Raw genomic sequence first — 57,671 nt, forward strand, 5'->3', positions numbered from 1 at the left:
ATCCCTCAGCCCGTAGGGTCGCCATTCATGGCGACCTGGTTTCAAGACGCACGATCATGGCGACCTGGTCATAAACCGCACGAACTACATCTTCGGATAATGCTTTTTCTGCCACGCCAGCAGCTCAAACACGCCAAAAAAGAAGATCTTCGCCTGGGTTACGCCGCTCAGTTTCGGGGCGTCTTTCGGCTGGGTCGCGCGCAGCAACACCAGCTGCAGGCCGTGCATAATCACCATAAAGAACAGTGCCACGTGCACGAAATAGCGCAGCGGCGTCGGGAAAGGATGCACCAGATTGAGCAGTAAAAAGGCCCAGACGCAAATCATCAGCAAACGTCCCAAATTAAGCCACATCGTGCGTCTCCTGTTGGCGTTGATATAAGCGATAAGCCACCTGACCGGCAATCTTCTCGCGGTACAAATCCCAATTCGCGGGTGCGACAGGCGCGCCGTTTTCCACTTCGCTCTCGACATAAATCAGCGCTTCAGCCGCTAACCAGCCATTCTGCTCCAGCAGCGTCAACGTTTCCTGTAACAACCCTTTACGGAACGGCGGATCAACAAACACCACGTCAAACGGTTCGCCCGGCTGACTTAACCACTGCAGCGTGTTGGTTTGCACCACTTTGGCCTGGGTGGCGCGCAGCGTTTGCAGGTTCTGGGACAGCTGTTGCGCCACCGAACGCTCCAGTTCCAGCAGCGTAGCCGAAGCCGCATAACGAGACAGCGCTTCCAGCCCTAACGCGCCGCTACCGGCGAAGCAATCGAGGCAGCGCGCTTCCTGAATATCCGGTGCCAGCCAGTTGAACAGGGTTTCACGTACGCGATCGGTGGTGGGGCGCAAACCTGCGCTATCCGGCACCGGTAATTTACGGCCGCGCCACTGACCGCCAATGATGCGGATCTGACCAGCGCTTACGCTGCCACGGGGGGATTTACTCATTTCGCTCACAACTCGTCATAATTTGTTGCGTAGTTTAACGGGCGTAGCGGGCAGAAGAAACGTTAAAAAAGGGTGCTGTGGTGCGCTGGCTGGAAAGTGTTAGACTACTGAGTTGGTATAGCGCGCGTAATTACCTGATTTTTACGCCGCTCACCCGTTTAAAATTGAATATTTTATCCCCTGGGAACAAGCGTGCTACCGGGAATAAGCCATCGAGGAGTAGGGTCACACAATGGCAAAAGAGAAAAAACGCGGCTTTTTTTCCTGGTTAGGCTTTGGCAAAGAAGAAGAGACGCAACAACCTGCTGAAGAGCAGCAGCAAACCACCGAGGTGGTCGCTGAGCCTGCCGTTGAAGAGAGTGCGCTCGATCGCGCCGAAGCGCAGGCTGTCGAAACCGTCGCCGTCACCGAACAGGTGGCGGAACAGCAGCAGGTTGAACCGGAACTGATTGAAGAGCCGGTTATCGAGCCGCAGGAACCGGAGCCGGTTACCGCAATCGTTGAAGAGGTGCTGCCAGAAGAGATAACAGCGCCGGATGTGGCACCGATCGAAGAAGAGCCGCAGCTGGAAGAGCTGGCGCTTGATGAGCCGGAACTGCATGAAGAAGCGCCATTAACTGACGAAGAACTGGAAGCGCTGGCGTTAGCGGAAACCTATGCGGAAGATGCTGAGTTAGCCGAAGCCACGCAGGACACCGTGAGCGATCTGCCGCTGGCCGCTGCGCCGATCATCGCGCAGGAGCAGGAGCGTCCGACCAAAGAGGGCTTCTTCGCCCGTCTAAAACGCAGCCTGGTTAAAACCCGCGAAAACCTCGGTTCGGGCTTTATCAGCCTGTTCCGCGGTAAAAAAATCGACGACGAGCTGTTTGAAGAGCTGGAAGAGCAGCTGCTGATTGCCGACGTTGGCGTTGAAACCACCCGCCGCATCATCACCAATCTGATACAACAGGCCAACCGCAAGCAGCTGCGTGATGCGGAAGCGCTGTATGGCCTGCTGAAAGCGGAAATGTCCGGCATTCTGGAAAAAGTGGATCAGCCGCTGGAAGTGGGTGGCAAAACGCCATTCGTCATCCTGATGGTGGGCGTCAACGGCGTGGGTAAAACCACCACCATCGGTAAGCTGGCGCGTCAGTATCAGGCGCAGGGCAAATCGGTGATGCTGGCAGCGGGCGATACCTTCCGTGCCGCCGCCGTTGAGCAGCTACAGGTTTGGGGCCAGCGCAACAACATTCCGGTGGTGGCGCAGCATACTGGCGCAGATTCTGCCTCGGTGATTTTTGACGCCATCCAGGCCGCCAAGTCGCGCCATGTGGATGTGCTGATCGCCGATACCGCTGGTCGCCTGCAGAACAAATCGCACCTGATGGAAGAGCTGAAGAAAATTACCCGCGTGATGAAGAAGCTGGATGAAGATGCGCCGCATGAAGTGATGCTGACGCTCGACGCCAGTACCGGGCAAAACGCCATCAGCCAGGCCAAACTGTTCCATGAAGCGGTGGGCCTGACCGGCATCACCCTGACGAAACTGGATGGAACCGCCAAAGGCGGCGTGATCTTCTCGGTTGCCGATCAGTTCGGCATTCCGATTCGTTATATCGGTGTTGGGGAAGGCATCGAGGATTTACGGCCGTTTAAGGCCGCAGACTTTATTGAGGCACTGTTTGCCCGAGAGGAATGATTGGGATGATTCGCTTTGAAGAGGTCAGTAAAGCTTACCTGGGAGGACGTCAGGCGCTGCAGGGAGTGGATTTCCATCTGCGTCCCGGCGAAATGGCGTTCCTGACCGGCCATTCCGGCGCGGGGAAAAGTACCTTACTGAAGCTGATTTGTGGCATTGAGCGCCCGAGCGCCGGGCAGATCTGGTTTAGCGGCCACGATATTTCGCGTCTGCGTCACAGCGAAGTGCCTTTCCTGCGACGTCAGATCGGCATGATTTTCCAGGATCACCATTTGTTGATGGATCGTTCGGTCTACGACAACGTGGCGATCCCGCTGATCATTTCCGGTGCCAGCGGCGAAGATATTCGTCGTCGCGTGTCGGCAGCGCTGGATAAAGTCGGCCTGCTCGACAAAGCGAAAAGCTATCCGATTCAGCTCTCTGGCGGTGAACAGCAGCGCGTCGGCATTGCCCGCGCGGTGGTGAACAAGCCTGCGGTGCTGCTGGCGGATGAACCCACCGGTAACCTCGACAATGCGCTGTCGGAAGACATTCTGCGCCTGTTCGAAGAGTTCAACCGCGTTGGCGTCACGGTGTTAATGGCAACGCACGATGTCGGGCTGATTGCACGCCGGAATTACCGCGTGATGACGCTCAATCAGGGACGTCTGCACGGAGGTCACGATGGTCAATAAACGCAACAAGCGCGCACCTGCGCCGAAAGCGAAGCAGCCCTCTAAAAGCAAGGCGCTGAAAGGCGGCTGGCAGGAGCAGTGGCGCTATGCGCTGCGCGGCACGCTGTCGGATATGTGGCGTCAGCCGCTGGCGACGCTGCTGACGGTGATGGTGATCGCCATTTCCCTGACGCTGCCGAGCGTGTGTTACATGGTGTGGAAGAACGTCAGCCAGGCGGCGACGCAGTGGTATCCCGCGCCGCAGTTAACGGTTTATCTGGATAAGGCGCTGGATGATACCGCGGCAGAGAACGTCACCGCGCAGCTCAAGCAGCTCGATGGCGTGGACAACGTCAACTATCTGACGCGTGAAGAAGCGCTGAATGAGTTCCGCAACTGGTCTGGTTTTGGTGGTTCGATGGACATGCTGGAGCAGAATCCGCTGCCGGCGGTGGCTATCATCACGCCGAAACTCAATTTCCAGAATTCGGACACCATGGCGAATCTGCGCGATCGCGTATCTAAAGTGCAGGGCGTTGATGAAGTGCGCATGGATGACAGCTGGTTCGCGCGCTTAGCGGCGTTAACCGGGCTGGTGGGGCAGATTGCTTCAATGATTGGCCTGCTGATGGTGGTCGCGGTATTCCTGGTGATCGGCAACAGCGTGCGGCTCAGCATCTTTGCGCGGCGCGATACCATTAACGTGCAGAAGCTGATTGGTGCCACCGACGGCTTTATCCTGCGTCCATTCCTGTACGGCGGTGCGCTGTTAGGTTTGGGCGGCGCGGTGCTGTCGCTGCTGCTCTCCGAAGTGTTGGTGTTGCGTCTGCAATCGGTGGTGGCGCAAGTGGCAACCGTATTCGGTACCACCTTTGTGCTGGAAGGTTTTTCCTGGGATGAAGGGCTGCTGTTATTGCTGATCGCCGCCATCATCGGCTGGATTGCCGCCTGGCTGGCAACGGTGCAACATTTACGCCGTTTTACGCCGCAGTAACCAAAAGCAACGTTTTTTGATATACTCTTCCTCTGCTGCCGACGACCTGGGAGCAGAGGAATTCTCCTATATCCCCCGCCGTCATCTGTGTGTAAAATATTCACTGCTATAATTGAACTTGTGGATAACTTTGTCGTCCAAGTAGCACAGATTGCTTCTGGTTTTCTCGTGACGTTGACATAATGTAGCGTCTGCGCAAAATACCGTGCAGCAAGTCCATTGAATTTGTGAGGGTTTGAATGACCAAAGAAATGCAAACTTTAGCGATTGCTCCTCTGGGTAACCTGGAATCTTACGTCCGGGCTGCCAACAACTGGCCGGTGCTGACGGCAGAAGAGGAAAAAGCATTGGCTGAGCGGCTGCATTACCAGGGCGATCTGGATGCAGCTAAGACGCTGATCCTGTCTCACCTGCGCTTTGTTGTTCATATTGCTCGTAACTACTCCGGTTACGGCTTGCCGCAGGCGGACCTGATTCAGGAAGGTAACATCGGCCTGATGAAGGCGGTGCGTCGCTTCAACCCTGAAGTCGGCGTGCGCTTGGTGTCGTTTGCCGTGCACTGGATCAAAGCAGAGATTCACGAATACGTGCTGCGTAACTGGCGTATTGTGAAAGTCGCGACCACCAAAGCTCAGCGCAAGCTGTTCTTTAACCTGCGTAAAAGCAAACAGCGTCTCGGTTGGTTCAACCAGGACGAAGTGGAAATGGTCGCACGCGAGCTGGGCGTGAGCAGCAAAGACGTGCTGGAAATGGAATCGCGCATGGCCGCGCAGGATATGACTTTCGACATGTCGTCTGATGACGAAGCAGGCGAAGGCAAAGCGATGGCGCCGGTGCTGTATCTGCAGGACAAAACCTCTGACTTTGCCGATGGCATCGAAGAGGACAACTGGGATGCCCATGCGGCTGATAAGCTGAGCGATGCGATGCTGAGCCTCGACGAGCGTAGTCAGGATATTATCCGTGCCCGCTGGCTGGACGATGACAACAAGACCACGCTGCAGGAGTTGGCCGACAAATACGGCGTCTCTGCAGAGCGCGTGCGTCAGTTGGAAAAGAACGCCATGAAGAAACTGCGTGTGGCGATTGAAGCCTGATAGCGATCGGGTGGAAAAACGGGGCGACTGTTAAGTCGCCCTTTTTATTGGCTGGTTGCCCCATTTTTAGCCTGGTCGCCATGAATGGCGACCCTACGACAAACGGCGCTGATTCCCGTGCGCGGTTTCGACGGTGCGGATTCCCATGCGCGGTTTCGTAGGGTGCGCATTTATGCGCACCGTTTCACCAACCGCACGAAATCCCTTCAACGCACCCATCCATCCACCTGCGCACGAAACCCACAAGCCTGCATAAACGCCGCGCGCACACCCTGATCGGCGTCGCCGTCATCGGCAATCCACCAATCTGCTAACGCGCCATTCTGCGCCATCGTCTCTTCCAGCAAGTATTGTCCCACGCCGCGTCGACGCGTGACTTCGCGAACGTTGAGGTGAGTAATTTTCCCCTGCGTGCCGCTGATGGTCAGCTGCAGCGCCGCCAGTAATCTGTCGTTAAAACGCGCCGCGAACAGACGCTGCGTGTCGCTGAGTTGTGCTTCCAGTTGCACAATATCGATTTCCGGCCAGACTTTAGCTAAATCGATACGATCCTGAGCGGTTAACGATGCTAAGCGCTGGATTGTCAGCTTCATACCTAATACCTGTACTAGTGCAAAGGCGATAGTGTAGCGAATTTAGACAGTCAGAGCGCTGTCACTTTTTTCTGATGAAAATAGGTCAAATGCCAGCCAGTTTGCCAGGATTGTGGAGTAAGCCATCAACGATAGCTGAAAAAGCCAGCATAACGCGCTGGTATCCTGCTGAAAAATTGGCCATAACAACCAGACGATTCTGCTGATCCACTCAGCCAATTCTGAATATGTCAGTTGATTTACAGAAGAAAGTTCCTGTTTAATAACCTGAAAAATAAAGCCTTATTACCTATAAATGCCAGAAAAGCGTGCTAACCCATTATTGCAGAATGAGTTTTCCTCTTTGACTGGCAGAAAATAAACAATCACAACAAACACGACACAACAGATGGGGAAGTTCGCATGAAAATGAGTAAAGGACGCGCATTACTGGCGGGCTGCGTTGCCCTGGCGATGAGCCATGCGGCGCTGGCGAAAGACATCAAAATTGCCATCGTAGGCGCATCAACCGGCCCGGTCGCGCAGTACGGTGACATGCAGTTTACCGGTGCCGCGCAGGCGATTAAGGACATCAACGCCAAAGGCGGCGTTAACGGTGACAAACTGGTTGGCGTGGAATATGACGATGCCTGTGACCCGAAACAAGCGGTTGCGGTTGCCAACAAAGTGGTTAACGACGGCATTAAATACGTTATCGGCCATCTGTGTTCCTCCTCTACTCAGCCTGCTTCAGACATCTATAACGACGAAGGCGTGCTGATGATCACCCCAGCCGCTACCGCGCCAGAACTGACCGCGCGTGGTTATGCTGATGTGATGCGTACCACCGGTCTGGATTCCGATCAGGGCCCAACGGCGGCAACCTACATCCTCGATCAGATCAAACCAAAACGTATCGCTGTGGTGCATGACAAGCAGCAATACGGTCAGGGTCTGGCGGAATCCGTACAGAAAACCCTGAAAGCCAAAGGCGGCAACGTGGTGCTGTTTGAAGGTATCACCGCAGGTGATAAAGACTTCTCTACGCTAATTGCACGTCTGAAGAAAGAGAACGTCGATTTCGTCTACTACGGCGGTTACTACCCAGAGCTGGGCCAGATTCTGCGCCAGGCGAAATCCGCCGGTCTGAAAGCGGGCTTCATGGGGCCGGAAGGTGTCGGCAATGCCTCACTGTCTAACATCGCGGGCGATGCCTCTGAAGGTCTGTTCGTGACGCTGCCGAAGCGCTATGACCAACTGCCAGAGAACAAAGCGATTGTCGATGCGATCAAAGCCAACACCGCATCTAACCGCAAAGATCCAACCGGTCCATTCGTCTGGACCACCTACGCCGCGATTCAATCGCTGGCGGCCGGTATCGAACGCAGCAAGAGCGATGAGCCCGATGCGATCGCCAAGAACCTGAAAGAGGGCGCTGCCGTTCCAACGGTAATGGGCAACCTGAACTGGGATGAGAAAGGCGATCTGAAGGGCTTCGAATTTGGTGTCTTCAAATGGCACAAAGACGGCTCTTCTACCGCAGTTAAGTAATCCCCCAAAATTCCCTTTCCCGCGCGCGGGAGAGGGAATTATTCAGCTCCAGAGCAGGTCCTCACTATGTCCGAGCAGTTTCTCTATTTCATTCAGCAGATGTTCAACGGGGTTACCCTCGGGAGCACCTACGCGCTGATCGCCATCGGTTACACCATGGTTTACGGCATTATCGGCATGATCAACTTCGCCCACGGCGAGGTGTACATGATCGGTAGCTATGTCTCCTTTATCGTGATTGCCGCCCTGATGATGATGGGCATCGATACCTCGTGGCTGATGATCGCCGCTGGTTTCGTGATGGCTGTGATAATCTCCAGCGCCTATGGCTGGAGCATCGAACGCGTGGCGTACAGGCCGGTACGATCGTCCAAGCGCCTGATCGCACTGATCTCCGCGATCGGGATGTCGATCTTCCTGCAAAACTACGTCAGCCTGACGCAAGGCTCGCGCGATCTCGCGCTGCCAAGCCTGATCACCGGCCAGTGGACGCTGGGCGAAAGCAACGGCTTTGCTGCCACGCTCTCCACCATGCAACTGGTGATTTGGGTGGTGACCTTCCTGTCGATGCTGGCGCTGACGCTGTTTATCCGTTATTCGCGCATGGGCCGCGCCTGCCGGGCCTGTGCGGAAGACTTGAAAATGGCCAGCCTGCTGGGCATCAACACTGACCGCGTTATCTCTCTCACCTTTATTATTGGTGCAGCGATGGCAGCGGTGGCGGGCGTATTGCTCGGTCAATTCTACGGCTCGATTAACCCGTTCATCGGCTTTATGGCCGGGATGAAAGCCTTCACCGCCGCGGTATTGGGCGGCATCGGCAGTATTCCGGGCGCGATGATTGGCGGCCTGGTGCTGGGTATTGCAGAAGCGCTGACCTCGGCGTATCTGTCGACCGAATATAAAGATGTGGTCTCCTTCGCGCTGCTGATTGTGGTGCTGCTGGTGATGCCAACCGGGATTCTTGGCCGTCCGGAGGTGGAGAAAGTATGAAACGCCTCGGTTTGGTCAACGCCGTGATCTCCACGGTGATGTTGCTGATTCTCGCTACCTTCTTTATGGGCGTGCGCCTCGATCTGGACGGCACCAAACTGGTGGTCGCCAACGCGGGCGCGGTGCGCTGGAACTGGATCTTCATTGGTTGTGCGGTGGTGTTTGTCTTCCAGCTGCTGCGTCCGCTGGTGCAGGGTAAATTCAAACGCAGTGGCAAAGGTTTTGTCCTGCCGGGTTTTGATGGATCGACGCCAAAGCAGAAGCTGTTGATGGCGCTGGTGATTGCCGCCGCCGTCATCTGGCCGTTTCTGGTCTCACGCGGCAGCGTCGATATCGCCACGCTGACGCTGATCTACGTGATGCTCGGTCTCGGGTTGAACGTGGTGGTGGGTTTGTCTGGTTTGCTGGTGCTGGGCTACGGCGGTTTCTACGCCATCGGCGCTTACACCTTCGCGTTGCTCAATCACTATTACGGCTTTGGTTTCTGGGAAAGCCTGCCGCTGGCGGGTTTAGTCGCCGGTGCCTTTGGTTTGCTGCTCGGCTTCCCGGTGCTGCGCCTGCGCGGTGATTATCTGGCGATCGTCACGCTCGGCTTCGGTGAAATCGTGCGTATTCTGTTGCTGAACAACACCGCGATCACCGGCGGCCCGAACGGCATCGCGCAGATTCCCAAGCCAAGTCTGTTTGGTCTGGAGTTTGGTCGCCGCGTCAGCGAAGGCGGCTGGAGCACTTTCCATGATTTCTTCGGCCTGAAATACGATCCCAGCGACCGCGTGATTTTCCTCTATCTGGTGGCGCTGCTGCTGGTGGTGCTGACGCTGTTTGTGATCAACCGTTTGCTGCGCATGCCGCTGGGCCGCGCGTGGGAAGCGCTGCGTGAAGATGAGATCGCCTGCCGTTCGCTCGGCCTGAGCCCAACGCGCATCAAGCTGACGGCTTTCACCATCAGCGCCGTGTTCGCAGGCTTCGCAGGCACGCTGTTCGCGGCGCGTCAGGGCTTCGTCAGCCCGGAATCCTTCACCTTCGTCGAATCGGCCTTTGTGCTGGCGATTGTGGTGTTGGGCGGCATGGGTTCGCAGCTGGCAGTGATCCTCGCAGCGATTCTGCTGGTGGTCTCGCGCGAGCTGATGCGTGATTTGAACGAGTACAGCATGCTGGTGCTCGGCGGTTTGATGGTGCTGATGATGATCTGGCGTCCACAAGGTCTGCTGCCGATGAAACGTCCGCATCTGAAGATGAAAAGCAGTAAACAAGGAGAGCAGGCATGAGTCAGCCTTTATTAGCCGTTGAAGGCCTGATGATGCGCTTCGGCGGCCTGTTAGCCGTCAACAACGTGGCGCTTGAGCTGCATCCACAGGAAATTGTTTCGCTGATCGGCCCGAACGGTGCCGGTAAAACCACGGTGTTCAACTGCCTGACCGGTTTCTACAAACCGACCGGCGGCACCATCAAACTGCGCGATCAGCCGCTGCAAGGTTTGCCGGGCCAGAAGATTGCGCGCATGGGCATCGTGCGTACCTTCCAGCACGTACGTCTGTTCCGTGAAATGACGGTGATTGAAAACCTGCTGGTGGCACAACATCAGCACCTGAAAAGCGGTGTGTTCTCCGGCCTGTTCAAAACCCCGGCTTTCCGTCGCGGTGAGAGCGAAGCGCTGGATCGCGCGGCCACCTGGCTGGATCGCATCGGCCTGCTGGATCTGGCTAACCGTCAGGCGGGTAACCTTGCTTATGGTCAGCAGCGTCGTCTGGAGATTGCGCGCTGCATGGTGACGCGCCCGGAAATCCTGATGCTGGATGAACCGGCGGCCGGTCTGAACCCGCGTGAAACGCACGAACTCGATGAGCTGATCGCCGAATTGCGCGGTGAGCACAAGGTTTCCGTGCTGCTGATTGAACACGATATGAAGCTGGTGATGGGCATTTCTGACCGCATTTATGTGGTGAATCAGGGAACGCCGCTGGCTAACGGCACGCCGGAACAGGTGCGTAACAATCCGGATGTGATCCGTGCTTATTTAGGTGAGGCGTAACATGGCAAACCCGATTTTAACTTTGCAGAATGTCAGCGCCCATTACGGTCCGATTCAGGCGCTGCACAACATTAATCTGCACATCAATCAGGGTGAAATCGTCACGCTGATCGGTGCCAACGGCGCGGGTAAAACCACGCTGCTCGGCACCTTGTGTGGTGAACCGCGCGCCACCAGCGGCACCATCACCTTTGATGGTAAAGAAATCACCGACTGGCAAACCGCGAAAATCATGCGTGAAGCGATTGCGATTGTGCCGGAAGGCCGGCGGGTGTTTTCGCGCATGACGGTGGAAGAGAACCTGGCGATGGGCGGTTTTTTCGCCACGCGTCAGCAGTATCTGGAGCGTATCGATCGCGTTTATCAGCTGTTTTCACGGCTGGCAGAACGTAAAGCACAGCGCGCGGGCACCATGTCCGGCGGTGAGCAGCAGATGCTGGCGATTGGTCGTGCGTTGATGAGCCAGCCGCGTTTGCTGCTGCTGGATGAGCCGTCGCTGGGTTTGGCGCCGATTATCATTCAGCAAATCTTCGACACCATTGAGCAGCTGCGTAAAGAGGGCATGACCATCTTCCTCGTGGAGCAGAACGCTAACCAGGCGCTGAAGCTGGCGGATCGGGGTTATGTGCTCGAAAACGGCCACGTGGTGCTGGAAGATAGTGGCGAAGCGTTGTTGTCTAACGAAGCGGTGCGGAGTGCTTATTTAGGCGCATAAGTTGGTGCTGGCTGTCCCCCATCCCGGCCTTCCCCCGCAAGCGGGGGAAGGAGATGCTGCCACATGCAGCTTCAACACTGACATGTGGCAGCATCTTCCTCCCCCATTAATGGGGGAGGACCGAGGAGGGGGACAGCCGGCACGTACGAGAGGACAGCCAGCACTCCTATCCCACCTGTCACATCCCCGTCATAAACCTGTTATTAATCCGTCATTTCCCCGTGTCATGTTACGTCGCGAACTAAAAAATGCGCGAATTCGCGCGTACTTAACAGCACAGGAAAAACCTTATGTCCGCTTTTACGCTTCGTCCCCGCCTGATGAGTGTCGTACTCGGTCTGGCGCTCAGCGGTAATGCGCTGGCTGCAACTGAGATCCCTTTCTGGCACTCAATGGAAGGCGAGTTAGGCAAAGAAGTTGATTCTCTGGCACAACGTTTTAACCAGGCTCATCCCGATTACAAAATCGTTCCGACTTACAAAGGCAACTACGAGCAGAGCTTAGCGGCGGGTATCGCGGCAGTGCGCTCCGGTAAAGCGCCTGCGCTGCTGCAGGTGTATGAAGTCGGTACGGCGACCATGATGGCGTCAAAAGCTATCGTACCGGTCAACCAGGTGTTTAAAGACGCCGGCGTACAGATGGATCCCAAGCAGTTCGTGCCAGCCGTTGCCGGTTACTACAGCGACAGCAAAGGCCAGCTGATCTCTCAGCCGTTCAACAGCTCTACGCCGGTGCTGTATTACAACAAAGATGCGTTCAAAAAAGCCGGTCTGAACCCGGATCAGCCACCGAAAACCTGGCAGGAGCTGGCGAAAGACGCCGAAGCGCTGCGTAAAGCGGGCCTGACCTGCGGTTACGCCAGCGGCTGGCAGGGCTGGATTCAGATTGAAAACTTCAGCGCCTGGCATGCGCTGCCGGTCGCCACCAAAAACAACGGATTTGACGGTACTGATGCGGTGCTGGAATTCAACAAGCCGGTGCAGGTGCGCCACATCGAAATGCTGGAAGCGATGAACAAGAAGGGTGATTTCACCTACTTCGGTCGCAAAGATGAATCCACCGCCAAGTTCTACAACGGCGATTGCGGCATCACCACTGCGTCTTCCGGTTCGCTAGCCGACATCAAACACTACGCCAAATTTAACTTCGGCGTTGGCATGATGCCGTACGATGAAACCGTACCGAACGCACCGCAGAACGCCATCATTGGCGGCGCGAGCCTGTGGGTGATGAAAGGCAAAGATGCCAACACCTACAAAGGCGCGGCGGAGTTCATGAAGTTCCTCGCGCAGCCGGAAATCGCGGCCGAATGGCACCAGAAAACCGGTTATCTGCCTATCACCACCGCCGCGTACGAGCTGACCAAGCAACAGGGCTTCTATGACAAGAATCCAGGCGCAGACATCGCTACGCGTCAGATGCTGAACAAAGATCCGCTGCCGTTTACCAAAGGCATGCGTCTGGGCAACATGCCGCAGATTCGTACCATCGTGGACGAAGAGCTGGAAGGCGTGTGGACCGGCAAACAGACGCCGCAAGCCGCGCTGGATAACAGCGTGAAGCGCGGAAACGAACTGCTGCGCCGTTTTGAGCAGCAAGTGAAGTAATGCCGCACTCTCGGGGCTGGCGCCTGGCGTCCGCCCCGATTTTTCTCTTTGATTGAGCCTGCTATGTCCTCATCGCGCCCCGTATTTCGCTCCCGTTTTCTGCCCTATTTGCTGCTGCTGCCGCAGCTGGTGATTACGGCCATCTTCTTTCTGTGGCCAGCCGGTGAAGCCTTGTGGTATTCGCTGCAAAGCATTGATCCTTTTGGCATCTCCAGCACCTTCGTCGGAATGGCGAACTTTAAACGCCTGTTCAGCGACGAGTACTATCTGGCGTCCTTCTGGACCACCATTGAGTTCAGTGCGCTGGTCACGATTTGCGGCATGACCTTTTCCCTGCTGCTAGCGGCACTGGTGGATTACGTGATTCGCCTGCGCAAGCTCTACCAAACCTTGCTGCTGCTGCCGTACGCGGTGGCGCCAGTGGTAGCGGCGGTGCTGTGGATGTTCCTGTTCAATCCGGGCCTCGGTTTGTTCAGCCACCTGCTGAACCAAATGGGCTACAACTGGAACTACGCGCAAAACAGCGGTCAGGCGATGTTCCTGATTGTGCTGGCGTCGATCTGGCAGCAAATGAGCTACAACTTCCTGTTTTTCTTCGCCGCACTGCAGTCGATTCCCAAATCGCTGGTTGAAGCGGCGGCGATCGATGGCGCCGGTCCGGTGCGTCGCTTCTTCAATTTATCCCTGCCGCTGATTACGCCGGTGAGCTTTTTCCTGCTGGTGGTCAATCTGGTGTACGCCTTCTTCGACACCTTCCCGGTGATCGATGCCGCCACTGGCGGCGGGCCGGTGCAGGCCACCACCACGCTGATCTACAAAATCTATCGCGAAGGTTTCACCGGGCTGGATCTCTCTTCCTCCGCCGCGCAATCGGTGGTGCTGATGCTGCTGGTGATTGGCCTGACTATCCTGCAATTCCGCTTTGTCGAGCGTAAGGTGCAATACCAATGATTGAGAATCGACGCGGGCTGGACATCTTCAGCCACACCTTGCTGGTACTCGGCGTGCTGACCATTCTGTTCCCGCTCTACATTGCCTTTGTGGCGGCAACGCTGGATAACGAAGCGGTGTATCAGGTGCCGATGACGCTGCTGCCGGGCACGCATTTGTGGGAGAACATCGCGCGCATCTGGACGCATGGCGTCAATGGCAGCGGCCCGGCATTTGGCATGATGATGCTCAACAGCCTGCTGATGGCGCTTGGCATCACCATTGGCAAAATCAGCGTCTCGATGCTCTCCGCCTTCGCGCTGGTGTGGTTCCGTTTCCCGCTGCGCTCGCTGTTTTTCTGGCTGATTTTCATCACCCTGATGCTGCCGGTCGAAGTGCGTATTTTCCCAACGGTGGAAGTGATTTCGACGCTCAACATGCTCGACAGCTACAGCGGCTTAACACTGCCGTTGATGGCATCGGCTACCGCGACCTTCCTGTTCCGTCAGTTCTTTATGTCGCTGCCGGACGAGCTGATTGAAGCCGCGCGCATTGATGGCGCCAGCCCGATGCGCTTCTTCTGGGACATCGTGTTACCGCTGTCTAAAACCAACCTCGCCGCACTCTTCGTGATCACCTTTATCTACGGCTGGAACCAATATCTGTGGCCGCTGTTAATTATCAACGATGCCAGCCTGAGCACCGCCGTGGCGGGTGTGAAAAGCATGATCAACAGCAGCGGCGGCCCGACGCAGTGGAATGAAGTGATGGCGGCAATGTTATTAACCCTGATTCCACCGGTGGTGGTGGTACTCGTGATGCAACGTGCGTTTGTGCGTGGCCTGGTAGAGAGTGATAAATAAATGGCAGGCGTAACCCTTCAGACCGTTACCAAATCGTATGACGGCAAAAATCAGATCATTCAGCCACTGAATATCACCATTAACGATGGCGAATTTATGGTGATGGTCGGCCCTTCCGGCTGCGGTAAATCGACGCTGCTGCGCATGGTGGCGGGCCTTGAGCGCGTATCGTCGGGCGATATCTATATCGACGACAAACGCGTCACCAACATGGAGCCGAAAGATCGCGGCATCGCCATGGTGTTCCAGAACTACGCGCTCTATCCGCACATGACGGTGGGCGAAAACATGGCGTATGGCCTGAAAATTCGTGGCATGGGCAAAGTGCAGATCGAGCAGCGCGTCATGGAAGCCGCGCGCAGCCTCGAGCTGGATCATCTGCTGCATCGCCGCCCGCGTGAGCTGTCGGGCGGACAGCGTCAGCGCGTGGCGATGGGGCGCGCTATCGTGCGTGAACCGGCAGTTTTCCTGTTTGATGAGCCGTTGTCGAATCTGGATGCGCGTCTGCGCGTGCAGATGCGTCTTGAGCTGCAACAGCTGCATCGCCGCCTGAAAACCACCAGCATCTACGTGACGCACGACCAGGTAGAAGCGATGACGCTGGCGCAGCGCGTGATGGTCATGAACAAAGGCGTGGTGGAGCAGGTGGGCACGCCGGTGGAAGTGTACGAGCGTCCGGCCAGCCAGTTTGTTGCCTCGTTTATCGGCGCGCCCGCCATGAATTTGCTGCCAGGGCAAATCAGCAGCGACGGCACGCGTTTCACGCTCGATGCGCTCAACAGCTTGCTGCTGGGCGAAAGCAGAGCCAAATGGGCCAATCGTCCGCTGACGCTCGGCATTCGTCCCGAACACATCAAACTCAGCAGCCGCGACGCGGGCGGCATTCCGCTGGTGGTTGAAACGCTGGAGATGCTCGGCGCGGATAATCTGGCGCACGGCCGCATCGGTAACGCGCGCATGGTGGTCCGTTTGCCGCACAGCGAGCGCCCGCAGGCGGGCAGCACCTTGTGGCTGCATCTGCCGTCAGATGCGTTACACTTCTTCGATTCAACCTATGGAAAGCGTCTGGAATGAGTCAACACAACTGGCCTTATCCGCACATTGTCGCGCATCGCGGCGGCGGCAAACTGGCCCCGGAAAATACCCTCGCGGCGATTGATGTCGGCGCGCAGCACGGTCACACCATGATCGAGTTTGATGCCAAGCTGTCGGAAGATAAGCAGATTTTCCTGCTGCACGACGACACGCTGGATCGCACCAGTAACGGTTGGGGCGTGGCGGGCGCGCTGTCGTGGCATAAGCTGTCACAGCTGGATGCCGGCGGCTGGTTTAGCCGCGATTATGAAGGCGAACCGCTGGCGCTGCTGAGTGAAGTGGCCGAGCGTTGTCGCCAGCATCAGATGATGGCGAATATCGAGATCAAACCCACCACCGGGCAGGATGTGGAAACCGGCCGCAATGTGGCGCTGGCCGCACGCGAACTGTGGCAAGGACAAACCGCGCCGCTGCTCTCCTCCTTCTCTTACGCTGCGCTGGAGGCGGCGATGGAGGCGGCACCTGAACTGCCGCGCGGTTTGCTGCTGGATGAGTGGCATGACGATTGGCAGGCGCTGACGGCGCGTCTGGATTGCATGTCGATCCATCTCAACCACAAATTACTCGACGCCGAACGCACCGCGCAGCTGAAAGCGGCCGGTCTGCATATTTTGGTGTATACCGTGAATCAGCCCGCGCGGGCGCGCGAGCTGTTGAGTTGGGGCGTTGATGCTATCTGCACCGATCGCATCGATATTATCGGTCCCGACTTCCGCTAGTTTTGCTGCTGTTTCTGGCCCGGCTGCGACTGAATCACCCGCTGCTGGGCGCTATCCCGCTGTTCCTGCACCTTGCGCTGGACATCCTGACTTTGCTGCTGCTGATTCTGCTGCAACTTGAGCTTCTGCTGTTGCTGCTGATTCTGCATTTGCGACTGCATCCGCTGCTGGCTCGGGTTGAAGCCGGGTTTGTTCGGGTCGTTGGTGCTGTTCAACGTATTTGCCATGCTGCTTAACGGCAGCAATGCTGCGATCACAATTAGCCATTTGTTCATGGTCTTCCTCCATTAATGCAGCCTGCTGTGTGCTGATGCTGCCAATGTGGCAACCCGCGCTGCAGTCATAAGTTTATGCAATATCACAAACTCCCGAACCAGGAGTGCACCTAATTTGGCTTTACTGCTACGCTTTTTACTGTGTTTGCAAACACTTGCATCAATTAATAACAAATGTAAATAACTTAAAAAGGATGGTGGCAGGATGAGGATACAGGGCAACGTGCGTCAGTTCGGCTGGGCATTATTGATGAGTTTTACCGTGGTGCAGGGCGCACAAGCTGCACCGGCCAACGCGCCGCCGGTTTCGTATGGCGTTGATAGCGATACCTTTCACCCGGTAAAAGCCAAACATGGCATGGTGGCATCGGTGGATGCGATGGCGACGGACGTCGGCGTCGATATTCTTAAGCAGGGCGGTAACGCGGTGGATGCGGCCGTTGCGGTGGGTTTCGCGCTGGCGGTGACGCATCCGCAGGCCGGTAACCTCGGCGGCGGGGGCTTTATGCTGCTACGAACCGCATCCGGACGCACCACCGCCATCGACTTCCGCGAAATGGCACCGGCGCGCGCGTCACGCGATATGTTCCTTGATAAGCAGGGTAACGCTGATAGTAAGTTGTCACTCACTTCTCACTTAGCCTCAGGCACGCCGGGCACCGTGGCCGGTTTTGCGCTGGCGGCGCAGAAATACGGCACTTTGCCGCTCAGCAAATTACTGGCGCCCGCCATTAAACTGGCGCGTGACGGCATCGTAGTGAACGATGCGCTGGCCGACGATCTCGCCACTTACGGCAAAGAGACGTTGATCAATCACGACAACAGCCGCGCAATTTTCTACAAAGCCGACGGTAAGCCGTACCAGAAGGGCGAACGTCTGGTGCAGAAAAACCTCGCGCGCAGCCTGCAACTGATTGCCCAGCAAGGGCCGGATGCGTTCTATAAAGGCAAAATCGCCGATGAAATTGCCGGTGAAATGGCGCAGCACGGCGGATTGATCGGCAAGCCAGATCTGGCAGCCTATCGCGCGGTGGAACGTAAACCGGTGAGCGGCACCTATCGCGGCTACGAAGTGTTCTCCATGCCGCCGCCATCATCCGGCGGGATTCACATCGTGCAGATCCTCAATATTCTGGAAAACTTCGACCTGGCGAAATCGGGCTTTGGTAGCGCGGATGCGATGCAGGTGATGGCGGAAGCGGAAAAATACGCTTATGCCGACCGTTCGGAATACCTTGGCGATCCTGATTTCGTCAAAGTGCCGCAGCAGGCGCTAACCAGCAAAGCCTACGCCAAAACACTGGCGCAGCAGATTGACGTCAACAAAGCGCGTCCATCCAGCGAGATCAAGCCGGGCAAACTGGCGCCGTATGAAAGCAATCAAACCACGCACTTCTCGGTGGTGGATAAAGATGGCAACGCAGTCGCGGTGACTTACACGCTGAATACCTACTTCGGCAGCGGCATTGTCGCCGGACAAAGCGGCATTCTGATGAACAATGAAATGGATGATTTCTCGGCCAAACCGGGCACGCCAAACGTCTACGGCTTAGTCGGCGGCGAGGCGAATGCGGTGCAACCGGCCAAACGTCCGCTGTCATCGATGTCGCCCACGATTGTCGCGAAAGACGGTAAAACCTGGCTGGTGACCGGCAGCCCAGGCGGCAGCCGCATTATCACCACCGTGCTACAAATGGTGGTGAACAGCATCGATTTCGGCATGAACGTAGCGGAAGCAACCAATGCACCGCGCTTCCATCATCAATGGTTGCCCGATCAGCTGCGTGTGGAGAAAGGCTTCAGCCCGGATACGCTGCGCCTGTTGGAAGCCAAAGGTCAGCATGTGAAAGTGATGCCCGCGATGGGCAGCACGCAGAGCATTATGATTGGGCCGGACGGCACGCGCTATGGCGCATCCGATCCGCGTTCAGTGGATGATTTAAGCGCGGGTTATTAATCGCTAATGCGCAATAAATTGCGCCGCTACGGTATGTACACGCATTTGTAGCGGCGCGATTTATCGCGCGGTTTTAAAGGTTATTTCAAGCGCGCCATATAATGCGTATCCACCATTTCGCCGTCGCGCATCGCGTGCCGGCGTGCGGTGCCTTCAATCTCAAAGCCAAACTGCTGATACAGGCCAAGCGCTTTGTGGTTATCGGCGAACACCGTCAGCTCAATGCGCGTCACCTGCAGCCAGTTGTCGCACAAATCAATCATCGCTGACATCAGCGCTTTACCGACGCCGCGCCGATGAAAAGCAGAATCGACGCCCATGCCAAAGGTCGCGGTATGGCGACGGCGCGCCACCGATAGCACTTCCACAGTGAGTTGCCCGGCAATCTGATCGTCAATACACGCCACTAGCATATGCACACCCGGACGCAGATTACTGAGGCGTTCCTGCCACAGCGTCGGCGATTGATACGGCAGATGCAGCGTACTGGCCTGCGGTTCAGGCTGGCTGTACATGCGCGTTAAAGCAGCGGCATCTTCGGGAATGGCGTGACGAACAACGATCTGACTCATGAGCGACTCCTTGTGCAAAATGGATAAAATCCCCTTTAACATCAAGGAATTCTCGCTCATCGTCAATGCAAAATAATTCGCAAAAGGGCTTTACAGACGCGAATGATAATGATTATTATTGTCATGCGAGCTCGGAAACGTCTCCTGACAACCGGGTAAGCACGACATTGCTCACATTGCTTCCAAGTATTATTTAGCCAGCTCGGGTGCTGGCTTTTTTTTTTTGCCTTTTACAGGGTGTACCAGGTTGCCGCACCGGGCCCAACCGGCAGATTGAAGACAAACACCCACAGCACAAACAGCAGCGTCCAGCCAATCATAAACACCACCGAATACGGCAACATCATCGCCACTAGCGTACCGATGCCCATGTCGCGTCGATAGCGCGCCGCCACCGCCATAATCAAGCCAAAGTAACTCATCATTGGCGTAATCACGTTGGTCACCGAATCGCCGATGCGATACGCCGCCTGAATCACTTCCGGCGCAAAGCCGACCAGCATCAGCATCGGGACAAAGATCGGTGCGGTCACCGCCCATTGCGCCGAGGCGGAGCCAATCATCAGGTTGATAAAGCCGCAGATCATGATGAAGCAGACAAACAGCAGCGGCGCGCCCATGTCGATTGACGCCAGCAGATTGGCGCCTTTTACCGCCACTACGGTGCCGAAATTGCTCCAGTTAAAGAACGCCACGAACTGCGCAGCAAAGAACACCAGCACGATATACATGCCCATGCTGCTCATACTGGCTGACATGGCGTTGATCACGTCGCGATCGTTGCGCATATTGCCGATCATGCGGCCATAAACCATGCCCGGAATGGCGAAGAAGACAAAGATAAACACCACAATGCCTTTCAGGAACGGTGAGCCCGCCAGCGTGCCGGTTTTCGGGTTGAGCAACACGCCGTAGCCCGGAATCACGGTCAGAATCAGCAGCAGCGTAACGCCCAGAACCGCCCAGCCCGCGCCCTTCAACGCACGACGCTCTTGCGCCGTCAGCGCGCCCATATCACCCCGCACCGCATCGCCTTCGCTGTCGTTATATTTGCCCAGTTTAGGCTCGACGATGCTGTTGGTGATCCAGGTGCCAAGAATGGAAATCACGAAGGTACTGACAAACATGAAGTACCAGTTCACTTCCGGGCCAACATGGTAATTAGGATCGATAATCTGCGCAGCGCTTTGAGTAATGCCAGAGAGCAGCGGATCAATGGTGCCGAGCAGTAAGTTGGCGCTGTAGCCGCCAGAAACGCCGGCAAACGCCGCCGCCAGGCCCGCCAGTGGATGGCGTCCCAATGAGTGGAAAATCATCGCCGCCAGCGGAATCAGCACCACATAGCCCAACTCAGAAGCGGTGTTGGAGATAATGCCAGCGAAGACGATGGTGAAGGTGATGAGCTTTTTCGGCGCGTTAAACACCAGCGCGCGCATTGCCGCCGAAAGCAGCCCCGAATGTTCCGCAATCCCCACGCCGAGCAGCGCAACCAGCACGGTGCCGAGCGGGGCAAAACCGGTAAAGTTGGTGACCAGATGGCTGACGATGCGTTGCAAACCATCTGCACTCATCAGGCTAACCACATGAATTACGCCATCCGGTGCGCGGCCCGCCGCACCCGCCGGGCGCGGATCCATCACGCTCACCCCGAAGGCGGCAGCAATCGCGGAGGCGACGATAATGAACAACGAAAACAGCGCGAAGAGCGTAATCGGATGGGGCAATAAATTCCCCAGCCACTCAACGGTATTGAGAAAACGCTCAATCGGGCGTTTAGCGGGTGTAGAAGTATGGTCCGTCATAATGGTCCTTGTTATGGCATTAGTTGTAATTTGCAGGACTGCCGATGCTCTTTGTTCCTTCTCAGATTAGCTACAAGACCATTCTCGTTAGTGATGAGAAGCCTGATGCGCGTGAATGCGCACCCTACAAAACCCTCCGCCATATAGCCGAATTTCCCGCAAAACCTGAACATGACAAAAAAATGATAAACTCGGGTTATCTCCGATCTCAGGCGCATACGATGAAGAAGAAAAGACCGGTATTACAGGACGTTGCCGATCGCGTCGGCATCACAAAAATGACCGTCAGCCGCTACCTGCGCAACCCGGATCAGGTCTCGGTGGCGCTGCGCGATAAGATTGCCGTGGCGCTGGATGAGCTCGGTTACATCCCCAATCGCGCGCCCGATATGCTCTCCAACGCCACCAGCCGCGCTATCGGCGTGCTGCTGCCATCGCTGACTAACCAGGTTTTCGCCGACGTTTTGCGCGGGATCGAAGCTGTGACCGACGAAGCGGGTTATCAAACGCTGGTGGCGCACTTTGGCTATAACGCGCAGAAAGAGGAGTTGCAGCTGCGATCGCTGCTCGGCTGGAACATCGACGGCGTGATCCTCACCGAACGCACCCATACGCCGGGCACGCTGCGCATGCTGGAAGTGGCGGGCATTCCGGTCATTGAGATGATGGATTCGGTAACGCCGTGCCTCGATATGGCGGTGGGCTTTGATAACGTCGAAGCAGCGCGGCAGATGACGCATGCTATTCTGAAAAAAGGCCATCGCCACACCGTCTATCTCGGCGCTCGCCTGGATGAACGTACTTTGCAGAAACAGCAGGGTTACGAAAAAGCGATGCGCGAAGCGGGGCTCACGCCACACAGCGTGATGATGGAAGATGCCTCCTCTTTCAGCGCCGGTGCGCAACTGCTGTGCGAAGCACAAAAGCGTTATCCGGAAACTGACAGCCTGTTTTGTACCAACGATGACCTGGCGGTGGGCGCGATGTTTGAGTGCCAGCGTCAGGGATTACGCGTGCCGCAGCAGATGGCGATTGCCGGTTTCCACGGCCACGACATTACGCAAGTGGTGAATCCGCGTCTTGCCACGGTATTAACCCCGCGCGAGCGTATGGGACGGGAATCGGCAGCGATGCTGCTGGCGCGCATTGGCGGCGATCGCACGCTGACGCAACCGCTGGATGTTGGCTTTGAAATCTCAGAAGGTGACAGCATCTGATTTTGGCGATTATTTGAGTCAGTTCACACTTTCGTGCTTTTCCGCCTGAGAAGGGTTGCCAGCCTTTCAGTGGGCTCTGACAATGGCAGCTCGATTTGTTATCGGTAACATTGGGCAGAATTCACTGCCGGAGCGCAAAACAATGACAACGCCATCTCCATCGCACCACGTCTTTATCCTGATGGGCGTTTCCGGCAGCGGAAAATCTGCCGTCGCCAATCAGGTCTCTCATCAGTTAAACACTGCGTTCCTCGATGGGGATTTCCTCCATCCGCGCAGCAACATCATGAAAATGGCCGATGGTCATCCGCTGGACGACAACGATCGCCAGCCGTGGCTGCAGGCGCTGAATGATGCGGCATTTGCCATGCAGCGCACGCAGGAGATCTCCATCATCGTCTGTTCGGCGCTGAAAAAGTCCTATCGCGACATCCTGCGTCAGGGCAACGAGAACCTGAAATTTATCTATCTGCAGGGCGATTTCGAAACCATCGAATCCCGCCTGAAAGCGCGTAAAGGTCACTTCTTCAAACCGCAGATGCTGGTGACGCAGTTCGCCACGCTGCAGGAACCCGGCGCGGATGAGCCCGATGTACTGGTGGTTGATATCAATCATTCACTGGATGAGGTAGTTGCGGCCACGGTTGCGACCATTGAGGGTGCAATCAACAAGGGTTAGTCATGAGTACCGCAACGCTAGTGTTAACCGCAGCAGGCTCTGTCCTGCTGCTGCTGTTTTTGGTGATGAAAGCGCGTATGCACGCCTTTGTTGCCCTGATGTTAGTCTCCATTGGTGCCGGTCTGTTTTCCGGCATGCCGCTCGATAAAATCGCTGAAACCATGGAAAAAGGCATGGGCGGAACGCTCGGCTTTCTCGCCATTGTGGTGGCGTTGGGCGCGATGTTCGGCAAGATCCTGCATGAAACCGGTGCCGTTGATCAGATCGCCATCCGCATGTTGAAAACTTTTGGGGAAAGCCGCGCGCACTATGCGATGGGCGTCGCCGGGTTGATCTGTGCGTTGCCGCTATTCTTTGAAGTGGCAGTGGTATTGCTGATCAGCATTGCGTTCGCCGTGGCGCGTCGCACCCAAGGCAATTTAGTTAAGCTGGTGATCCCGCTGTTTGCCGGCGTTGCGGCGTCCGCCGCGTTTCTACTGCCGGGACCCGCGCCAATGCTGCTGGCTGCGCAGATGCACGCCGACTTTGGCTGGATGATTCTGCTGGGCCTGTGCGCGGCGATTCCGGGCATGCTGATTGCCGGTCCGCTGTTTGGTAACTTTATCGCACGGCACGTCAGCTTTAGTGCACCGCCAGAAGATCACCAACCGGAAGTAGAAGAGGGCAAACTGCCGTCGTTTGGCTTTAGCCTGGCGCTGATTCTGTTCCCGCTGCTGCTGGTGGGCCTGAAAACTATCGGCGCACGCTTCACCACGCCGGGTTCCCATCTGTATGAGTGGCTGGAGTTTATCGGCCATCCGTTCACCGCGATTCTGCTGGCCTGTCTGGTGGCGATTTATGGCCTGGCTTATCGTCAGGGTATGGATAAAGAGAAGGTGATGCAGGTGTGCGGCAGCGCGCTGCAACCGGCGGGCATTATCCTGCTGGTGATTGGTGCGGGCGGCGTGTTCAAGCAGGTGCTGGTGGATTCGGGCGTTGGCCCGGTTTTAGGGCATGCGTTGACCGGCGCAGGCATGCCGATTGCGCTGGCGTGCTTCATCCTGTCTGGTGCGATTCGCGTGATTCAGGGTTCGGCCACTGTGGCGTGTTTAACCACCGTTGGTTTAGTGATGCCGGTGATTGAACCGCTGCACTACAGCGGCGCGCAGCTGGCCGCGCTGTCGATCTGTATCGGCGGCGGCTCGATCATTATCAGTCATGTGAATGATGCGGGTTTCTGGCTGTTTGGCCGCTTCACCGGCGCCACCGAAGCCGAAACGCTGAAGACATGGACGCTGATGGAAACCATTCTGGGTACCACCGGCGCGATTGTTGGCATGATTGCGTTTAGTTTGCTGTCGTGATGTAAAACCAGCGCAATAAATTGCGCCGCTACGCGATTTGTAGCGGCGCGTTTTATCACTCGATTCTGAGCTTCTTAATCCTCTTCACGCTCATCATCTGGTTGCCGGAATGTTTTCCTTAGAACGCATTATTCCTGATGCGGAAGGAACGGATGATACGATCCCATATTTCCAAAAGTTCAGAATCACTAAAAGTCGGTGGGGGAAGTGCATTGTTACTCAATGTCAGGTCAAGATTGGGATGCCTGAAGTCCGCTGTTTTCTCATTAGCTATAGCGGTAAACAATAACTGTGCTGACGCGATATCGGGTGATTTTTCTGATGGAGCAGTGGCCAGCCATTCGCTGGCATCGAAACCGGCTATCTGCGTTTTACCCTTACGCAGCGTTCGGGCATTAACTTGATTCAGATAAGACTGAATTTGACCGCTTCGCTCCATCATGGTTGAACTTTCTTTTAATGCGTTATTGCTCCAGACAACAAAAGAAAAGACCGAATTATGCGGATAGACAAAGGTAATATCTTCCTTCGGCGTTCCGCTCCCGTCACGGATAAATCCTTCTGAAATACAGGTTCCCGGCTGCGTCGGAATTTCATTGTCTTTTCGCCCGCTCAGACGGGACATTAAGTCCTGTAACTCCGCCAGCTTCTGAGGCTTGGTGTTGAGTTGATTTTCTCTCATCCCCCCATTCAAATACCCGGCCCGGTCCTGCTTATATTTTGGGTCTGAGACATCTCTTATCTCCGAGGAAATGATGAACGCTACCCCGTCAACGTACACGTGCCCTTCCAGAATGCGACCAAAGCCTGGCACGCTCTCATTTCTATTACGGTCAAAGATCACCGCGTTCTCACTCATGCGGTAAACCTGTTTTAGAAAAGGCTGATCCACTTTTCTCACTGTGTGCCCGTTCTGTAATTCCTGCTCCCGCAGCTGAATATGCTGCTCAAATGCTGGCCGATAGAGCCGCTTGCTGCTGATGCTGACATCATTAATCTGGGCGCGGTCCTTCAGGGTATTTTCAAAAGAGGTAGGAACCTCAAACACGAAGCGCCCCATACACTGGGTTTTCGTGGTGGTAAACAGGGTATCGACCATACGTTTTTCCTTGTCCGTTAACGACGGTGGCGTATGCACAAACGTCACATAGTTGTGAATATAGAATCCTGTCGCCAGCAACACCATTGCCAGCGGGACAAGCAGTTGAAGAGGGGATTTTTTCATGGGGCGGGTACCTGCTGCACAATTTTAACCACTGAGCGGACCGTGAAAACCAGGGCGTCTGACAGGTCGTTGTAAACCGAACGGGAGCGATCCACGGGGTCAACCGCATAAGCACCTTCATGATCAACATCGGTCGCCAGCACCCCATGAATACGAGGGGATGAGGTACGGATCGCCGAGACTGGCACTGTACCATCGCCGGGTGTTCCGGCAGAAATCAGCTCATGGGTTCTTAACGGGGACAACAAAAGAGGCTCTCCGGCATCCTTCCGGACCCTCTGCGCCTCCTTCACGCGCAGAGGGATCTTCTCTTTCCACGTCAGAAACGCATCAGACGGATTATTCGCATTCGCACCATAAAACAGCCAAGTCTGTGGGTGGTATTTTCCATTCAACTCCTCAATAAATATTTTTACATCCAGTCTTATCCTGTCTTGGAAAGCGGTCCACTCACTGTTTGTATCTCCCAACAATAAGTCCTGTTCACACAGCCGCCACCAGGCGGTTTTATTCAGGTAAATTTCCTCATACGGGTCATCCACCGGCAGGGACTGGCGGGGACCGTTCCCCTCTATTTTCAGCCAGCCCGGACCATAAGCACTGCCCGGCAGTAGTTGCAGCGGGCCGGAGGACTGGGCCAGCACCGGCATCAGCTTTTCTGCACTGTCCCCGATAATCATCCCGGTCACGCCGCGCTCACCGGTTTTCATCCGCCGGTACGCCGCCGGCGAGCCGAGGTCCGGCATCACGCCGTGCACAATCCCCAGAATATTTTCTTGCCCGTTCATGTTTTCTGAGTAGTGCCGGGCAACCAGTCCCCCCATCGAGTGGGTGATCAGAATGACTTTGTTCACCGCCAGACGTCCGTGATAATCAGCCAGCACTTTGCTGATATACGCGCCCAGCAACGCCGCAGAGTCCGCATTGGACTGCAGCCAGTTGTAACCAAAAACGTGCAGTGGGTATAAAAATCGGTGGCCGTGGGCTGTTTCTACTTCTGTCAGCACCTGTTCTGCCGGTTCGTCGCCAATCCTGACGCCAGTAAAACGCTGCCGTGCCGTCTTTAGCTGCGCCTCCCTGAAGTAATTATCCATCAGGATGTCGTCGTCGTTGAGCAGGTATTGCAGCCGGTCGAGCGCCTCCCCGTAGCTCTTGTAAAACGCGCTTCCCCATCCGCGATCCCGCCGTGAGGGGAATTTTTTTCCGTCAGCGCCGTCGTTAAAAATGGCTCCTCTGTCGTCAACTGTCGTGGTCTTCGGATCGAGCAAAAATTTCCTTTTATCCGGGCTGGCTAGCGTCCATTTTTTAAGCGACGAGGCACTAAACTGCCAGACTTCGCTCTGTTGGTTTTTTAGGTTTGATCCCATCACGCCCGGAATAAAGATTATTGGGATCACTTTTTCGGGCGGCACAAGGCAAATCGCCACGTGATTATTTTCTTTCGGTTGAGAAATTAATTCGTAATGAAATTGACCGTTGTCATCCCAAATGGGGCGATGCCAAGATTGGTTTTTGTTATCATCCATGCACTGAGGCTCCTGTTATCTCCGTTGAAAACGGCAGAAGCCTCATAGTACTCCGAACAGGACTTAACCCAAATAACCATTGTGTTAGTAGGTCATTTCAAATCAAGTGAGCACAAAGTTTTAACCTAAATGTCCAGTCTGAACGGTAAACCCTTCTTGAGATTCATTCTTTTCGTGAGTTTAATCCTCTTCCCGCTCATCATCCGGCTGATCCAAAACCGTGTACGCCACGGCGCAGAACAGCGAATTCAGACGCTTCATATCGCCCAGCAAGCCAAGGTGCAGCGAGCTGGTTTCAATGCTTTGCACATTCTGCAGATGCAAACGCTCGACGTGCGCGTGGGAGAAACGGCGAATCAGGATGCGGAAGCGATGCTTGGATCGGCGCAGGCGTTTGGCGCTGGTGACATCGTGCGACAGAAACACCGACAAACTCAGACGCAGGTTATACAGCACCTGTTCCTGCAAGGTTTGCAGCTCCTCCAGTCCTTCGGCAGAGAAGGCGCGGCGCGCGGTCAGCGACTTATCCGCCACGTCAGCGCACATGCGTTCGATAATGTCGCCCGCCTGCTCCAGGTTGAGCGCCATCTCAATGATCTCCGCCCAGCGGCGTGAATCATCCTCCGGCAAATCCTCCTTCGGCATGCGCGCCAGATAGAGTTTTATCGCGGTGTAGAGCACATCAACGTCATCATCCAGCCGCCGCACCGCGCGCTCTTCGCGCAGGTCGCCGTGCACCACTTTATTGAATGACTCAATCATCTGCTCGACCACATCGCCGATGCGCAGCGTTTCGCGTGAGGCGTTAGCCAGCGCTAATGCGGGCGTATCCAGCGCGCTGCTGTCGAGGTGTTTGGGTTTCAGGTGCGTTTCGTTTTCAGGATCATCGGCAATCATGCGGCGGCACAGGCGCGCCATCGGATCGGCAAACGGCACCATGATTAAGCAGCGGATCAGGTTGTAGAAGACGTGGAAGAAGATCACCAGCTCTTCATCGTTGACCGGCATTTTATCCAGCACGTCGGCGACAACATTGACGAACGGCAAAATGGCGATGCTGCCAATCAGCTTAAACAGCAGGCTGCCGAGCGCGACGCGTTTGCCCGCTGCATTGGAGCCGCTGGCGTTGATCATCGCCAGCAAGCCGCTGCCGAGGTTGGCACCAATCACCAGACAGAGTGCCACTTTGAAGGAGATAACGCCGGTGGCGGTCAGCGTGGCGGTAATCAGTACCGCCGCGAGGCTGGAGTAACTGATGATGGCGAACACCGCGCCAATCAGCGCATCGAGCATCACATCGCCGGTCAGCGTCGAGAACAGCACCTGAACGCCTGCCGCCTGAGTGATCGGTTTGGCGGCCGCCACAATCAGCTGCAGCGCCAGCAGAATCAGGCCAAGCCCAATACTGGCGCGGCCCAGCTGCCCAATGCGCGTTTGCTTGCGGCTGAGGAAGAACACCACGCCAAAGAAGATAAACAGCGGCGACAGCCACGACAAATCGAAGGTCAGGATACGCGCCATGATCGCGGTCCCGACATCCGCGCCCAGCACCACCACCAGCGCAGGTGTCAGGCTCACCAGATTCTGCGCAACAAAAGAGGTAACGAGCAGCGTGGTGGCGTTACTGCTCTGCACCAGCGCCGTGACGCCAATGCCGGCAAGAAACGCCATCGGTTTTTTTTCAACGCTGCGACTGAGTACGCGACGCAGATCGGCACCGTAAACGCGCATGATGCCGGTGCGCACAATGTGTGTGCCCCACACCAGCAGCGCAACGGCAGAGAGTAGATTAAGCAGAGTTAACACGTATAGAGGCTCCTCATCCGTCAGGCTCAAACCACACCGATTGCCAGCCTGACGGTGAGCACAACCGGTAAAACCTTCGCCGCGTTGTGTCGCCTTTTTTCGTTTAAATTAAGCAACCTGGCGCAACGTCGACATCTCTAACTGTAGCCCAATCTGCATGCCAGCGGGATGCAAATCTGCCACGCTGCGGTTGAGTACATCTATCGAGAGCTCCACGTTTTGCGCACGCACCCGATAGCGAATCACGTTGCCAAGCAAGCTGTGGCTGAGGATGGTGGCGGGAATGCCAGCCTGCGGCGCGCACAGCTGGATCGACTCCGGGCGAATCGCTACCTGGCCGCTAAACGTCTGTCCGGTCAGCTGCGTTGCCTGTTCGGCGCTCAGCAGGTTGTAGTTGCCAATAAAACCAGCGGCAAACAGATCGGCCGGTTGGGTATAGAGCATTTCCGCGTTGCCGTTCTGCACGATCTTTCCCCTATTCATCAGCACGATGCGATCGGACATGGTCAGCGCCTCTTCCTGATCGTGAGTGACGAACAGGGTGGTGAGTTTCAGCTCGCGCTGAATATTGCGAATCTGTTCGCGCAGATGGCGACGAATGCGCGCATCCAGCGCCGACAGCGGTTCATCCAGCAGCAGCAAACGTGGACGCGTCACCAGCGAACGCGCCAGCGCCACGCGCTGACACTGCCCGCCAGAGAGCTGATGTGGATAACGCCGCGCGAAGTCGGTGAGTTCCACCAGCGACAGTACCTCCATCACGCGTTTCTGAATCTCGCCGCTGGCCAGTTTCTGCATCTTCAGGCCAAACGCCACGTTCTTCTCAACCGTCATATTGGGGAACAGCGCGTAGCTCTGAAACACCATGCCGATGGTGCGCTTCTGCGGCGGCAGCGGCACGATATCCTGACCTTGCAGCAATACTTTGCCGCTATCGACTTCGGTCAATCCGGCGATGCAGCGCAGCAGCGTCGATTTGCCGCAGCCGCTGGGGCCGAGCAGCGTAACAAACTCGCCTTCTTCGGCACTGAAATCGATGTTTTCAAAAATGGCGGTCGGGCCGTAGCTTTTATTCAGCTGGGTGACGCTCAAATAACTCATGGTCAGCCTCGTTCAGGATTGAGGGCATTCGCCAGCCAGGTAACCAGCAGGACGACGGCAAAATAGGAGATCACCAGCGCGCTGGTGAAGTGGCCGCTGCCGTTGCGCATGTTAAACAGATAAACCTGCAAGGTTTCATAGCGGGTGCCGACCAGCATATTGGCGAAGACAAACTCGCCAATCAGGAAGGAGAAGGAGAGCAGCACCGCGATAAATACCCCTTTGCGCAGGTTCGGCAGCACCACAAACAGTGCCGCTTGCCAGGTGCTGGCACCGAGCAGCTGCGCGGCATCAATCAGCTCTTTCAGGTTGATGGCCTGCATATTGTTGGAGATGGCGCGATAGATAAACGGCAAGGCGATGGTGAAGTAGCAGCCGATCAAAATCCACGGCGTGCCGGTCAGCATCAGCGGTGACGACGAATAGAGTTGCAGCAGGCCGACCGATGAAACCACCGGCGGAACGGCGAAAGGCATCAGGATCAGCACGTTCATCACCGCATCCAGTTTCGGAAAGTAGTAAGCGATCACAAACATGGCAGGCAGCACCAGTACCAGCGAGAACAACAGCGCACCGAAGCAAACCATCAGCGAATGGCCGAGTGCGGTCAGGAAGCGCGGATCGCTCCACAGCGCGCTGAGCCACTTCAGCGTAAAGCCCTGCGGCAGGATAGTGTCGCTCCAGCTGGTGGAAATGCCGTACAGCAACGTCGCCAGCAGCGGTGCGGCTAAAATGCCCAGCAGCAGCCAGACAATCAGGCGATGGTAAATTTTTTCCGCGCGCGACAAGGTTGGCTCCTCAGGAAGGTTTGGCGTTGAGATAGCTGCGACGCACCAGATACTGCTGCACCACGGTAATCAGCGCCATAATCAGCACCAGCAGCATCGCCAGCGCGCCGCCGGTGTTGGGATCAAGCGAGATATCGCCGGACACCAGCGCGGCAATGCGCACCGGCACCACGTTAAAGTTGCCGGTGGTGAGCGCGTAAATGGTGGCGTAAGCGCCGAGCGCGTTCGCCAGCAAAATCACGAAAGTACCGAGCAGCGCCGGGAACAAAATCGGCAAACCGATGTGCCACCAATAGCGCCAGCGGCCCGCACCCAGCAGCGCGGCGGACTCCTGCCAATCCTGCCGCAGGCCATCAAATGCCGGATAGAGCAGCAAAATGCCGAGCGGGATTTGGAACCAGGTGTAAACCAGCACCATGCCGTCACGCGAGAACAGCTTGAAGCCTTCCAGCACGCCGTAATGGCGCAGCAGCAGCGTCAGACAACCGTTCAGGCCGAGCAGAATGACGAAGGCAAACGCCAGCGGTACACCGGCGAAGTTGCTGGTCATGTTGGTGAATGACATCAAAAAGCGCTGAAAGCGGCCGCTGCCGAGCTGATGCAGCGAATATCCGGCTACCAGCGAAATCAGCAGGCCGTAAATGCTCGACCAGATGGAGATGTCGAGCGACAGGCGAAACGCCTGCAAATAGAACGGCGAGGTGAGGATATCGCTGTAGTTGTCGAAGCCCCAGCGCTCATTGATGTCGCTCCAGAAGCTGTTGATGGCAATCCACAGCAGCGGCGCGAGCTGGAATGCCATCCAGAACAGCGCAAACGGCAGCAACAACAGCGCTGCGAGCGTTTTGCCCTTCATTACTGCGGCTCCGCCAGTAACGCGCGACATAGCGGTTTGTCATGTTCGACGCCGAGCAAGCTGCACACGATGCCGCACAGTTCAGTCTGCTGCGGCTGGAGATCCGGCTGCAGGGAAAAACCTTTGCCAAACACGAACAGCGGCACCTGCGTCTCTTCCGGCAAAATACCGCCGTGCGAGCGATCATCGTTCATGCCGTGATCGGCGGTGACAATCACCTGATAACCGGCCGCCAGCCAGCCCGGCATCCACTGCGACAGATATCCATCGGCCATGCGCGCGCGGTTGCGATACTGCGGCGATGACAGGCTGTGCTTGTGTCCGGCATCGTCAATATTCATCGGGTGGACAAGCAGGAAGTCAGGATCGTGGCGCAAACGCAAACTTTCCGCGTCTTCAAACAGGTGGGAATCCGGATAACCGTCGTCCCAGTAAAAGTGGCCATACTGAATCGGCAGATCGGGCGCGTCCGTGTGGCGGTCGCGCGCTGCGTTGAACGGGGATTGATTGTAGAGCTCACTCACCCAGTGATAGGCGGCGGCCGCGGTGGTGAGACCGGCGGCACGCGCGTAATGGAAGATGCTGCGCTGATTACTCAAGCGACTGACACCGTTGTGAATAATGCCGCTGCGCACCGGTGGAATGCCGGTGAGAATGCATTCATACAGCGGGCGCGACAGCGAAGGCAGTTCGCAGGTCAGCGTGTAATATTGGCCGTTGCCCTGCGCGCATTCGGCAAACAGATAGCCCATCGCGTGCTGCGCCACCTGATTACTCAGCCCATCCAACACCACCAGGATCGTTTTCATCCCTCGCTCCTTACTGCTTCATATTGATGATGACGTTCTCTTGCCACAGACGCGGCAGCATTTTCGAGGTTTTATCCCACGCGGCCTGGTCTTTGATTGGACGGGCATTCTTATACTCAGACTGCGGCAGCAGCTTGGCCTGCACGTCGGCTGGCAGGGTTAAATGCTCGGCACGAATCGGGCGTGCATAGCCTTTCGCCAGGTTGATCTGGCCTTCATCAGACAAGATGTATTCACGCGCCAGCTTGGCGGCGTTCGGGTGTTTGGCGTATTTATTGATGATGGTGCTGTAGCCAGAAGTCACGGAACCATCGGAAGGGATCACCACTTCGTAGCGGTTTTTGTCGATCTGATCGCGGTAGTTCAGACCGTTAAAGTCCCACACCACAGCCACCTGAATTTCGCCTTTCTCGATGTTGGCAATCACCGGATCGGTCACGCCAAGGCGGCCTTCTTTCGCCAGATCGCCGAAGAAGCTCAACGCCGGTTTTACATTCTTCTCGTCACCGCCTAACGCGTAGCTGGCCGCTAACACGCCGTTCGCTGCCTGAGCCGCAGTGCCGACGTCACCGATAGTGACCACATACTTACCTTTCTTCAGATCGGCCCAGCTGTGCGGCACATCTTTGACCTGCTGCTTATCCACCAGGAACGCGATGGTGCCGGTATACGCCAGCATCCAGTTGCCATCCTGATCTTTCGCCCAGCTCGGGATTTGGTCCCAATGCGTTGGCTTATACGGCTGCGCCACGCCTTTAGCGACGGCAATCGGACCGAAAGCGGCGCCCACATCACCGATATCGGCGCTGGCGTTCTCTTTCTCTGCAGCAAATTTTGCCAGTTCCTGCGCCGAGGACATGTCGGTGTCGCTGTGCTTCAGGCCATATTTGCTGTTGAGGTCACTCCAGGTATCTTTCCAGTTGGCCCAGCTATCTGGCATGCCGACGCTGTTAACCTGACCTTCGGCACGCGCGGCTTTTTCTAACGCGGCGAGGTCATTATCTGCGGCTTGCGCGGCAGGCAGCGCAAGCAGTACGGCACTGGCTACTACAGAGGCGATAAACGCTTTCATCTCGATTGCTCCCGGTATATGTTGTGGGACTTCTTGGTCTAGTCCAGCAAGAACCGAGCCAATGTAGCCCGAGTAGATGAAGGTTTTATGACCATGGTGGTGAAATGTGGTGTGGCGCGACGATCCACATGCGATTACAGCGCGCTAAGGCGTGGGTTGGCTCTTGTCACATTGTAGTCATCGAACTGTCATAGTGCAGATTTGCCCCAAAATGAGGCTGAATAATGTTGTCAAAAACGGCGGATGTGATTGCGGCAAAGCTGCGGGAACGCATTGAAAACGGTGAATTCGCCAGCGGTCGTTTGCCCGCCGAACGCAGCTTGAGCGAACACTATTCCACCACGCGCATCACGCTGCGTGAGGCGCTGGGTTTGCTGGAAGCGCAGGGCATTATCTATCGTGAACTGCGTCGCGGCTGGTTTCTCGCACCGCCGCGGCTGGTCTACAACCCCTCTCATCACAGCCATTTTCACGCGATGGCCGCCGAGCAAGGCCGCATTGCCAGCACCGAAGTGCTGGAGGCGCGGGAAGTGCCAGCGCAATTGGCCATCGCGCGTCATCTGCAACTGCTGGAGGGCGATCGGGTTTACCGCATCCGCCGCTTGCGTCGTATTGACGGTCGCGCCGTGTTGTATGTCGAGCATTACCTCAATCCCGCCTTTTTTCCGGGATTGCTGGACGAAGATCTAACGCGTTCACTCACCGATCTCTATGACCAGCGCTATGGCATTCGCTATGGCGGCGCGCGTTTTACCATTTTGCCGGGACCGCTGCCGGTGCGCGCGGCGCCCGCACTTAACGTGGCGAGCGGTACGCCCGGCTTGTTGATCACCCGCATCAACCGCGATCAGCACAAGCGCGTGATTGATTGCGACTGCGAGTTCTGGCGCTACGACGCGCTGTGCGTGGATGTCGAAGTATAAATATTGTGATTTTGATCACACTACAGCATGATAGCGCCAGTGAGTAATTGAGAGCGTGAGGCGCAAAAAATGACAATAAAAACAGGGGTTGGGCAGTACATCTCTTTAGCATTGCAGTGGGTGCTGAATATTGGTCTGATCATTCTGGCCATTATTCTGGTGGTGTTCCTCGGTAAAGAAACCATTCATCTGGCCAATGTGCTGTTGAGCACCGGTGAGCAGACGTCTTCCTATCTGCTGATTGAAGGCATCGTTATCTATTTCCTCTACTTCGAATTTATCGCCTTGATTGTGAAGTATTTTCAATCGGGCTATCACTTCCCGCTGCGCTACTTCATCTACATCGGCATCACGGCGATTATCCGCCTGATCATCGTCGACCATAAAAATCCGTTCGATACACTTTACTACTCGGCGGCGATTTTGATTCTGGTGGTGACGTTGTGGCTGGCGAACAGTAACCGCCTAAAGCGCGAGTAATAATATCGCGTGGCACAACGAGCAGTGCCACGCATTCTCCTCTGCGTTAAACTAGGGCAACTTTTTTTCCGGAGATGTCCTGATGTCGCATCACGCGCTGCGCCAGTTACGCGCACTGCACTGGCTGCCAGCCTCTTCCCCGCAGCTTTCTGCCCCGCTATTTGACTGGTTAATGGAAGAAGACTCCATGACGCGTCGCTTCGAGCAGCATTGCAAGCACGTAACCGTAGAACTGATCCGCGAAGCGTTTATTGGCGCTGAAGAGATAACGGATGAAGCGGAATTTCTGCCCGACGACCCGCGCTTCTGGTTACGTGAAATTGTGCTGTGCGGCGATGGCGAACCCTGGCTGATTGGTCGCACCGTGGTGCCAGAAAGCACACTGAACGGCCCCGAGCAGATGCTGCAACAGCTCGGTACGCGCCCGCTTGGCCGCTATCTGTTCTCTTCATCTACTCTGAGCCGCGATTTTATCGATCCCGGTCAGATTGGCGATTTATGGGGACGCCGTTCCCGCCTGCGTTTGTCGGGTAAGCCGCTGCTGTTAACTGAACTGTTTTTACCGGCGTCGCCGCTTTATCGCGCGCTGGATCAAGGATAAAACCACTGTGCAAAACACCTTACCCATGACCAAATGGCAGGCTTACTGCCGCCTGATGCGTATCGATAAACCGATTGGCACCGTGTTACTGCTGTGGCCCACTCTTTGGGCATTGTGGCTCTCCGGCATGGCGATTCCACCGCTACCGGTGCTGCTGGTCTTTGTGCTCGGCGTTATCGTGATGCGTGCTGCTGGCTGCGTAATCAATGACTACGCTGACCGCAAAATTGATGGTCACGTCAAGCGCACGGCGTCACGTCCGTTAGCCAGCGGCGCGGTATCCGAGAAGGAGGCCAAGCTGCTGTTTGCCGGTCTCGGTTTGCTGGCGTTTATGCTGGTGTTGACCATGAACACCATGACCATTTTGCTGTCGTTTGGCGGCCTGGCGCTGGCGTGGGTTTATCCGTTTATGAAGCGCTACACGCATCTGCCGCAGGTAGTGTTAGGCGCCGCATTTGGCTGGGCGATTCCGATGGGTTGGGCGGCAGTTAGTGAGTCCTTACCTTTGGTCTGCTGGCTGGTTTTCCTGGCGAATATCTGCTGGACGGTGGCCTACGACACGCAGTATGCGATGGTCGATCGCGATGATGATTTGAAGATTGGCGTGAAGTCGACGGCGATTTTGTTTGGTCGTTACGACAAACTGATTATTGGTTTACTGCAGCTGGCAACGCTCGGTTTGATGGCGCTGGTGGGTGTGATGCTCCATCTGAATGGTGCGTTTTACTGGTCGCTGCTGTTGGCTGCTGGCTTGTTTGTGCATCAACAGAAGCTGATTGCCCAGCGCGAGCGCGATCCCTGCTTCCAGGCATTTTTGAATAACAACTATGTGGGCATGGTGCTGTTTCTCGGCATTCTGCTCAGCACCGTGCCGTTTGCGGATTTGCTGTAAACAGAATAGGCGCACCTAGGTGGAATGCTGTTCAGTTAAGTATTGAGCGACTTTCGTTCGCCTTGTACTTGGGCAGTTGCAGCACCTCCGTGCGGCGCCCGAGCAGAGGACGCCTGGCTGCACTGAACCCCGGGCCTTGCGCCAGCCCAATCCGCCGCTGCGCGGTACCTTCACTCATTCACGATTCCTGACGGAACGGTGTCGATTCGCTCCTGCTCAGCGCCACCTCTCGCCGCATCCATGCGGCTCGTCCTGGAATCCCTCACTCGTTCAGCGTGTTGGGATGTCGCCTCAACACCGTCGCTGCAGCAGTCGTGCGTATTCTTAATTCAAAATCGCTACAAATCCCGTAGGGTCGCCATTCATGGCGACCAGGTGCGCATAAATGCGCACCCCACGAAATACCAAACCGGGTGTGTAATCATAGTGGGTGATGTCAGGCACAGAGTGATGACTCAGGATGAGTCAAGAGGGATAAGTGCGAGAACTGCGAGGGCGTGATAGGGCGCACCGAGGTGCGCCTTTCAATTTGCCTGTCGCCGCATTAATCGTGGGCGACGGCACTCTCAATCGTCAGACGCACATCGCTGGTCACCAGCTCCGCCAGCATCTGCCACATCATATGACTGCGTTCGGCATCGGCATCGCCTTTGTCACTGATATAACCTTCATCACGCAGCGTGAGTACCAACGCAGTGAACACCGCTTTATCAAAGAACTCTGGTGCGTTGATGCCGTGCAGCACAGACAGACGTTGAGCCAGCGTGCGGCTCTCTTTCTCCAGCGTGCCACGGTTGATGGCCGGTTTCGCGCTGAGGATAGCGAAGGTAATCGCGAAGCGCTGAAGCGTCTCACGAATACCTGCCGCCAGCAGTTGCAGCGAACGGTGACGTGCCGGCGTCATTTTCAGCTGACCATCTTGTAAGGTAATCAGCCCCTGACGCGCCATCTCCGCACAGAGTGCGTTAAGTAGCGCAGGCAATTCCGCCTTGTCCCAGCGCAGGAACAGCTCGCTCTTCAGCATCGGATACACCAGGCTAACCTGACGCAGCAGCTCTGCTTCGCTGATTTCACGATGTTGCTGCACGATGGCGGCAATCAGCGACGGCATCACCAACATGTGATGAATGTTGTTGCGATAGTAGGTCATCAGCACCGCCTGCTCGCGCGGCAGAATGATGATGTCACCAATGCTGTCTTGCTCGGTCTCGAACTTGTTCATGCCCATGGCGTGATCAAGCAGCGCTTCGGCGCTCATATCAGGCACCGTGGCTTCCGGCGAATAGGGCACATTGCGCAGCAGTTGGGTGTAGCACTCTAACTGCTCAATCAGTTGTTCGCGGGTCAGTGAACGCTGACGTGACGCCAGCAGTGCGGTGACGCAAAGGTTCATGGCGTTGGCTGCACCGGCTTCGTTGATGCGCACCATCAGCTTCGCCGCAATGTCATTCACGGCGGGCGTCATCCAGGCTGGACGTTGCGGTTCGATAGGGTCAATCGCATCACGCCATTCCGGCACATTTTTGTTCAGGTAGTTCATCAACGGCAGCGGTTCGCCGAAGTTAACGTAGCCCTGACCCAGATTGCGCAGCTTACGTAAGCCGCGCACCATCTGCAGGAAGCTCTCTTTCTCTTTGGCCGCGCCACGCAGCTCTTTGGCGTATGTGCCCACTTCCATCACGTGCTCGTAACCGATGTAAATCGGCACGAAGGTGATAGGACGGCTGCCGCCGCGCAGCATTGCCTGCAGCGTCATTGATAGGGTGCCGGTTTTCGGATCCAGCAAACGACCGGTACGCGAACGTCCGCCTTCCACAAAGTATTCAACGGAGTAACCACGGCTAAACAGCTCGCCGAGATATTCACGGAACACGGTGGAATAGAGTTTGTTGCCCTTAAAGGTACGACGAATAAAGAACGCGCCCAGACGACGGAAAATCGGGCCGGCTGGCCAGAAGTTCAGGTTGATACCGGCAGCAATGTGCGGCGGCACCAGGCCTTGATGATAAAGCACGTAGGAGAGCAGCAGATAATCCATGTGGCTGCGGTGGCAGGGCACATAGACAATCTCATGACCATCCTGCGCCAGCTGACGCACGCGCTCACCGCCATGAACGTTGATGCCCTGATACAAGCGGCTCCACAGCCAGCCCATCACGCGGTCAGTGACTTTAATCGCTTCGTACGAGAAGTTCGCCGCCACTTCTTCCATCATTTCAATGGCGTTCTGCTGGGCTTTCTCATGCGAAATCTTTTTGCTGCGCGCTTCATCTTCTACTGCTTTTTCAATCGCTTTGGATTGTAACAGCTTGTTGAAGAGATCCTGACGCGCAGGCAGACGCGGACCGACAGCGGCCAGACGTTGGCGGGCAAAGTGAATACGCGCCACGCGAGCCAGCTTCTGTGCAATCGACTTATCGGTGCCGTGTTCGGTCGCCATCTGGCGCAACGAAACGGTTTGCGAGAAGCGCACAAAGCTGTCGCGGCCGTGCCACAAAATGGCGAAGAACTTCTGCACGCCATTGAGCACGCGCAGATGCGGCGTGGATTCACCGGATGTTTCACGTCCCGGCGCGCGACCAAACATCACCGCGACCGGCAGCATTTGCACATCGAGTTGCGGGTTGCTGCGGTGCAAATCCAGATAATCGTGGAACAGCTTCACCGATTCGGGATTGGCCACGAAATAGGGAATGACGCGTGGGCCATCGTGAATAAACACGTGGCGCGGCAGCAAGGTGCCATCGATCTCCAGCGGAGCCAGCGGATCGGGCAGATCATGTTTCAGGCATTGAGCACGCAGTGTGAGCAGGTCAGCCTTTGAATCATAAGGCAAAACATACATCACCGGACGTGTCGGATCGATCCCGTGTTCAGAGACAGGATCGGTCGGAATGACCTTACTTTTTACCAAAATAGAGAGTGGTAAATTCAATAATTTGTAATAGAGTTTACGCCAACCTGACATAGACAACTTTAAGCCTCTTGTTAGCAAAGCGCGGCAAGCATACCAGAAAGCGCAGCGAAGGTCTGTGGCTCTGCCGCCTCATACTGCCCACACATTGACGTCAAAATAGTTCAAGGGTTCCATAGACATGGCAAATAACGTCACCGGTTTAGTAAGAATAGTGAAAGCCGCCGGTTATTCCTGGCAGGGCCTGCGTGCCGCATGGCAGCACGAAGCCGCATTTCGGCAGGAAGCCATTGCCGGGCTGGTGGCCATTCTCGTGGCTTGCTGGCTGGATGTAGATACCATTTCCCGCATCCTGATGATTGGCTCGGTAGTGCTGGTTATCATCGTTGAGATCCTTAATAGCGCTATCGAAGCGGTGGTGGACCGCATCGGGCAGGAGCAACATCCGCTCGCGGGCCGCGCCAAAGATATGGGTTCGGCTGCCGTATTGTTGACTATCTTACTGGCTCTGTTCGTCTGGATCGCGCTGCTCTGGACGCATTTGAGATAGGGATTCCAGATTCATCAAACCGCTGATTTTTCCCTCTGTTACGGTTTTCATTTCGCGAATACCTGTATATACTCACAGCGACTGTATAAACAACCAGGGGGCGGGATGAAAGCGTTAACTGCACGGCAGCAACAGGTCTATGACCTGATTCGCGACCATATTAACCAGACGGGCATGCCGCCAACGCGTGCGGAAATTGCTGCGCAACTGGGTTTTCGCTCGCCCAATGCTGCTGAAGAGCATCTGAAAGCGCTGGCGCGTAAAGGCGTAATTGAAATTGTTTCCGGCGCATCGCGCGGGATTCGTTTGCTGATGGAAGAAGAACCGAGCGAAGGGCTGCCACTGATTGGCCGCGTCGCTGCCGGTGAACCTTTGCTGGCACAGGAACACATCGAAGCCCACTATCAGGTGGATGCTAATCTCTTCAAACCGAGCGCCGATTTCCTGCTGCGCGTGAGCGGCATGTCGATGAAAGATATCGGCATTATGGATGGTGATCTGTTAGCGGTACATAAAACGCAGGAAGTGCGTAACGGCCAGGTTGTCGTGGCGCGCATTGATGATGAAGTCACGGTTAAACGCTGGAAAAAGCAGGGCGCGATTGTGCATCTGCTGCCGGAAAACACCGATTTCCAGCCGATTGTTGTTGATACACGTGAGCAGTCGCTAACCGTTGAAGGTTTAGCTGTCGGGATTGTGCGCAACGGCGAGTGGCTCTGATCAGTTTCTGATCCTCCTCAACTGCGGCGGTGCGTGTTTGCGCTGACCGCAGTCTGCTGTTTTACTTCTCTGTGACTCTTTCTGCGGCTCACGCTGGCGCCATTACGCTGATTACCGCACACAACGGAATGGGCTGATGCAGCTGTTTTCCTCTTCAGATAAAACACTCTGGCGGCTAGCGCTGCCGATGATCCTGTCAAATATCACCGTCCCATTACTGGGCGTGGTGGATACCGCCGTTATTGGTCATCTCGATAGCCCGATCTACCTCGGTGGCGTCGCCGTGGGCACAACCGCAACCAGCTTCATCTTTATGCTTCTGCTGTTCCTGCGTATGAGCACCACCGGACTCACCGCTCAGGCATTTGGTGCCAATGACAAAACTGCGCTGGCGCGCGCCTTAACCCAACCGCTACTGATTGCACTGGTTTTTGGTGTGCTGTTTATGGTGCTGCGAACGCCGGTCAGCAGCCTGGCGGCAGCTTTGATGGGTGGCAGCCCGGAAGTGCAGCAGCAGGCAAAAATATTCATTGAGATTCGCTGGCTGAGTGCGCCGGCAACCTTGGCCAATTTGGTGATTCTGGGCTGGCTGCTGGGCGTGCAGTACGCGCGGGCACCGATGGTGCTGCTGATCATCGGCAATCTGGTGAATATCCTGCTTGATCTGCTGTTCGTGCTCAAACTGCATTGGGGTGTGGCTGGAGCGGCGGCGGCTACCGCGCTGGCAGAATATGTCACGCTGGGCGTGGGTTTGTGGATGGTGGCGCGTGTGCTGAAAATGCGCGGTATCCACTTCGCAATGCTAAAAAGCAGCTGGCGCGGCGATGCGGCGCGGCTATTCCGCCTCAATCGCGACATTATGCTGCGCTCTTTGATGCTGCAAATCTGCTTCGCGTCGCTCACCATTCTTGGCGCACGCATTGGCCCGGATGTGGTGGCGGTCAATGCGGTGCTGCTGATGTTCCTCACTTTCACCGCATACGCGCTGGATGGTTTTGCCTACGCGGTTGAAGCCTGCTCGGGTGAAGCGGTTGGCGCAAAAGATCGCAGCCGACTGTTGCTGATTTGGCATGCGGCCTGTCGGCAGGCTTGCTTCGTCGCCGCCATCTTTGCGCTGATTTACGCGTTTACCGGTCCGCAGATTGTGGCAATGCTGACGTCACTGGAAGCGCTACGTGACATGGCTGACCGCTATCTGATTTGGCAGGTGATTCTGCCGCTGGTTGGCGTCTGGTGCTATCTGCTGGATGGCATGTTTATCGGCGCGACGCGCGGGCGTGAGATGCGTAACAGCATGGTGATGGCGGCGATCGGCTACGGTCTATCGCTGCTCACGCTGCCGTGGCTCGGTAATCACGGTTTATGGCTGGCGGTGACGGTGTTCCTGGCGTTACGTGGGCTGACGCTGTGGCTGATCTGGCGTGGCCACTGGCAGCGCGATAGCTGGTTCAACGCCTGAATAAGCGAAGCGTAACCTACAGATTAATCTGTATTTCTCTGCAAACTGCGAAGCGGCTACTACAATTACCTTATACGGCGCACATGAGTAGCGCGTTGTCTGGGTATATCGCCAGCTAAGCAGGCAATATATCTATCTCACTCAGGATGTAGTGGAGGATTATTATGAACAAAGACGAAGTGAGCGGAAACTGGAAGCAGTTCAAAGGCAAATTTAAAGAGAAGTGGGGCAAGCTGACCGATGACGACTTTACCGTGATCGAAGGTAAACGCGATCAGTTGGTTGGTAAAATCCAGGAACGCTACGGTTATGGTAAAGACCAGGCCGAGAAAGAAGTAAAAGATTGGGAAACAACCAATAAAGATTACCGCTGGTAATCTCACTTCACGGATGATGCTCCTACCCGCCAATCATTTAGCGTAGTGATTGGCCCGGCACAAGGACGTGCCTCCCTATTTTCTTACCCGCTTTTTACTCTCGACTTGATGGTCATGCTCGCAGCTTTCATGATGCGTGCAAGCTGCCACTTCTGCGCAATTCTCACACAGGCCATGTGCTTCAATCACGGTATGTCGCAGAGAAAATCCCGCCTGATCCGCTAATGCAGCAATGGTCTTTTCCACGCCATGAGCCTGTTTTTCGCTAACTGCCGCACAACCGTCACACACTAGCATCACTGAAGTATGTGCTGGCTCATCAAAATGATGGCAAACCACGTAACTGTTATTCGACTCTACGCGATGAATAAATCCCTGTTCCAGCAGGAAATCCAGCGCGCGATAGATGGTGGGCGGTTTTGCTTGGGGTTCACTGACTCGCAGTTGATCCAGCAAATCGTAAGCGCTTATCGAACCATTCTGCTCTGCCATTAAGCGCAACACTTCGGCGCGCTGATTGGTGAGGCGCACGCCGCGATCAAGGCAAAGTGATTCAGCCTGGGTAAGAAGTTGTTCTGGCGTGAGGTTTGACATAAGCATTCTCCGGGTTGCAGGTGATGTTATTTTATCACACAAATTTTTACGCTGCTGTGATTGCTTATTGTCCTTAAAATCCCTAAGAAAATTCCCCTCAATCAATAGATTACCTTCGTCATTTTCCCATAAATATTGCTGTAACCGTTATGCCTGCAAAATGTGTCCGGCCAGGCAGCGCAACGGCTACACGGATTTTGCTTTGCAACTCACCGGGTTAGCGTCTATGGTTCAAAAGGTCTTAAGTAATTTCTGGTATCAATTTACTCACTGTTAATTTTTCTGCATAAAAACACAGCGGAATGGCGCGTAAGCGTCCAATTCTACGAATAGCAGTGCTATTTCCTTTTAATTCACAGCAATGAAGCGTTAGCCAGGGTTCAGAATAGCGGCTAACTAAACTTTCAGTCGGTGAGTGATTCAGCGACTTTTCAAAGGTGATGGCAGGCTCATGGCGAAGACATTATTCAGGCACAAAAAAGTAGCTTATCTTGTTGGTTTGAATGCAGTATTTCTTTCTTCCTCAGCTCTGGCAGCAGGTACATGGTACGACGCGCGTAACGACGCAATGGGCGGTACCGGCGTAGCCTCTTCCACCTGGAGTTCCGCGGTGCTGGCTAACCCAGCATTGATGACCAAGGCGCAGCCTGAAGACAACGTCAGCATCATTCTTCCATCAGCCGGTGCACAGGTTACCGATAAAGACAAAATGATCGATCGCGTCGACGACATTACCGATACCGTCGATCGCTATCAGGACGTAATCGATAACCTAACCTTTCAGGATTACCTCAATGGTTACCCGCAACTGAAGGCCGCCGCGGGCGATATGGCTAACCAGCTCAGCGATCTGCGTGGTAATAAAGCTCACGCGACAGCCGGTGTGGCCGTGGCCGTCACCGTCCCGAATGAAACCTTACCTTTTGCCTTTGTCACCAAGGCATATGGCACTGCGATTGTGCGTGCCAATGTGGCGGATAGCGATATTGCCTACCTGCGCGCGGTTGCCAATGGCACGAGAGTACCTGTGCCGGGTGATGAAGATAACTTACGTTCTAGCGCCAATGGGCTGGCAGCGTTAGTCACCGATTATGGTGTGTCTGTCGCGCATGAGTTCTCGATTGCCGGCCATCCGGTTTCTGTCGGCGTGACGCCAAAGCTGCAGAAAACCTGGTTGTATAACTACACCGCGAGTATCTACAACTACGACAAGAGCGACATCAACAGCAGCCGCTACCGCAGCAGCGATACCGGTTTCAACATGGATGCCGGTATCGCAACGGATTTCGGTGATAACTGGACCTTTGGCGTGACCGGACAAAACCTGATCTCGCGTGATATCGACACCAAAGAAGTGAACGGTTACCGCGATACTTATCAAATTCGTCCGCTGGTCACTACCGGGCTTTCCTGGAATAACGGGCCGTTCACGCTGGCGGGTGATGTTGATCTGACTGAAACCAAGCGCTTCAAATCGGAAGACACCAGCCAATATGCCGGCGTGGGTGCGGAATATCGTGTGCTGGATTGGCTGGCGCTGCGTGCCGGTTATCGCGCCGATCTGAAGTCAACTGATACCGACGTGTTCACCGCCGGTTTGGGTGTGTCACCGTTCAACAATACTGTCCATCTGGATCTGGCCGGTTCTGTGGGTAAAGACAATACTGTGGGTGCGATGCTGCAGCTCGGATTTAACTTCTAATTCCCCGTCTGATAACGGGCGGCTGTGCCGCCCGTTTTGCTGTGATATGATTGCGCAGTTTCTCATCACTTAACTTACTGCGGATTTACTGCGTTTCATGACCGATACTTTCTCCTCGCAACGTTTTTCCATCGCCCCAATGCTCGACTGGACCGATCGTCACTGTCGTTATTTTCATCGTAAGCTGAGCGGTGACACGCTGCTGTACACCGAAATGGTGACGACCGGCGCGATCATTCACGGTAAAGGCGACTATCTGGCCTACAGCGAGGAAGAGCATCCGCTGGCGCTGCAACTGGGTGGCAGCGATCCCGCCGCACTGGCGCAGTGCGCTAAGCTGGCAGAAGAGCGTGGCTACGATGAGATCAACCTCAACGTGGGTTGTCCGTCCGATCGCGTACAGAACGGCCGTTTTGGTGCCTGCCTGATGGGTGATGCAACGCTGGTTGCCGACTGCATTAAAGCGATGCGCGATGTGGTGAGCATTCCGGTAACGGTTAAAACCCGCATCGGCATTGATGAGCAGGATAGCTACGAATTCCTGTGTGATTTTATTGGCACCGTGGCGCAACAGGGCGGCTGCGATACCTTTATTATCCACGCGCGCAAAGCGTGGCTGTCGGGTTTAAGTCCGAAAGAGAATCGCGAGATCCCGCCGCTCGATTATCCGCGCGTTTACCAGCTGAAGCGCGATTTCCCGGCGCTAACTATGGCGATTAATGGCGGCATCAAAACGCTGGAAGAAGCCAAACTGCATCTGCAGCATATGGATGGCGTAATGATGGGGCGCGAAGCCTATCAGAATCCGGGCATTCTGGCGCAGGTTGACCGCGAGCTGTTTGGCCGCGATACGCCACGCGTCGATCCAGTGGCGGTGGTGCGCTCGATGTATCCGTACATTGAAGCTGAATTATCTAAAGGCATGTATCTCGGCCATGTGACGCGCCATATGCTTGGCCTGTTCCAGGGCATTCCGGGTGCGCGCCAATGGCGTCGCTATTTAAGTGAAAATGCCCATAAACCCGGCGCCGATGTGCGCGTGCTGGAAGCGGCGTTAGCGCTGGTTGCGGATAAGATCCCGCAGGAAGTGGTGTAATTATTGTTTTGGCAAGCCGGAGCGGTCCGGTTTTGTAGGGTGCGCATTAATGCGCACCGGAATTCAGATAAGTGGTTATTTCTACGCCTCAAATTAGTTTTTTTCATCACCTCATCAATCCTCAATTCAGCCCTTGTCCATTGCTTTCAAGCATTTAGCCAGTTTTATAACCTGGCACGCATCTTGTAATGATCCTGATGTTACTTACACAGGAGAGCCTTCATGGAAATTCTATTTGTTATCGGCTTTTTTCTGATGCTGCTGTTCACCGGCGTTTCGCTGCTGGGCGTTATCGCGGCATTAGTGGTGGCGACCGCTTTGATGTTCTTTGGCGGATTGCTGGCAATTGTTATTAAAGTGTTGCCTTGGCTGGTATTGGCGGTTGTCGCTGTCTGGCTTTATCGGGCATTTACTACGCCATCAGGTGAGGCAAAATTGCGCAGGCTGAAAAGAAAAATCAGCGACTTAGATAGAAGGGACTGGCGCTAATTGCGGTGACGATCACAGACTCGGAAATTGCTTAGAATAATTCCGCATTTAAACATATTTTTTACTTATGTTTTCTGTCAGGATGATTGGCGTTGTTTCAAACGAATTCATCGCCGCTGTCCCTACACCAGCGCGAACTATAAAAAAGAAAGAAAAAGGGGCTTCCTACGGGAAGCCCCGTTTGCATTTAACGATCAGGGAATTAGCAGGCTGGAACCCTGAGTTGCGCGGCTCTCCAGCACCTGATGCGCGCGCACTGCGTCACTTAAGGCAAATTTCTGCTGCTCGGGCACGTTAAGCTGAATCGCCCGGCTGGCAATCAGTGAGAACAATTCATTGCTGGCGGCATCCAGTTCTTCGCGGTTAGTGATGTAACCGAACAGCGAAGGGCGAGTAACGAACAGCGAGCCTTTCTTGTTCAGAATGCCGAGATCAACGCCGGTTACCGGCCCCGATGCATTACCAAAGCTGACCATTAATCCGTGGCGACGCAGGCTATCCAGCGAAGGTTCCCAGGTATCTTTCCCCACCGAGTCATACACCACGGCCACTTTCTCGCCATTGGTCAACTCGCTGACGCGCTTCGCGATATTCTCTTCACGATAGTTAATTGTCGCCCAGGCACCGGCATCTTTGGCTATCTTCGCTTTCTCTGCGGAACCTACCGTGCCAATCAGATGTGCGCCAAGCGCTTTGGCCCATTGGCAGGCGATCAACCCCACGCCACCCGCAGCGGCGTGGAACAGGAAGATTTCATCAGCTTTCACTTTATAGGTTTGGCGCAGCAGATACTGCACGGTTAAACCTTTGAGGAAAGAGGCCGCTCCTTGTTCAAAGGAGATGCTGTCCGGCAGGATCACCAGACGATCTTCCGCCACATTGTGCACTTCGCTGTAGGCGCCCAGCGCGGCCTGACAATAGACCACGCGATCGCCCGCCTTAAACCGCGTCACCGCCGATCCGACGCGCTTCACCACGCCGGCGGCTTCGGTGCCCAAACCGGAAGGGAAGCTGCTTTGCGGATACAAGCCGCTGCGCACGTAGGTATCAATGTAGTTAATGCCAATCGCCTTGTTTTCCACCTGCACTTCATGTTCGGCGGGATCGGCCAGTTCGAAATCGACCCATTGCAGTACATCTGGGCCGCCGTGTTGGTTGAACTGAATACGCTTTGCCATTCTGACTCCTGTGATTGTTCATCCTGGGACGGTATACTTGCGCGTCCCTTTCACGATCGGTAATGCATTCACTATGGCAGGAAATAAACCCACCAACAAATCGAACGAACCCCGCGATCGGCAGCTGGAAGGCGTGAAAATGCCGCCGCATTCCATAGAAGCGGAGCAGTCGGTGCTCGGTGGGTTGATGCTGGATAACCAGCGCTGGGACAACGTTTCTGAACGCGTCGTCGCCAGCGATTTCTTCAACCGCTCGCACCGTATGATCTTCACGGAAATGCAGCGTTTGCTGGAAGCGGGTCAGCCGATCGACCTGATTACGCTCTCTGAATCGCTGGAAACGCTGGGCGAATTAGAGATGGCCGGCGGTTTCGCCTATCTGGCCGAACTGGCAAAAAATACGCCAAGCGCCGCGAACATCGGTGCTTATGCCGATATCGTGCGTGAACGTGCGGTGGTGCGCGAGATGATCTCGGTGGCGAACCAAATCGCCGATGCCGGTTATGATCCGCAAGGACGTAGCAGTGAAGATCTGCTCGACTTCGCCGAATCCAACGTTTTCAAAATTGCTGAACAGCGCGCCAATAAAGATCAGGGCCCGCAGAATATCGAACAGATTCTGGAAGCCACGGTATCGCGCATTGAGTCGCTGGTCTCAACGCCGCACGACGGCGTCACCGGCGTGGATACCGGTTATCAGGATTTGAACAAAAAAACCGCCGGTTTACAGGGCTCGGATCTGATCATCGTCGCGGCGCGTCCTTCGATGGGTAAAACCACCTTCGCCATGAATTTATGCGAAAACGCCGCGATGTTGCAGGACAAGCCGGTGCTGATATTCAGTCTGGAGATGCCCAGTGAACAGCTGATGATGCGTATGCTGGCGTCGTTGTCGCGCGTGGATCAGACGCGTATTCGTACCGGCCAGCTGGAAGATGAAGATTGGGCGCGCATTTCCGCCACCATGGGGATTTTGCTTGAGAAGAAGAACATGTTTATCGATGACTCTTCTGGCCTGACGCCCACCGAAGTGCGCTCACGCGCGCGCCGTATCTTCCGCGAAAACGGCGGGTTGAGCCTGATCATGATCGACTACCTGCAGCTGATGCGCGTGCCTGCACTGTCGGACAACCGTACGCTGGAGATCGCCGAGATCTCGCGCTCGCTCAAAGCGCTGGCGAAAGAGCTGAATGTGCCGGTGGTGGCGCTGTCGCAGCTGAACCGCTCGCTGGAACAACGTGCGGATAAGCGTCCGGTGAACTCCGATCTGCGTGAATCAGGCTCGATCGAGCAGGATGCCGACTTGATCATGTTCATCTATCGTGACGAGGTGTATCACGAAAACAGCGATCTTAAAGGCATCGCCGAGATCATCCTCGGTAAGCAGCGTAACGGCCCGATCGGTACGGTACGTTTGACCTTTAATGGCCAATGGTCGCGCTTTGATAACTACGCTGGCCCGCAATACGACGACGAATAACCCTTTCAATCCGGATGCATGCACGTTTTGTGCATGCATTTCACGTCATCAGAAAATAGTGTTGGACAACCCCGGCTTTAATCAGGTTATCTGTAGCAAAGCGCCCCTTATTACGCTGTGGAAACAGAATGACTCAGGTAGACGATCACGACCTTAAGATATTGACATTATTACAATCTAACGGACGCCTCACCAACCAGGAACTCAGTGATTTAGTCGGACTTTCAGCGTCGCAATGTTCACGCCGCCGCATCAATCTTGAGCAAGCCAATCTCATTCTCGGCTATCACGCACGCCTCTCGCCCGACGCGGTGGGCCTTGGCATGGTGGGATTAATCGAAGTGCGATTGAAAAACCATACGCCGGATTATGAAGAGAGTTTCCATCGCATGGTGGAAGAAGAAGCCGCGATTGTTGATGCGTTCAAAACCACCGGCGATGCCGATTATCTGCTGAAAGTGGCGGTGGCCGATCTGGCCTCACTGAGCGCGCTGATTAGCCAGTTAGTCGCTGGCCATCAAAGCGTGGCGCACGTGAAAACTTCCGTGGTATTGAGCCGTTTGAAAGAGAACGGTTTGATGATGATCCCGCAGCACAAAACGCGCCAAAAAAGTGCGTGATGTGCTAATCTGGTGCAATTATTGCCTTAATAATGCAAAAAACGCGCACCAGAAAACAGATTTGTGCATGGGTTGATGGTTTGAGTCTCAATTGATGCACAAAAAACTGCAATAAAGCGCCTTAGTTATCAATTGGATAATCACTGGCACCCATCGGCGGCGAGCATACGTCGCCGATGTGGTGCGTTTTTTGCATTTGAACCGCATCATTTGCAATGAGATTAACCCATGGATAACGTTGTTCAACCTACCAAAGTTCCCCATTCGCTGATTGAAGATGCGCTGGCGATCGTCCTCGGTACGCTAATGGTCTCTTTCGGCGTCATTATGCTGAAACAGGCTGGCGCACTCACCGGCAGTTCTGCAGGTATTGCCTTCTTAATCAGCTATTTGTCGCCGCTCTCCTTCGGTAGCGCTTTCTTCCTGATCAACCTGCCATTTTACTGGCTGGCCGTACGACGCATGGGCTGGGAATTTACCCTGAAAACCTTCTGCGCGGTTGGCCTGGTGTCGCTGTTCACCCATCTGCATCCGCTGTTTGTGCATTTTTCTGCGCTAAATCCGTTTTATGCGACACTGTTCGGTAACGTGGTGATGGGCATTGGGTTTATAGTGTTGTTCCGTCACAAAGCCAGCCTCGGCGGCATTAATATTTTGGCGCTCTGGCTGCAGGACCGCATCGGTCTGCGTGCCGGAAAACTGCAAATGGCGGTCGATACCTGCGTGGTATTAGCGTCGCTGTTTGTGGTGTCGTTACCGATGCTGTTTGCTTCAATCGCGGGCGCGGTGATCCTCAATCTCATCATCGCAATGAATCATCGTCCCGGCCGCTACATGGTTTGATGACGCATCTTTACCTCTTATTTATGACCAATCATGGAGATCTGCACCGTGTTTCAAAACGTTGATGCCTATGCCGGCGATCCGATTCTGTCGTTGATGGAAACCTTCAAACAAGATCCGCGCGATAACAAAGTAAACCTTAGCATTGGTCTCTATTACAACGAAGCGGGCATCATTCCTCAGCTGCAGGCGGTTGCCGCAGCAGAAGAGCGCCTGCAGGCACAGCCGCATCAGGCGTCGCTCTATCTGCCGATGGAAGGTCTGAACGCTTATCGTAACGCCATTGCACCGCTGCTGTTCGGCAAAGCGCATCCGATGCTGCAAGCGGGTCGTATCGCATCCATCCAGACATTGGGCGGTTCGGGCGCGCTGAAAGTCGGTGCTGATTTCCTTAAGCGTTACTTCCCATCCTCAAACGTGTGGGTGAGCGATCCAACGTGGGAAAACCATATCGCGATCTTCAACGGTGCCGGTTTCGACGTGGATACTTATCCGTGGTACGACGCGGAAACCAACGGCGTGAAATTTGATGCGTTCATCGCCAAGCTGAAAACCTTGCCGAAGCAGTCCATCGTGCTGCTGCATCCGTGCTGTCATAACCCAACCGGCGCCGATCTGACTAATGCGCAGTGGGATGAAACCACCGAAGTGCTGAAAGCGCAGGAGCTGATTCCGTTCCTCGATATCGCTTATCAGGGCTTTGGTGCGGGCATGGAAGCGGATGCTTATGCCATTCGCGCCATTGCGGCTGCCGGCTTGCCAGCGCTGGTGAGCAACTCGTTCTCCAAGATCTTCTCGCTGTACGGCGAGCGTGTTGGCGGCCTATCCATTGTCTGCGACAGCGCGGAAGAGTCTGCTCGTGTGCTGGGCCAGCTGAAAGCGACCGTGCGTCGTAACTACTCCAGTCCGCCAAACTTTGGTGCACAGGTGGTATCTTGCGTATTGAATGACGAGGCGCTGCTCAACAATTGGCTGGCAGAAGTGGAAGCGATGCGTCTGCGCATTATCGAAATGCGCCAGTCGTTGGTGAAGGTGCTGAGCACCAAGCTGCCGGGGCAAAACTTCGATTACCTGTTGAAGCAGCGCGGCATGTTTAGCTATACCGGTCTGAGCGCGCAGCAGGTTGATCGTCTGCGCGATGAATTCGGCGTGTATCTGATTGCCAGCGGCCGTATGTGCGTTGCCGGTCTGAACAGCCGCAATGTCAACCAGGTTGCCGAGGCGTTTGCCGCAGTGATGTAAGCCATGGTTTGATGATAAAAACCGTCAGCGCAGGTTGGCGGTTTTTTTATATCTCATTAGTTAAGTTTAAATGAGACCGGTCTTGTAAGAGCTTAACTCCTTGAATGTAAAGATTCTCCTGCCGAAAAATGGCCGAGCGCGACAACTTCATCGCGAATTTTTATGCACAAGGAAGCATGCTCATGACCCTGACAGCCCGTTCTTATTTACTCAAACCTACGGCTATTGCGCTTGCGTTAGCCTTCACTATCCCGGCTTACAGTACCGAACTCACGCGCGATAACGGCGCGCCAGTCGGTGATAACCAGAATTCACAAACCGCAGGCGAGCACGGTGCGGTGCTGCTGCAGGACGTGCAGCTGATCCAGAAGCTGCAACGCTTTGATCGTGAACGCATTCCAGAGCGCGTGGTTCACGCACGCGGTACCGGCGCACACGGCGAGTTCCGCGCCAGCAAAGACATCAGCGACTTAACCATTGCCGAAGTCTTCAAGCCGGGCAGCGTGACGCCGGTATTTGTGCGCTTTTCGTCCGTAGTGCATAGCAAACATTCACCGGAAACGCTGCGCGACCCGCGCGGTTTTGCCACCAAGTTTTACACCAGCCAGGGCAACTGGGATTTAGTCGGTAACAACCTGCCGGTGTTCTTTATCCGCGACGCGATTAAATTCCCGGACATGGTGCATGCGTTTAAGCCCGATCCACGCACCAATCTTGGCAACGACGCGCGCACCTTTGATTTCTTCTCTCACGTACCAGAAGCCACGCACGGCCTGACCATGCTGTTCTCCAACATGGGGACGCCAGCAAACTATCGCCAGATGGATGGCAACAGCGTGCACGCCTATAAGTTCGTCAACGCCAAAGGCGAAGTGCACTACGTGAAATTCCACTGGAAAACCCTGCAGGGCGAGAAAAACCTCGACCCAAGCGAAGTGGCGGCCATTCAGAGCGGCACCTTCAGCCACATGACCGAAGATTTAGTGGCATCGATCAACAACAAAGCTTTCCCGAAATGGGATCTCTATATTCAAACCATCAAAGCCAGCGATCTGGATAAGTTCGACTTCAACCCGCTGGACGCCACCAAAATCTGGCCGGGTATCACAGAAGTGAAAGTCGGCCAGATGGAACTGAATCGCAACGTGGATAACTTCTTCCAGGAAACCGAGCAGGTGGCGATGGCGCCATCGAATCTGGTGCCGGGCATTGAGCCATCGGAAGATCGCTTGTTGCAAGGTCGTTTGTTCTCTTACGCCGATACCCAGATGCACCGTTTGGGCGCCAATGGTCTGACGTTGCCGGTCAACGCGCCGCGCGTGCCGGTGATTAACGGTAATCAGGATGGCGCGATGAACAGCGGCAAAGCTGACGATCATGGCGTGAACTATCAGCCAAGCCGTATCTATCCGCGTGAAGAGCTGCAGAGCGCACGTTATAGCCACAGCTCGCTGAGCGGCACCACGCAGCAGGCGATGATCGCTAAAACGCAGAACTTTAAGCAGGCGGGCGATCTGTATCGTTCCTTTAACGACAAAGAGAAAACCGATCTGATCAATTCTCTGGGCGGCGCGCTGAAAGGTGTGGATGTGCAGAGCCGCGCCATTATGCTGTCGTACTTCTACAAGGCCGATAAAGAGTACGGCGAGCGTCTGGCTGCGATCACTAAAGATGATGTGGGCAGCATCAAAACCATGGCCGCTAAGCTGAGCGACTAACCTTCAGGCGGCAGACTTCACGCTCTGCCGCTTTTTCCTCTCTTCAGGGTTTACCTTTCGCCGACATGCTGCACACTTAAACGGTGTGATTACTTTTAGGATTCTGGCATGTGGCATCAACAAACGCTTACGCTTGGCGCTAAAGCGCGCGGCTTTCATCTGATCACCGACGAGATTGTCGGACAGCTTAATGGTCTATGGGACGTGCGCGTCGGCCAATTGCATCTCCTGCTGCAACACACATCGGCGTCTTTAACGCTGAATGAGAATTGCGATCCCACCGTGCGCAGCGATATGGAGCAGCATTTCTTACGTCATGTTCCGGAAAGTGCGCCTTATCAGCACGACTACGAAGGGGCTGACGATATGCCCGCACACATCAAATCGTCGCTACTCGGCGTTTCACTCCTGATTCCGGTCCACCGCGGTCGCCTGATGTTAGGCACGTGGCAGGGAATCTGGTTGGGTGAACATCGTGTACAGGGCGGTGCGCGACGTATCGTAGCGACCTTACAAGGGGAATAAAAAATGAATACTTCGGATTTACTGACGTACTGCATGGGCAAGCCGGGCGCGGAGCAAAGCTTTAAAGAGTGCTGGCAGGCGACGCAGATTAAAAGTGAAGGCGTGCTGTTTGCCATGCTTTATGAGGTAAAAGGGCGTCCGGCCTTGTCGCTGAAGGCATCACCCGCGCTGGCGGAATTATTACGTGAGGAGCATGACGATGTGTTTCCCAGTGAACATTTAAATAAGTCGCACTGGAGCACGCTGTGGCTGGACGGGTCGCTGAAAGATTCGCAGATTTACTATCTGGTGGATGCTTCCTGGCAACAGGCTGACGCCACGCGTGCGGCGGGCGTCAACCATGATGAACACTGAGGCGGATTAAGCCGCAGATTCCTCGCGCAGGGTATTGATATCAATCACGAAGCGGTATTTCACGTCGCTTTTCAGCATACGTTCGTAGGCGTCGTTGATTTGATTCATCGCGATCAGTTCGATATCTGAAGTGATACCGTGCTTGCCGCAGAAATCCAGCATTTCCTGGGTTTCCGCGATGCCGCCAATCAGTGAACCGGCAATGCTGCGACGTTTGAAAATCAGGTTGAAGACTTGCGGTGCCGGGTGATCGTGCTCCGGCGCGCCGACCAGCGTCATGTTGCCATCACGCTTCAGCAGGGCGATGAACGGGTTGAGATCGTGCTGCGCTGCAACGGTGTTCAGGATGAAGTCAAAGCTGTTGGTGTGCGCGGCCATTTGGTCGGCATCTTTCGAGATCACCACTTCATCAGCGCCCAGACGTTTACCATCTTCAATTTTTGACGGTGACGTGGTGAACAGCACCACATGTGCGCCCATCGCATGAGCCAGTTTCACGCCCATGTGACCAAGGCCGCCCAAACCGACGATACCAACTTTTTTACCCGGACCGACATTCCAGTGGCGCAGCGGAGAGTAAGTGGTGATACCGGCACACAGCAGTGGCGCAACGCCCGCCAGATCGAGATTTTCTGGTACGCGCAGCACGAAGCTTTCATCTACTACCATGCTGGTGGAGTAACCGCCGTAGGTGATGGCTTTGGTTTCACGGTCTTCACCGTTGTAAGTACCAACGAAGCCATTCTCGCAATACTGCTCCAGCCCTTCCTGACAGCTTGGACAGCTGCGGCAGGAATCAACCATACAACCAACACCGACCAAATCACCCACTTTGTAGTTGTGGGTGTGAGGGCCAACGGCCGTCACGCGACCGACAATTTCATGGCCAGGCACCACAGGGAAAATGGTGTTGCGCCATTCGTTGCGCGCGGTATGCAGGTCAGAGTGGCAGACGCCGCAGTACAACACTTCAATCTGCACATCATGAGCGCGCAGTTCGCGTGGCTTAAAGTCGAACGGGGCGAGTTTTGCTTTCGCGTCCTGTGCGGCATAGGCATGCGTAATATTCATGGTGTCTCCAGTAGGATGTGTCGTGAGTTTTATGCGGGATCCCGTTCAGCGCACTGAAGGGATAAAGGGCGTAAGGACGCCAAAAGGAACGTTGTAAGGATAGTCAGCAGGAGGGAATGCGTATATGCCTGAAGTTGTCTGATTCTTGCCTGTTCCTGCATTTCGTTGCGGAATTCGACAGAAAAAAAACAGGCCCGCAATGGCGGGCCTGAGAGAAAATTACTTCTTCAACATTGGCTTAAGGAAACGCGCCGTGTGTGATTTTTCACACTCCGCCACCGTTTCTGGCGTGCCGGACACCAGGATTTCACCGCCGCCGCTGCCGCCTTCCGGGCCGAGATCGACAATCCAGTCTGCGGTTTTCACCACGTCGAGGTTGTGCTCAATCACCACGATGGTATTGCCCTGATCGCGCAGCTGATGCAGCACTTCCAGCAGTTGCTGAATATCCGCAAAGTGCAGGCCGGTAGTAGGCTCATCAAGGATATAGAGCGTTTGGCCGGTACCGCGTTTTGACAGCTCACGCGCCAGCTTGACGCGCTGGGCTTCACCGCCAGAGAGCGTAGTTGCCGACTGACCCAGGCGGATATACGACAGGCCAACATCGATCAGGGTTTGCAGCTTACGCGCCAGCGCCGGAACCGCATCAAAGAACTCGCGTGCTTCTTCAATGGTCATATCCAGCACTTCATGGATGCTCTTGCCTTTGTACTTAATCTCCAGCGTTTCGCGGTTGTAGCGTTTGCCTTTGCACTGATCACACGGCACGTAGACATCCGGTAAGAAGTGCATTTCCACTTTAATCACGCCGTCACCCTGACAGGCTTCGCAACGTCCGCCGCGCACGTTAAAGCTGAAGCGGCCTGGGTTGTAACCGCGCGACCGTGCTTCCGGCACACCGGCGAACAGCTCGCGCACCGGCGTGAAAATACCGGTATAGGTTGCCGGGTTCGAACGCGGTGTACGGCCAATTGGGCTTTGATCGATGTCGATCACTTTGTCGAAATGCTCAAGACCGGCGATCTCGCGATACGGTGCCACTTCGGTTGTTGTCGCGCCATTGAGCTGGCGCTGGGCAATCGGGAACAGCGTATCGTTGATCAGCGTCGATTTACCCGAGCCGGATACGCCGGTGATGCAGGTAAATAAGCCGACCGGAATCGTCAGCGTCACATCTTTGAGGTTGTTACCGCGCGCACCGGTGAGTTTCAGCACTTTGGCCGGATCGCCTTTCACACGTTGTTTCGGGATAGCGATTTCGCGCTTGCCACTCAGGTATTGGCCGGTCAGGGAATTTTCATTCGCCATAATCGCGTGCACGTCGCCTTCCGCCACCACCTGGCCGCCGTGGACGCCGGCGCCTGGCCCAATATCGATCACGTGGTCAGCAGCGCGAATCGCATCTTCATCGTGCTCTACCACAATCACGGTATTACCGAGATCGCGCAGGTGAATCAGCGTGCCGAGCAAGCGTTCGTTATCGCGCTGATGCAGACCGATTGATGGCTCATCCAGCACGTACATTACACCAACCAAGCCGGCACCAATCTGGCTCGCCAGACGAATTCGCTGTGCTTCACCGCCGGACAGCGTTTCCGCCGAGCGTGACATCGACAGGTAATTCAAGCCAACGTTGACCAGGAAGCTCAGACGGTCGCCGATCTCCTTCAGGATTTTCTCGGCGATTTGCGCGCGCTGGCCGCTGAGTTTCAGATTGCGGAAGAAATCAGTCGCGTGACCAATACTCATCTCTGAAATGGTCGGCAGGTCGGTATTTTCCACAAACACATGACGCGCTTCGCGGCGCAGACGGGTGCCATCACAGCTGGTACAGGAGCGATTACTGATGAACTTCGCCAACTCCTCGCGCACCGCGTTGGATTCCGTCTCTTTATAGCGGCGCTCCATGTTATGCAGCACGCCTTCAAATGGATGGCGGCGCACTGACGTGTCACCGCGATCGTTGATGTATTTAAACTCGATGCTCTCTTTGCCGGAGCCGTACAAAATCACGTCGCGCGCTTCGTCGCTCAGGCTGTTGAACGGAGCTTCGACATCGAATTCCAGATGTTCTGCCAAAGAACGCAGCATTTGGAAGTAATAGAAGTTGCGGCGATCCCAGCCGCGAATCGCGCCGCCGGCCAGTGACAGTTCGGGGTTTTGCACCACGCGATCGGGATCGAAATACTGCTGTACGCCCAAACCGTCACAGGTAGGGCAAGCACCGGCCGGGTTGTTGAACGAGAACAGACGCGGTTCCAGCTCGCTCATGCTGTAGCCACAAATCGGGCAGGCAAAGTTTGCCGAGAACAGCAATTCTTCCGCCTCAGGCTCGTCCATATCGGCGACGATGGCGGTGCCGCCGCTCAATGC

Annotated in this window: 55 protein-coding genes (1 of these 55 running past the window's edge); 36 read left to right on the top strand and 19 right to left on the bottom strand. The window is 55.3% G+C overall.

Annotation, left to right across the window (positions count from 1 at the left end):
* Nucleotides 1-84: 84 nt before the first annotated feature.
* Nucleotides 85-354, bottom strand: coding sequence for a DUF1145 family protein (locus HX773_RS00725; RefSeq protein ID WP_176970034.1), 270 nt, complete (start codon nt 352-354; stop codon nt 85-87).
* On the bottom strand, nt 344-943 hold the full coding sequence (rsmD, locus tag HX773_RS00730) for a 16S rRNA (guanine(966)-N(2))-methyltransferase (protein ID WP_176970035.1): 600 nt from the start codon (nt 941-943) through the stop codon (nt 344-346). The genes HX773_RS00725 and rsmD overlap by 11 nt, the downstream gene beginning before the upstream one ends.
* A 232-nt stretch (nt 944-1,175) precedes the next feature.
* On the opposite strand from rsmD, the gene ftsY reads away from it, so the two are divergent.
* The 4 genes from ftsY to rpoH all read left to right on the top strand — a co-directional run bounded on the left by ftsY (nt 1,176) and on the right by rpoH (nt 5,365).
* Nucleotides 1,176-2,621, top strand: coding sequence for a signal recognition particle-docking protein FtsY (gene ftsY / locus HX773_RS00735; RefSeq protein WP_176970036.1), 1,446 nt, complete (start codon nt 1,176-1,178; stop codon nt 2,619-2,621).
* A gap of 5 nt (nt 2,622-2,626) precedes the next feature.
* Entirely contained in the window at nt 2,627-3,295 is a 669-nt protein-coding gene (gene ftsE, locus HX773_RS00740) for a cell division ATP-binding protein FtsE (RefSeq protein WP_008109888.1), read from the top strand.
* Entirely contained in the window at nt 3,285-4,268 is a 984-nt protein-coding gene (ftsX, locus tag HX773_RS00745; protein ID WP_101763100.1) for a permease-like cell division protein FtsX, read from the top strand. Before ftsE ends, ftsX begins: the two co-directional genes overlap by 11 nt.
* 239 nt (nt 4,269-4,507) lie before the next feature.
* A complete protein-coding gene (gene rpoH / locus HX773_RS00750; protein WP_064737937.1) occupies nt 4,508-5,365 on the top strand; it encodes an RNA polymerase sigma factor RpoH in 858 nt (285 codons plus the stop codon).
* A 206-nt stretch (nt 5,366-5,571) separates the two neighbouring features.
* On the opposite strand, the gene panM is transcribed toward rpoH, so the two are convergent.
* Nucleotides 5,572-5,958 (bottom strand): aspartate 1-decarboxylase autocleavage activator PanM, encoded by a 387-nt coding sequence (panM, locus tag HX773_RS00755; protein ID WP_176970037.1) that lies wholly within the window; start codon nt 5,956-5,958, stop codon nt 5,572-5,574.
* A 402-nt stretch (nt 5,959-6,360) separates the two neighbouring features.
* On the opposite strand from panM, the gene HX773_RS00760 reads away from it, so the two are divergent.
* The 10 genes from HX773_RS00760 to ugpQ all read left to right on the top strand — a co-directional run bounded on the left by HX773_RS00760 (nt 6,361) and on the right by ugpQ (nt 16,442).
* A complete protein-coding gene (locus HX773_RS00760) occupies nt 6,361-7,488 on the top strand; it encodes a branched-chain amino acid ABC transporter substrate-binding protein (RefSeq protein WP_176970038.1) in 1,128 nt (375 codons plus the stop codon).
* 66 nt (nt 7,489-7,554) lie between these two features.
* Nucleotides 7,555-8,481, top strand: a complete 927-nt coding sequence (gene livH, locus HX773_RS00765; RefSeq protein ID WP_101763097.1) for a high-affinity branched-chain amino acid ABC transporter permease LivH — start codon at nt 7,555-7,557, stop codon at nt 8,479-8,481.
* Nucleotides 8,478-9,749, top strand: a complete 1,272-nt coding sequence (locus HX773_RS00770; protein WP_176970039.1) for a high-affinity branched-chain amino acid ABC transporter permease LivM — start codon at nt 8,478-8,480, stop codon at nt 9,747-9,749. Before livH ends, HX773_RS00770 begins: the two co-directional genes overlap by 4 nt.
* The gene (livG, locus tag HX773_RS00775) at nt 9,746-10,513 is read left to right on the top strand and encodes a high-affinity branched-chain amino acid ABC transporter ATP-binding protein LivG (RefSeq protein WP_176970040.1); all 768 of its coding nucleotides are present in this window, start codon (nt 9,746-9,748) and stop codon (nt 10,511-10,513) included. The genes HX773_RS00770 and livG overlap by 4 nt, the downstream gene beginning before the upstream one ends.
* A gap of 1 nt (nt 10,514) precedes the next feature.
* A complete protein-coding gene (gene livF / locus HX773_RS00780; protein WP_176970041.1) occupies nt 10,515-11,228 on the top strand; it encodes a high-affinity branched-chain amino acid ABC transporter ATP-binding protein LivF in 714 nt (237 codons plus the stop codon).
* A gap of 290 nt (nt 11,229-11,518) precedes the next feature.
* Entirely contained in the window at nt 11,519-12,835 is a 1,317-nt protein-coding gene (gene ugpB / locus HX773_RS00785) for a sn-glycerol-3-phosphate ABC transporter substrate-binding protein UgpB (RefSeq protein WP_176970042.1), read from the top strand.
* A gap of 63 nt (nt 12,836-12,898) precedes the next feature.
* Nucleotides 12,899-13,786, top strand: coding sequence for a sn-glycerol-3-phosphate ABC transporter permease UgpA (gene ugpA, locus HX773_RS00790; RefSeq protein ID WP_101763092.1), 888 nt, complete (start codon nt 12,899-12,901; stop codon nt 13,784-13,786).
* Nucleotides 13,783-14,628: a sn-glycerol-3-phosphate ABC transporter permease UgpE gene (gene ugpE, locus HX773_RS00795; RefSeq protein WP_176970043.1), complete on the top strand. Its 846-nt coding sequence runs from the start codon at nt 13,783-13,785 to the stop codon at nt 14,626-14,628. The genes ugpA and ugpE overlap by 4 nt, the downstream gene beginning before the upstream one ends.
* Nucleotides 14,629-15,702 (top strand): sn-glycerol-3-phosphate import ATP-binding protein UgpC, encoded by a 1,074-nt coding sequence (locus HX773_RS00800; RefSeq protein ID WP_176970044.1) that lies wholly within the window; start codon nt 14,629-14,631, stop codon nt 15,700-15,702. It begins immediately after the preceding gene.
* A complete protein-coding gene (gene ugpQ / locus HX773_RS00805) occupies nt 15,699-16,442 on the top strand; it encodes a glycerophosphodiester phosphodiesterase (protein WP_176970045.1) in 744 nt (247 codons plus the stop codon). Before HX773_RS00800 ends, ugpQ begins: the two co-directional genes overlap by 4 nt.
* On the opposite strand, the gene HX773_RS00810 is transcribed toward ugpQ, so the two are convergent.
* Entirely contained in the window at nt 16,439-16,717 is a 279-nt protein-coding gene (locus HX773_RS00810) for a DUF2756 domain-containing protein (RefSeq protein WP_176970046.1), read from the bottom strand. The two genes, ugpQ and HX773_RS00810, sit on opposite strands and share 4 nt — an antisense overlap.
* 205 nt (nt 16,718-16,922) lie before the next feature.
* On the opposite strand from HX773_RS00810, the gene ggt reads away from it, so the two are divergent.
* Nucleotides 16,923-18,674: a gamma-glutamyltransferase gene (gene ggt / locus HX773_RS00815; protein WP_176970047.1), complete on the top strand. Its 1,752-nt coding sequence runs from the start codon at nt 16,923-16,925 to the stop codon at nt 18,672-18,674.
* Nucleotides 18,675-18,754: 80 nt separating this feature from the next.
* Here the strand turns inward: ggt and HX773_RS00820 are convergent, their stop codons facing one another.
* Both HX773_RS00820 and HX773_RS00825 read right to left on the bottom strand, forming a co-directional pair.
* The gene (locus HX773_RS00820) at nt 18,755-19,246 is read right to left on the bottom strand and encodes a GNAT family N-acetyltransferase (RefSeq protein WP_176970048.1); all 492 of its coding nucleotides are present in this window, start codon (nt 19,244-19,246) and stop codon (nt 18,755-18,757) included.
* Between the two features lie 230 nt (nt 19,247-19,476).
* Nucleotides 19,477-21,048, bottom strand: a complete 1,572-nt coding sequence (locus tag HX773_RS00825) for an AbgT family transporter (RefSeq protein ID WP_176970049.1) — start codon at nt 21,046-21,048, stop codon at nt 19,477-19,479.
* A 221-nt stretch (nt 21,049-21,269) separates the two neighbouring features.
* Here HX773_RS00825 and gntR point away from each other — a divergent pair, with 221 nt between their 5' ends.
* From gntR to gntU, 3 genes are all read left to right on the top strand, one after another.
* Entirely contained in the window at nt 21,270-22,265 is a 996-nt protein-coding gene (gene gntR / locus HX773_RS00830) for a gluconate operon transcriptional repressor GntR (RefSeq protein ID WP_176970050.1), read from the top strand.
* A 142-nt stretch (nt 22,266-22,407) separates the two neighbouring features.
* Nucleotides 22,408-22,944: a gluconokinase gene (gene gntK / locus HX773_RS00835; RefSeq protein ID WP_036621490.1), complete on the top strand. Its 537-nt coding sequence runs from the start codon at nt 22,408-22,410 to the stop codon at nt 22,942-22,944.
* 2 nt (nt 22,945-22,946) lie between these two features.
* Nucleotides 22,947-24,287, top strand: coding sequence for a gluconate transporter (gntU, locus tag HX773_RS00840; protein ID WP_176970051.1), 1,341 nt, complete (start codon nt 22,947-22,949; stop codon nt 24,285-24,287).
* Between the two features lie 118 nt (nt 24,288-24,405).
* Here gntU and HX773_RS00845 read toward each other — a convergent pair whose 3' ends face one another.
* The 8 genes from HX773_RS00845 to HX773_RS00880 form a co-directional block, all read right to left on the bottom strand.
* Complete coding sequence (locus tag HX773_RS00845) at nt 24,406-25,512, bottom strand: T6SS immunity protein Tli4 family protein (RefSeq protein WP_176970052.1); 1,107 nt, start codon at nt 25,510-25,512, stop codon at nt 24,406-24,408.
* Nucleotides 25,509-27,038 carry a triacylglycerol lipase gene (locus tag HX773_RS00850; RefSeq protein ID WP_176970053.1) on the bottom strand — a complete coding sequence of 510 codons (1,530 nt, stop codon included), beginning with the start codon at nt 27,036-27,038 and terminating at the stop codon, nt 25,509-25,511. Before HX773_RS00850 ends, HX773_RS00845 begins: the two co-directional genes overlap by 4 nt.
* Before the next feature lie 180 nt (nt 27,039-27,218).
* Nucleotides 27,219-28,844 (bottom strand): Na/Pi cotransporter family protein, encoded by a 1,626-nt coding sequence (locus tag HX773_RS00855; protein ID WP_176970054.1) that lies wholly within the window; start codon nt 28,842-28,844, stop codon nt 27,219-27,221.
* A 108-nt stretch (nt 28,845-28,952) separates the two neighbouring features.
* A complete protein-coding gene (locus HX773_RS00860) occupies nt 28,953-29,945 on the bottom strand; it encodes an ABC transporter ATP-binding protein (RefSeq protein WP_176970055.1) in 993 nt (330 codons plus the stop codon).
* A gap of 2 nt (nt 29,946-29,947) precedes the next feature.
* A complete protein-coding gene (locus tag HX773_RS00865; RefSeq protein WP_176970056.1) occupies nt 29,948-30,733 on the bottom strand; it encodes an ABC transporter permease in 786 nt (261 codons plus the stop codon).
* Between the two features lie 10 nt (nt 30,734-30,743).
* Entirely contained in the window at nt 30,744-31,589 is an 846-nt protein-coding gene (locus tag HX773_RS00870) for an ABC transporter permease subunit (RefSeq protein ID WP_176970057.1), read from the bottom strand.
* On the bottom strand, nt 31,589-32,398 hold the full coding sequence (locus tag HX773_RS00875) for an alkaline phosphatase family protein (RefSeq protein WP_176970058.1): 810 nt from the start codon (nt 32,396-32,398) through the stop codon (nt 31,589-31,591). Before HX773_RS00875 ends, HX773_RS00870 begins: the two co-directional genes overlap by 1 nt.
* A gap of 10 nt (nt 32,399-32,408) precedes the next feature.
* Complete coding sequence (locus HX773_RS00880; protein WP_176970059.1) at nt 32,409-33,470, bottom strand: ABC transporter substrate-binding protein; 1,062 nt, start codon at nt 33,468-33,470, stop codon at nt 32,409-32,411.
* 224 nt (nt 33,471-33,694) lie between these two features.
* Here HX773_RS00880 and HX773_RS00885 point away from each other — a divergent pair, with 224 nt between their 5' ends.
* From HX773_RS00885 to ubiA, 4 genes are all read left to right on the top strand, one after another.
* Nucleotides 33,695-34,393 carry a UTRA domain-containing protein gene (locus HX773_RS00885; RefSeq protein WP_176970060.1) on the top strand — a complete coding sequence of 233 codons (699 nt, stop codon included), beginning with the start codon at nt 33,695-33,697 and terminating at the stop codon, nt 34,391-34,393.
* Between the two features lie 69 nt (nt 34,394-34,462).
* Nucleotides 34,463-34,873, top strand: coding sequence for a phosphate-starvation-inducible protein PsiE (gene psiE, locus HX773_RS00890; protein WP_061718383.1), 411 nt, complete (start codon nt 34,463-34,465; stop codon nt 34,871-34,873).
* An 82-nt stretch (nt 34,874-34,955) separates the two neighbouring features.
* Nucleotides 34,956-35,474, top strand: coding sequence for a chorismate lyase (gene ubiC, locus HX773_RS00895; protein ID WP_176970061.1), 519 nt, complete (start codon nt 34,956-34,958; stop codon nt 35,472-35,474).
* A gap of 7 nt (nt 35,475-35,481) precedes the next feature.
* The gene (gene ubiA / locus HX773_RS00900; RefSeq protein ID WP_176970062.1) at nt 35,482-36,366 is read left to right on the top strand and encodes a 4-hydroxybenzoate octaprenyltransferase; all 885 of its coding nucleotides are present in this window, start codon (nt 35,482-35,484) and stop codon (nt 36,364-36,366) included.
* 544 nt (nt 36,367-36,910) lie between these two features.
* On the opposite strand, the gene plsB is transcribed toward ubiA, so the two are convergent.
* On the bottom strand, nt 36,911-39,334 hold the full coding sequence (gene plsB, locus HX773_RS00905) for a glycerol-3-phosphate 1-O-acyltransferase PlsB (protein WP_176970063.1): 2,424 nt from the start codon (nt 39,332-39,334) through the stop codon (nt 36,911-36,913).
* Between the two features lie 127 nt (nt 39,335-39,461).
* On the opposite strand from plsB, the gene HX773_RS00910 reads away from it, so the two are divergent.
* From HX773_RS00910 to HX773_RS00925, 4 genes are all read left to right on the top strand, one after another.
* Nucleotides 39,462-39,830 (top strand): diacylglycerol kinase, encoded by a 369-nt coding sequence (locus tag HX773_RS00910; RefSeq protein WP_176970064.1) that lies wholly within the window; start codon nt 39,462-39,464, stop codon nt 39,828-39,830.
* A 105-nt stretch (nt 39,831-39,935) separates the two neighbouring features.
* Nucleotides 39,936-40,550: a transcriptional repressor LexA gene (gene lexA, locus HX773_RS00915; protein ID WP_008109941.1), complete on the top strand. Its 615-nt coding sequence runs from the start codon at nt 39,936-39,938 to the stop codon at nt 40,548-40,550.
* A gap of 136 nt (nt 40,551-40,686) precedes the next feature.
* A complete protein-coding gene (gene dinF / locus HX773_RS00920) occupies nt 40,687-42,009 on the top strand; it encodes an MATE family efflux transporter DinF (RefSeq protein ID WP_176970065.1) in 1,323 nt (440 codons plus the stop codon).
* Nucleotides 42,010-42,173: 164 nt separating this feature from the next.
* Nucleotides 42,174-42,386: a CsbD family protein gene (locus HX773_RS00925; protein ID WP_176970066.1), complete on the top strand. Its 213-nt coding sequence runs from the start codon at nt 42,174-42,176 to the stop codon at nt 42,384-42,386.
* Nucleotides 42,387-42,461: 75 nt separating this feature from the next.
* Here the strand turns inward: HX773_RS00925 and zur are convergent, their stop codons facing one another.
* Complete coding sequence (gene zur, locus HX773_RS00930; protein WP_176970216.1) at nt 42,462-42,980, bottom strand: zinc uptake transcriptional repressor Zur; 519 nt, start codon at nt 42,978-42,980, stop codon at nt 42,462-42,464.
* Nucleotides 42,981-43,431: 451 nt separating this feature from the next.
* Here zur and traF point away from each other — a divergent pair, with 451 nt between their 5' ends.
* From traF to pspG, 3 genes are all read left to right on the top strand, one after another.
* On the top strand, nt 43,432-44,682 hold the full coding sequence (gene traF, locus HX773_RS00935; protein WP_176970067.1) for a conjugal transfer protein TraF: 1,251 nt from the start codon (nt 43,432-43,434) through the stop codon (nt 44,680-44,682).
* A gap of 97 nt (nt 44,683-44,779) precedes the next feature.
* Nucleotides 44,780-45,778, top strand: a complete 999-nt coding sequence (gene dusA / locus HX773_RS00940; protein ID WP_176970068.1) for a tRNA dihydrouridine(20/20a) synthase DusA — start codon at nt 44,780-44,782, stop codon at nt 45,776-45,778.
* 222 nt (nt 45,779-46,000) lie between these two features.
* Nucleotides 46,001-46,267, top strand: a complete 267-nt coding sequence (pspG, locus tag HX773_RS00945) for an envelope stress response protein PspG (RefSeq protein WP_061718375.1) — start codon at nt 46,001-46,003, stop codon at nt 46,265-46,267.
* A 194-nt stretch (nt 46,268-46,461) separates the two neighbouring features.
* Here pspG and HX773_RS00950 read toward each other — a convergent pair whose 3' ends face one another.
* Complete coding sequence (locus HX773_RS00950) at nt 46,462-47,445, bottom strand: quinone oxidoreductase (RefSeq protein ID WP_176970069.1); 984 nt, start codon at nt 47,443-47,445, stop codon at nt 46,462-46,464.
* Nucleotides 47,446-47,518: 73 nt separating this feature from the next.
* On the opposite strand from HX773_RS00950, the gene dnaB reads away from it, so the two are divergent.
* The 7 genes from dnaB to HX773_RS00985 all read left to right on the top strand — a co-directional run bounded on the left by dnaB (nt 47,519) and on the right by HX773_RS00985 (nt 54,227).
* Nucleotides 47,519-48,925, top strand: coding sequence for a replicative DNA helicase (gene dnaB, locus HX773_RS00955; protein WP_176970070.1), 1,407 nt, complete (start codon nt 47,519-47,521; stop codon nt 48,923-48,925).
* 128 nt (nt 48,926-49,053) lie between these two features.
* On the top strand, nt 49,054-49,545 hold the full coding sequence (locus HX773_RS00960) for an Lrp/AsnC family transcriptional regulator (RefSeq protein WP_008109951.1): 492 nt from the start codon (nt 49,054-49,056) through the stop codon (nt 49,543-49,545).
* A 228-nt stretch (nt 49,546-49,773) separates the two neighbouring features.
* Nucleotides 49,774-50,388, top strand: a complete 615-nt coding sequence (locus HX773_RS00965) for a YitT family protein (protein ID WP_008109953.1) — start codon at nt 49,774-49,776, stop codon at nt 50,386-50,388.
* A gap of 48 nt (nt 50,389-50,436) precedes the next feature.
* Nucleotides 50,437-51,630 carry an amino acid aminotransferase gene (locus tag HX773_RS00970; protein ID WP_176970071.1) on the top strand — a complete coding sequence of 398 codons (1,194 nt, stop codon included), beginning with the start codon at nt 50,437-50,439 and terminating at the stop codon, nt 51,628-51,630.
* 182 nt (nt 51,631-51,812) lie between these two features.
* Nucleotides 51,813-53,348: a catalase gene (locus HX773_RS00975; protein ID WP_255433151.1), complete on the top strand. Its 1,536-nt coding sequence runs from the start codon at nt 51,813-51,815 to the stop codon at nt 53,346-53,348.
* A gap of 108 nt (nt 53,349-53,456) precedes the next feature.
* A complete protein-coding gene (locus HX773_RS00980; protein WP_176970072.1) occupies nt 53,457-53,873 on the top strand; it encodes a secondary thiamine-phosphate synthase enzyme YjbQ in 417 nt (138 codons plus the stop codon).
* 3 nt (nt 53,874-53,876) lie between these two features.
* Nucleotides 53,877-54,227, top strand: a complete 351-nt coding sequence (locus HX773_RS00985; protein ID WP_176970073.1) for an MmcQ/YjbR family DNA-binding protein — start codon at nt 53,877-53,879, stop codon at nt 54,225-54,227.
* Nucleotides 54,228-54,233: 6 nt separating this feature from the next.
* Here the strand turns inward: HX773_RS00985 and HX773_RS00990 are convergent, their stop codons facing one another.
* Nucleotides 54,234-55,298 carry an NAD(P)-dependent alcohol dehydrogenase gene (locus HX773_RS00990; RefSeq protein WP_176970074.1) on the bottom strand — a complete coding sequence of 355 codons (1,065 nt, stop codon included), beginning with the start codon at nt 55,296-55,298 and terminating at the stop codon, nt 54,234-54,236.
* A gap of 219 nt (nt 55,299-55,517) precedes the next feature.
* A protein-coding gene (gene uvrA, locus HX773_RS00995; RefSeq protein WP_176970075.1) for an excinuclease ABC subunit UvrA crosses the window boundary here: on the bottom strand, nt 55,518-57,671 show its 3' portion. It continues 675 nt past the right edge of the window; only the last 2,154 of its 2,829 coding nucleotides appear in the window; its start codon lies off the right edge, out of view; its stop codon occupies nt 55,518-55,520.

Origin of the sequence: Pantoea sp. B9002, from assembly GCF_013385945.1 — a bacterium.
Lineage (GTDB): Bacteria > Pseudomonadota > Gammaproteobacteria > Enterobacterales > Enterobacteriaceae > Pantoea.

Coding starts and splice junctions, on each gene's coding strand:
- HX773_RS00725 (WP_176970034.1), bottom strand. CDS start 354: ATGTGGCTTAATTTGGGACGTTTGCTGATGATTTGCGTCTGGGCCTTT.
- rsmD (WP_176970035.1), bottom strand. CDS start 943: ATGAGTAAATCCCCCCGTGGCAGCGTAAGCGCTGGTCAGATCCGCATC.
- ftsY (WP_176970036.1), top strand. CDS start 1,176: ATGGCAAAAGAGAAAAAACGCGGCTTTTTTTCCTGGTTAGGCTTTGGC.
- ftsE (WP_008109888.1), top strand. CDS start 2,627: ATGATTCGCTTTGAAGAGGTCAGTAAAGCTTACCTGGGAGGACGTCAG.
- ftsX (WP_101763100.1), top strand. CDS start 3,285: ATGGTCAATAAACGCAACAAGCGCGCACCTGCGCCGAAAGCGAAGCAG.
- rpoH (WP_064737937.1), top strand. CDS start 4,508: ATGACCAAAGAAATGCAAACTTTAGCGATTGCTCCTCTGGGTAACCTG.
- panM (WP_176970037.1), bottom strand. CDS start 5,958: ATGAAGCTGACAATCCAGCGCTTAGCATCGTTAACCGCTCAGGATCGT.
- HX773_RS00760 (WP_176970038.1), top strand. CDS start 6,361: ATGAAAATGAGTAAAGGACGCGCATTACTGGCGGGCTGCGTTGCCCTG.
- livH (WP_101763097.1), top strand. CDS start 7,555: ATGTCCGAGCAGTTTCTCTATTTCATTCAGCAGATGTTCAACGGGGTT.
- HX773_RS00770 (WP_176970039.1), top strand. CDS start 8,478: ATGAAACGCCTCGGTTTGGTCAACGCCGTGATCTCCACGGTGATGTTG.
- livG (WP_176970040.1), top strand. CDS start 9,746: ATGAGTCAGCCTTTATTAGCCGTTGAAGGCCTGATGATGCGCTTCGGC.
- livF (WP_176970041.1), top strand. CDS start 10,515: ATGGCAAACCCGATTTTAACTTTGCAGAATGTCAGCGCCCATTACGGT.
- ugpB (WP_176970042.1), top strand. CDS start 11,519: ATGTCCGCTTTTACGCTTCGTCCCCGCCTGATGAGTGTCGTACTCGGT.
- ugpA (WP_101763092.1), top strand. CDS start 12,899: ATGTCCTCATCGCGCCCCGTATTTCGCTCCCGTTTTCTGCCCTATTTG.
- ugpE (WP_176970043.1), top strand. CDS start 13,783: ATGATTGAGAATCGACGCGGGCTGGACATCTTCAGCCACACCTTGCTG.
- HX773_RS00800 (WP_176970044.1), top strand. CDS start 14,629: ATGGCAGGCGTAACCCTTCAGACCGTTACCAAATCGTATGACGGCAAA.
- ugpQ (WP_176970045.1), top strand. CDS start 15,699: ATGAGTCAACACAACTGGCCTTATCCGCACATTGTCGCGCATCGCGGC.
- HX773_RS00810 (WP_176970046.1), bottom strand. CDS start 16,717: ATGAACAAATGGCTAATTGTGATCGCAGCATTGCTGCCGTTAAGCAGC.
- ggt (WP_176970047.1), top strand. CDS start 16,923: ATGAGGATACAGGGCAACGTGCGTCAGTTCGGCTGGGCATTATTGATG.
- HX773_RS00820 (WP_176970048.1), bottom strand. CDS start 19,246: ATGAGTCAGATCGTTGTTCGTCACGCCATTCCCGAAGATGCCGCTGCT.
- HX773_RS00825 (WP_176970049.1), bottom strand. CDS start 21,048: ATGACGGACCATACTTCTACACCCGCTAAACGCCCGATTGAGCGTTTT.
- gntR (WP_176970050.1), top strand. CDS start 21,270: ATGAAGAAGAAAAGACCGGTATTACAGGACGTTGCCGATCGCGTCGGC.
- gntK (WP_036621490.1), top strand. CDS start 22,408: ATGACAACGCCATCTCCATCGCACCACGTCTTTATCCTGATGGGCGTT.
- gntU (WP_176970051.1), top strand. CDS start 22,947: ATGAGTACCGCAACGCTAGTGTTAACCGCAGCAGGCTCTGTCCTGCTG.
- HX773_RS00845 (WP_176970052.1), bottom strand. CDS start 25,512: ATGAAAAAATCCCCTCTTCAACTGCTTGTCCCGCTGGCAATGGTGTTG.
- HX773_RS00850 (WP_176970053.1), bottom strand. CDS start 27,038: ATGGATGATAACAAAAACCAATCTTGGCATCGCCCCATTTGGGATGAC.
- HX773_RS00860 (WP_176970055.1), bottom strand. CDS start 29,945: ATGAGTTATTTGAGCGTCACCCAGCTGAATAAAAGCTACGGCCCGACC.
- HX773_RS00870 (WP_176970057.1), bottom strand. CDS start 31,589: ATGAAGGGCAAAACGCTCGCAGCGCTGTTGTTGCTGCCGTTTGCGCTG.
- HX773_RS00875 (WP_176970058.1), bottom strand. CDS start 32,398: ATGAAAACGATCCTGGTGGTGTTGGATGGGCTGAGTAATCAGGTGGCG.
- HX773_RS00880 (WP_176970059.1), bottom strand. CDS start 33,470: ATGAAAGCGTTTATCGCCTCTGTAGTAGCCAGTGCCGTACTGCTTGCG.
- HX773_RS00885 (WP_176970060.1), top strand. CDS start 33,695: ATGTTGTCAAAAACGGCGGATGTGATTGCGGCAAAGCTGCGGGAACGC.
- psiE (WP_061718383.1), top strand. CDS start 34,463: ATGACAATAAAAACAGGGGTTGGGCAGTACATCTCTTTAGCATTGCAG.
- ubiC (WP_176970061.1), top strand. CDS start 34,956: ATGTCGCATCACGCGCTGCGCCAGTTACGCGCACTGCACTGGCTGCCA.
- plsB (WP_176970063.1), bottom strand. CDS start 39,334: ATGTCAGGTTGGCGTAAACTCTATTACAAATTATTGAATTTACCACTC.
- HX773_RS00910 (WP_176970064.1), top strand. CDS start 39,462: ATGGCAAATAACGTCACCGGTTTAGTAAGAATAGTGAAAGCCGCCGGT.
- lexA (WP_008109941.1), top strand. CDS start 39,936: ATGAAAGCGTTAACTGCACGGCAGCAACAGGTCTATGACCTGATTCGC.
- dinF (WP_176970065.1), top strand. CDS start 40,687: ATGCAGCTGTTTTCCTCTTCAGATAAAACACTCTGGCGGCTAGCGCTG.
- HX773_RS00925 (WP_176970066.1), top strand. CDS start 42,174: ATGAACAAAGACGAAGTGAGCGGAAACTGGAAGCAGTTCAAAGGCAAA.
- zur (WP_176970216.1), bottom strand. CDS start 42,980: ATGTCAAACCTCACGCCAGAACAACTTCTTACCCAGGCTGAATCACTT.
- traF (WP_176970067.1), top strand. CDS start 43,432: ATGGCGAAGACATTATTCAGGCACAAAAAAGTAGCTTATCTTGTTGGT.
- dusA (WP_176970068.1), top strand. CDS start 44,780: ATGACCGATACTTTCTCCTCGCAACGTTTTTCCATCGCCCCAATGCTC.
- pspG (WP_061718375.1), top strand. CDS start 46,001: ATGGAAATTCTATTTGTTATCGGCTTTTTTCTGATGCTGCTGTTCACC.
- HX773_RS00950 (WP_176970069.1), bottom strand. CDS start 47,445: ATGGCAAAGCGTATTCAGTTCAACCAACACGGCGGCCCAGATGTACTG.
- dnaB (WP_176970070.1), top strand. CDS start 47,519: ATGGCAGGAAATAAACCCACCAACAAATCGAACGAACCCCGCGATCGG.
- HX773_RS00960 (WP_008109951.1), top strand. CDS start 49,054: ATGACTCAGGTAGACGATCACGACCTTAAGATATTGACATTATTACAA.
- HX773_RS00965 (WP_008109953.1), top strand. CDS start 49,774: ATGGATAACGTTGTTCAACCTACCAAAGTTCCCCATTCGCTGATTGAA.
- HX773_RS00975 (WP_255433151.1), top strand. CDS start 51,813: ATGACCCTGACAGCCCGTTCTTATTTACTCAAACCTACGGCTATTGCG.
- HX773_RS00980 (WP_176970072.1), top strand. CDS start 53,457: ATGTGGCATCAACAAACGCTTACGCTTGGCGCTAAAGCGCGCGGCTTT.
- HX773_RS00985 (WP_176970073.1), top strand. CDS start 53,877: ATGAATACTTCGGATTTACTGACGTACTGCATGGGCAAGCCGGGCGCG.
- HX773_RS00990 (WP_176970074.1), bottom strand. CDS start 55,298: ATGAATATTACGCATGCCTATGCCGCACAGGACGCGAAAGCAAAACTC.